A 56,043-nucleotide genomic window follows, 5' to 3' on the forward strand; every position below is an offset into this window, starting at 1 on the left:
TTTTCCAGCAGCTGCCGGTCGGCGTCCACCTCGGGGTTGCCGGTGGTCAGCAACTTGTCGCCGTAGAAGATGGAATTGGCCCCGGCAAGGAAGCACAAAGCCTGCGTGGACTCATCCATTTCACGGCGTCCGGCGGACAATCGCACATAGGTTTTGGGCATCACGATGCGGGCCACCGCGATGGTGCGCACAAACTCGGTCCAGTCCAGCGGCGCGGCGCCTTCCAGCGGCGTGCCCTCTACCTTGACCAGCTTGTTGATCGGCACCGACTCCGGTTGCGGCTCAAGATTCGCTAGCTGTGCAATCAGACCTGCGCGATCGTTGCGGGTTTCATTCATGCCAACAATACCACCGCAGCACACCGACAGACCGGCGCTGCGTACTTTTCCCAAAGTGTCGAGACGATCTTCGTAGTCGCGGGTGGCAATGACATCAGAATATTTGTCCGGCGAGGTGTCCAGATTGTGATTGTAATAATCCAGGCCCGCCGCCTTCAGTTTTTCCGCCTGGCCTCCTTTCAGCAAGCCGAAAGTGGCGCAGGTTTCCAGGCCCAAGGCTTTGACTTCCTTGACCATTTCCAGGGTTTTCTCCAGGTCCGCGTCCTTGGGGCCGCGCCAGGCCGCGCCCATGCAAAAGCGGCTGGCGCCGTTGGCCTTGGCCGCGCGCGCGGCGCTCAAGACCTCGTCCACCGTCAGCATCGGCTGATTGGGCACCGGCGTGTCGTGATGCGTCGATTGCGGACAGTAGCCGCAGTCCTCCGGACAGCCGCCGGTCTTGATGGAAATCAGCGTGGACAGCTGCACCTTGGTGGGGTCGAAGAACTGGCGATGGATCTCGGCGGCGCGAAACACCAGCTCCATGAAGGGCAGCGCCAACAAGGTTTCGATTTCCGCCACAGTCCAGCTGGGGGACTCCGGGTGCGGGGTGGCGGAAGGCTTGAATTCGATAGCGGAAGAATGCATGGTCTATCCTGGCTGTGGCCGCTGTCCGGCGCTGGAACACCTTGATCAGGCAAGGATAATTCCAGCTCGCGCCGTCAGGACCGTCAGAGTGCCACGCCCGGCCGGGCGTGGGGCGAATCAGCGCATCTTGCTGGGGAGGACCTTATGCTGTCAAACCTGAAGAGACTCATAATTGACAGTTGCACAATATTTAATCAGCCATGCTGGCTCTGCGGAGACTGGCGGGCAGACCGGGGCTTTTGCGGCGACTGCCGCCGGCAACTGCCGGCGCTGCCGTCCACGCAATGCGCGCGCTGCGCGGAACCGCTGCCCGTCTCCGGCGGCTGCTGCGGCCAATGCCAGCGCCGTCCGCCCGCCTTCGACGCCTTGTACGCGCCCTACCGCTTCGACTACCCGCTCGCCGCGCTGATCCACGCCTTCAAATACGGAAAACAGCTGCAAATGGGCGCGGCGCTGGGCGGCCTGCTCGCCGATTTCGCCCGGCCGCGCAGCCCAAAATATCACCTCGTCATTCCCGTTCCATTGGCAAAAGAACGACTTGCCGAGCGCGGTTTCAATCAAAGTCATGAGCTGGCGAAAGCGATCGCTGCTACAATGGCGAGCCGTTTGAGCGCCGAGTTGTGTTGGCGAAAATACAACACTCCGCCCCAAGCCTCGCTCGGACGCGCCGAACGCAGGAAAAACCTCCGCCATGCTTTCGGCGTAAATTGCCGCTGTGACGGGCTTTCCATCGCCATTGTCGATGACGTCGCCACCAGCGGCGCCACCCTGTCGGCGCTGGCCGAAATTTTGAAAAAACAGGGGGCAAAACGGGTCGATGGCTGGGTGCTCGCCAGGGCCTTTTCTCCTAAAACTTGACCAAGATTTTGATTCTTTGGAACAATCCAGCCTGCCAACGATGTTCACTGTAATTCTTTTTCAGCCGGAAATACCGCCCAACACGGGCAATGTGATTCGTTTATGTGCCAACACCGGCTGTGAACTGCATCTGGTCAAACCCATGGGCTTCCCTTTGGAGGACGCCAAGCTGCGCCGCGCGGGACTCGATTACCACGAGTACGCTCGCGTAGTGGTTCATGAGGATTGGGCGGCTTGTCAAGAGACTTTGCGCGGACGGCGTATTTTCGCCGCCACCACCAAGGGCTCCGAGCGCCATGACCGGATATCCTATCAACCTGGGGACGTTTTTTTGTTCGGTCCCGAATCCCGCGGTCTGCCGCCTGAAGTGCTGGAGTCTTTGCCTGCCCAGCAGAGGATTCGTTTGCCGATGCGTCCAGAATCAAGAAGTCTCAATCTTTCGAACGCGGTCGCGGTGACGGTGTTCGAGGCTTGGCGACAGCTCGATTTCGCAGGGGGAAGCTGAAGCGGTTCGCAGATCGGCCCAACAAGGGACTCTGGTAAAGCCCGGACTGAGCGCTTACATGCAAGCGCGAAGCGCCGACGATCAAACGGCGCGCCGAGTTTTCGCAGTGGTTCCGACAGCATAAGGGAGATCTATGCAATCAGTACTCCGATGGCTGTGGCTTGTGTTCGTCAGTCTCGTACTCGTGGCCTGTTCCACCGTGAAGACGGCCAGCGCCACCAACCAGTCGGCCTCCTCGTCGACCGGCAACAAGAAAACCGTTGCCAAGAATGGAGCTTATTTCCAGAACGATGGTCCCGCCGACCATATTCCGGTCAACCTGAACCTGGTGCCGGACGCCGTGCCGCAGGAAGAGCCGCTGATCAAGTCGGCCAATCTGCCCTACACGGCGCTGGGGATGAGCTTCCGCCCCGACACGCGCGAAAAGCCCTATCAAGCCACGGGCCGCGCTTCCTGGTACGGCAAGCAGTTCCACGGCCGCAAAACGTCTTCCGGCGAGAAATACGATATGTTCGCCATGACCGCCGCCCATCCGACGCTGCCGATCCCGAGCTACGCCCGGGTCACCAATCTGAACAACGGCAAATCCGTGGTGGTGCGGGTCAATGACCGCGGCCCCTTCCACAAGAGCCGCCTGATGGACCTGTCCTACGCGGCGGCCTATCGCCTGGGCTTCATCAAGCAAGGCAGCGCCAAGATCGCCATCGAACGCGTGTGGCCGGACGCCGGCGGCGAGAACGTCGCCAGCACCCATCCCGTCAGCACCGCGCGCCGAGCCGAGGACACGCCCAAGTACCTGCAACTGGGCAGCTTCTCCAAACTGGCCAACGCCGAGGCGATGGTGCAGAAAATGCTGGGCGAGATGGACGACAAGTACGAATCCAAGCTCGGCATCGTGAACCAGGAAGGCGTCTACAAAGTGCGCCTGGGGCCGTTCCGCTCCAGCGACGCGGTGCGCAACGCCGCCGAGAACCTGCACGTGGAAACCGTGGTCACCAGCCTGTAAACCGCAAGACGGTGTCCATGACAAAGGCGAAGGAGTCATCTCCTTCGCCTTTCTTGTTTCCGCCGCCGATAAAAAACCCCGGCAAGCTGCTGCCGGGGTAAGCCTGATCCATCCAGGCCCCGCTCAGGGAGGCAAGCGGGAGGTGTTGGCCACCTGCTTGTTTAGGTGGAGGCCTGTTCCTAAAGTTCCGGCGGCGCGGCCTCGTCCTCGGCCGGCTGTCCCATGTGCTGGTCGAACCAGCCGTTCACCACCCGCTCCACGTCCTCCACCCCGCTTTTCTTCAGGCTGGAGAACATCTGCACGCTGACGTCCGGATAGTCATTCAGCTCGCGCTTGACCAGGGCCAGCACCTTGGATTGCTCCTGGCGCGACAGCTTGTCGGCTTTGGACAACAGGATGTGCACCGGCCGCCGGGTCACGCGGAAGAACTCCAGCATCTTGCGGTCCAGCTCTTTCAAGGGATGGCGCGCGTCCATGATCAACAGCAGGCCGATCAGGCTCTGGCGCGATTGCAGATAGCGTCCCAGCAGCTCCACCCAGTGCGCGCGCACCGCTTCCGGCACCTCGGCATAGCCATAACCGGGTAAATCGACTAGAAAACATTCGTTGCCCAGCTCAAAAAAATTGATGTGCTGGGTGCGGCCCGGCGTCTTGGACACCCGCGCCAGACGGGCGTGATTGGCCAGTGTGTTGATGGCGCTGGACTTGCCGGCGTTGGAGCGGCCCACGAAGGCGACCTCCGCGCGGGTGGGCGGCAAGTCCTTCATGTGGTTGACGGTGGTATAAAATCGGGCGTTTTGAAAAGTCGACATAGTAGTAAGGGTGAAATCAGTTGGTATAGAATAGCAGGTTTGAAATTGCCACTTTTACAGATATTTAGGGATAGCCCCTAAAGGAGCGACCATGAAACGTATGATGCTGTTGGCGATGGCGGCTGCAACCCTGGCCGGAAACGCGTTGGCGGCTACGCCGGTAGCCGTCAAGGCGGACCCGGTGAAGGCCAAACAGATCGTAGAAACGGTTTGCGCGGCTTGCCACGGCACTGACGGCAACAGCGTAGCCGCGGCCAATCCCACGCTGGCGGGTCAGAACGCGCACTATCTGTACACCCAGTTGAAAGCGTTCAAGGCCGGCGTGCGCAAGGACCCGACCATGCTGGGCATGGCCTCCATGCTGTCCGAAGACGATATGCGCAACGTCGCCGCCTACTACAGCGAGCAGAAGCCCAAGGACCGCGAAGCCTCCGACAAGACGCAAATGCCGCTGGGCGCCAAGATCTACCGCGTCGGCAACGCCGGCACCCAAGTGCCCGCCTGTATGTCCTGCCACGGCCCCGCCGGCAAGGGCCTGCCCGACCAGTACCCGCGCCTGGGCAGCCAGCACGCCGGCTACATCGTCAAGCAGCTGAACGAATTCAAGGGCGGCGCCAACCGCAAGAACGGCCCGATGCAGGACATCGCCAATCGCATGAGCGACGCCGAAATGAAGGCGGTGGCCGAGTACATTTCCGGCTTGCGCTAAGCGTTGAGCAGCCCGGCCGCCACCGGCCGAGCCTGACGGCCCCTCAGGGGCCGCCCCTGCGGGGGCTCCGCCGCCCGCGCTCCGGGGCGCGCCGGCAACTTTGGCCGGCACGCCGGCTCAAAAGGGAAGACTCGTCAACGAGCTTTCCTTTTTGCACTTTACGCCACTATGAAAAAAACTAGCCGCAACAGCCTGGCTCACGCCTGGTATGAGTTGCTAAGCTCGATGCGCTTCGCCATCGGTCTGTTGACGATACTGGCCATCGCCTCGGTCATCGGGACGGTTCTGAAACAGAACGAACCCTATCCCAATTACGCCTTCGAATTCGGGCAATTCTGGTTTCAAGCGTTTGAATGGCTAGGCTTGTACGACGTCTACCATTCGGCGTGGTTCCTGACCATTCTCGCCTTCCTGGTGCTGTCCACCAGCTTGTGCATTCTGCGCAACGGCCCCGGCTTCATCAAGGAAATGCGCGCCTACCGCGAAAAGGCCTCCGACAACTCGCTGGCGGCGATGAAGCACAGCGCCAGCTTCGAGGCCGAAGGCTTCGACGCCGACGCGGCGCGCGCCTATCTGCAGGCCCAGGGCTTCCGCCTCAAGGAGCAGCCGCGCGCGGACGGCGGCCTGGTGCTGGCGGCCAAGAAAGGCGCGGCCGGCAAGCTGGGTTATTTCTTCGCCCACATCGCGCTGGTGGTGATCTGCATCGGCGGCCTGCTGGACGGCAACCTGCCCTTGAAAATCGGCGAGCTGACCGGCCAGGTGGTGCCGGAGACCCGCGATGTGCCGCAGAACCAGATTCCGGCGGCCAGCCGCTTGAGCTCGAACAATCTGTCCTTCCGCGGCAACGTGACCATCGCGGAGAACAAAAGCGCCGACGTCACCTTCCTCAACGCCGGCAACGGCTATCTGGTGCAGGAACTGCCCTTCATCATCACCTTGAAGAAATTCCACGTCGACTACTACAGCAACGGCATGCCCAAGCTGTTCGCCAGCGACATCGTGGTCACCGACAAGGCCAGCGGCAAGACCACCGAAGCCACGGTCAAGGTCAACCACCCGCTGATCGTGGACGGCATCGCCATCTACCAGTCCAGCTTCGGCGACGGCGCGTCCCCGCTCAAGTTCAAGGCCTGGAACCTGGCCGCGCCGCAGGCGCGCCCGACCGAGGTTCCGGCGGTGTCGATGTCCAGCCAGCCGCTGAAGGCCAACGGCAAGGATTACACGCTGGAAGTGGGCGAGCTGCGCGTCTTCAACATCGAGAACATCGGCAAACCCCAGGAAGGACAGCGCACCCTGTCGCAACGCATGCACGACGCACGCGAGGTCAAGCAGGACAAGCAGCTGAAAAACCAGGGGCCGTCGATCAGCTTCAAGCTGCGCGACGCCCAGGGCCAGGCGGTGGAGTTCATGCATTATATGGCGCCGATTCAGCAGGACGGCGCCAGCTATCTGATGGCCGGCGTGCGCAAGACCGTGGCCGAGCCGTTCCAGTACGTGCGCATCCCGCTGGACGAGGAGATGAGCGTGGAGCGCTTCATGCGCCTGCGCGCCGCGCTGCAGGACCCGGCCCGCTACGACGAGATCGCCCGCCGCGCCGCGCACAAGGCGCTGAAAGGCGACGCCATCAGCCCGGCGATGCAGCAGCAGTTCACCGACAGCGTCAAATGGGTGCTGGCGCGCTTCGGCGACAGCGGCTTCGTCGGCCTGGAGAAGTTCCTGGACGACCGCGTGCCGCAGGACAAGCGCCAGGCGGTGGCGCAAACCTATATCAAGATCCTGCAAGGCGCGGTGGTGGACGTGATGTCGGTGGCCGACGAAAAAGCCGGCCTGCCGCCGATGAAGCTGGACAGCGAGCATTACCGCTTCCTACTGGACAGCCTGGTAGCGGTCAGCTCGCTGCACGACTACGGCGCGCCGGTGTTCCTGCAGCTGGAGGGCTTCGAGCAGGTGCAGGCTTCCGGCCTGCAACTGACCCGCTCGCCCGGCAAGACCCTGGTCTATCTGGGCTCGGTGCTGCTGGTCTTCGGCATCATCCTGATGTTCTACGTGCGCGAGCTGCGCCTGTGGGTGCGCGTCAACGGTTCCAAAGTACGGGTCGCGATGACGTCAAACCGGCATAATCGCGATCTGGACGGCGACTTTGCGCGCCATACTCAACTTATCAAACAGCTGGTACGAGGTGCATGATGGAACTGGCCCACGCTTCTTTCTCGCGGCAGCCGCTACTGAAACGGCTGAACCTGGCCGACTGGCTCTACGCGCTGCTGGTGCTGGGCGCCGCCGGCTACAGCTACGCGCTGTACAACCATTACATGGACGGCTACGAGCAGGCCATCCTGGCCGGCTCGGCGCTGGGCCTGATCGGTCTGGGCTGGTTCTGGAAATCCTGGCGCTGGTTCTTCCCGCTGGCCGGCTGTATCTCGCTGCTGGCGATCCAGGTCTACCAGCATGAGCTGGCGCGCGGCCAGACCGCCTTCTTGCTCAAATACATGCTGTCCAGCCAGTCCTCCATCATGTGGATGTGCACGCTGTTCTTCCTGGCGGCCTTTTCGTACTGGGTCGGCTTGCTGACCCGCTCCGACACTCTGAACCGCATGGGCAGCGGCCTGACCTGGGCCGCGTCGGTGATGGGCCTGGCGGGCCTGTTCACCCGCTGGTACGAAAGCTATCTGATCAGCCCGGACATCGGCCACATCCCGGTGTCCAATCTCTACGAAGTCTTCGTGCTGTTCACCCTGATCACCGCGCTGATGTATCTGTACTACGAAGCCAAGTACGCGGCGCGGCAGATGGGCGCCTTCGTGCTGCTGGTGATCTGCGCCTCGGTCGGCTTCATCCTGTGGTACACCTTCGACCGCCAGGCCCACGAGATCCAGCCGCTGATCCCGGCGCTGCAATCCTGGTGGATGAAGATACACGTGCCGGCCAACTTCGTCGGCTACGGCGCCTTCGCCATCGCCGCCATGCTCGGCATCGCCGAACTGCTGGCGCTGAAGGGCTGGCTCAAGGACAAGCTGCCGCCGGCCGAGGTGCTGGACGAGGTGATGTACAAGGCCATCGCCGTCGGCTTCCTGTTCTTCACCATCGCCACCATTCTGGGCGCGATGTGGGCCGCCGACGCCTGGGGCGGCTACTGGAGCTGGGACCCGAAGGAGACCTGGGCTCTGATCGTGTGGCTGAACTACGCCGCCTGGCTGCACATCCGCCTGGTCAAGGGCTGGCGCGGCGCGGCGCTGGCCTGGTGGGCGGTGGTGGGCCTGTTCGTCACCAGCTTCGCCTTCCTCGGCGTCAATATGTTCCTGGCCGGCCTGCACTCCTACGGCGGCCTGTAACAAGCGGCTGACGATCCCACCCCGCCGCGGCGGGGTTTTTTCTTGCCGGCGCGGCCGGGCGCGACGGATTTTTGTTAATCGCGCCCCGACTGTGCTATTTTTACCCCGTTTTTATTTATAAGGAATCTTCGTTTTCATCATGGACGTTTCGTGGCTGTCTGACCCTTCCGCCTGGCTTGGCCTCCTCACGCTGATCATCCTGGAGGTGGTGCTGGGCGTTGACAACCTGATCTTCGTCGCCATCCTGGCGGAAAAGCTCCCCCCGCACCAACGCGACCGCGCCCGCATCACCGGCCTGTCCCTCGCCCTGATCATGCGCCTGCTGCTGCTGGCCAGCATCTCCTGGCTGGTGACGCTGACTTCGCCGCTGTTCCACGTGCTCAGCCAACCGTTCTCCGGACGCGATCTCATCATGCTGGGCGGCGGCGTGTTCCTGTTGTTCAAAGCCACCACGGAACTGCACGAACGCCTGGAAGGCGTGGATGAAGTGAAGAGCAACGGCCAGAAGGCTTACGCCGCCTTCGGCACCGTCGTCGCCCAGATCCTGGTGCTGGACGCGGTATTCTCCATCGACTCGGTGGTCACCGCCATCGGCATGGCCGAACACCTGCCGGTGATGATGCTAGCCGTCATCGTCGCCATGCTGATGATGATCGCCGCCAGCAAACCGCTGACCGCCTTCGTCAACGCCCACCCCACCGTGGTGATGCTGTGTCTGGGCTTCCTGCTGATGATCGGTTTCAGTCTGGTGGCGGAAGGCTTCGGCTTCCACATTCCCAAGGGCTATCTGTACGCGGCGATCGGCTTCTCGGTATTGATCGAAGCCTTCAACCAGGTATCGCAAGCCAACCGCATCCGCTACCTGAACCGCAACCAGTCCTTGCGCGAACGCACCGCCAACGCGGTGCTGAGCCTGATGGGCAGCAAGCTGACCAGCCCCAGCGCCGACGAAGGCAAGGTGGAGGACAGCAAGGACGCCGAGCCGCAAGAAGCTTTCGCCCAGAACGAGCGCGCGATGATACACAGCGTGCTGACCCTGGCCGAGCGGCCGATCCGCGTGATCGCCACGCCGCGCGCCGACGTGCATCGCCTGGACCTGAGCCAGAGCCAGGACGCGCAGCGCAAAGTGCTGCGCGACAGCCCCTACTCGCGGCTGGTGGTGATCAAGGACGGCAGCATCGACGAGCCGCTGGGCATCGTCGCGCGCAAGGACCTGCTGACCCAGTTGCTGGACGGCGGCGAAATGAACATCGACGCCGCGCTGCGCCAGCCGCTGGTGCTGCCGGAAACCGTCACCGTGCTCAAGGCGCTGGAGAGCTTCCGCCAGCACTCGGCGGACATGGCCTTCGTGGTCAATGAGTTCGGTAGCCTGGAAGGCATCGTCACCCAGAAAGACCTGATGGAAGCGATCGCCGGCGAATTCCCGGAAGAGCACGAGCGCCATGAGCTGCCGGCCATCGTGCAGCAGGCCGACGGCAGCTTCGACGTGGAAGGCAGCCTGGAGCTGGTGACGCTGGAACAGCACATCGCGCTGGGCGACTTCGAGGATGAAGACTTCCACACCGTGGCCGGCCTGCTGATGGACTGCCTGGAGCGCATCCCGCGCGAAGGCGATGAGATCACCGTCGGCGAATGGAGGCTGCGCGTCACCGTGCAAAAGGGCAACCGCACCGAGCGGGTGCTGATCAGCCCGCTGGCCAACCTGGATGCCAGCATCTAAATCCGCCGCCGCGCGGGATCCACAGGGCCGGGCTTCCCCCCGGCCCTGGTTTTTGTACGTGCTGCGCTGCCGCGACGGCGCGCTCTACACCGGCGTCACCACCGACGTGGCGCGCCGCTACGCCCAGCACGCCGCCGGCAAGGGCGCGCGCTACACCAGGCTCAACCCGCCGCAGGCGCTGGCCCTGGTGCTGGTCTGCGCCGGCCGTTCCGAGGCGCTGAAGGCCGAATACGCGTTCAAGCGGCTGGACCGCGCCGCCAAGCTGGACTTTCTGAACCGCCACGCGCCCGCGGACGGGGATTTCTCAGTTTTCATGTCGTCCCCCGCCGCCGGCAACACAGATTAACCAGCCTTAACAAACACTCGCCGCGCGCTCTCCTAGGCTGACATCTGGCAATCATTGCCACCCAAGGAGATCAAGATGAAAACGAACGCTCGCCCCCTCGTGCTGACCGGCCTCTTCGCCGCCAGCCTATTGTTCGCCGCTCAAGCCCGGGCCGAATCCGAATGGCAGAAAGAACACCCGCGCCGCGAGGAAGTCAATCAGCGGCTGCACCACCAGGACCGCCGCATCCACCGCGAACTGAAGGAAGGCAAGATCAACCGTGACGAAGCGCGCAAGCTGCGCGGCGAAGACCGCGACATCCGCCAGCAGGAACAGGGCATGGCCAAGCTGGACCACGGCCACATCACCCGGCAGGAACAAAAGACGCTGAACCAGGAGGAAAACCAGGTCAGCCAGCAGATCAAGAACGGCAACTGAGCGTGCTGCCCAAACAAAAAGCCCGCCAAACGGCGGGCTTTGTCTTTGACCAGAGCCTGGCTTAGAACCTGTTTACCATCTGCTGCGCGTCGGCGATACGGCGTTGAAACCGAGCTCAAAATGCTCATGCACTACGTGTACATTCCGCCTTTTCTCTCGTTTTCGCCTGGTTTCGCCTTAGCTCGCGGGATCGTAAATAGCTGCTTAGTGCTGCAGGATCTTGGACAGGAAGTGACGGGCGCGCTCGGAGCGGCCGTCCAGGTTGCCGAAGAACTCGTCCTTGGCGCAATCCTCGACGATATGCCCCTGGTCCATGAAGATCACGCGATTGGCCACGCGGCGGGCGAAGCCCATCTCGTGAGTCACGCACATCATGGTCATGCCCTCGTGCGCCAGCTCGGTCATCACGTCCAGCACCTCGTTGATCATCTCCGGGTCCAGCGCGCTGGTCGGCTCGTCGAACAGCATCGCGATCGGGTCCATCGCCAGCGCGCGCGCAATCGCCACCCGCTGCTGCTGGCCGCCGGACAGCTGGCTGGGAAACTTGTCGGCGTGCGCTTTCAGGCCGACGCGGTCCAGCAGCTTCAGGCCCTTGTCGCGCGCCTCGTCCTGGCCGCGGCCCAGCACCTTGACCTGGGCGATGGCCAGGTTCTCGGTGATGGACAGGTGCGGGAACAGCTCGAAGTGCTGGAACACCATGCCCACGCGGCTGCGCAGCTTGGGCAGATCAGTCTTGGGATCGCCCACCGAGATGCCGTCGACGATGATCTCGCCCTTCTGGAACGGCTCCAGCGCGTTCACGCACTTGATCAAGGTGGATTTGCCGGAACCGGACGGCCCGCACACCACCACCACCTCGCCCTTGGCGACCTGGGTGGTGCAATCGGTCAGAACCTGGAACTGTCCGTACCACTTGCTGACTTGCTTCAGGGAAATCATTGCGCTCATACAGCCAACCTTTTTTGCATGCGCTTCACCAGCCGCGAAGCGCCGAAACTGATCACGAAATAGACTGCGCCGGCAAACAGCAGGAACTCATGCGGCAGGCCGACGACATCGCCCTTGGAGCGGGCGGTGTTGAGGAAATCCATCAAGCCGACAGCGTACACCAGCGAAGTGTCCTGGAACAGGATGATGGACTGTTGCAGCAACAGCGGCGTCATCTTGCGGAAAGCCTGCGGCAGGATCACCAGCCGCATCACCTGGCCGTAGCTCATGCCCAGCGCGTAGGCCGCGCCGGCCTGCCCCTTGGGAATCGCCTGGATGCCGGCGCGGACGATCTCGGAGAAATACGCCGCCTCGAACATCACGAAGGCCACCAGGCAGGAGGTGAACGCGCCCACCGGCTCGAAATTGCCGGTGATCCAGTTCAGCAGCAGCGGCACCACCAGGTAGAACCAGGAGATCACCAGCAGCAGCGGAATGGAGCGGAAATAATTGACGTAGAACTTGGCCAGGGGCGACAACACCCGGTGCTCGGAGAGCCGGGCCAGCGCCAGCAAGGTGCCCAGCACCACGCCGCCCACCACCGCCATCACCAGCAGCTTCAGGGTCAGCTGCATGCCCTGCCACAGTCCCGGCAAGGCCGGGCCGATCTGGCTGAAATCGAAATCCATCACTTGCCCCCCATCATGCCGGGAATGCGCACCCGCTGTTCAATCCAGGCCATCAGCGTCATCAAGCTCATATTGAGCACGAAATAGATGATGGTGGCCAAGGTAAAGGCCTCGAAGATGTTGGCGGAGAACTCCGCGGTTTGCTTGGTCTGCGCCAGCAACTCCATCAGGCCGATCAGCGAAGCCACCGAGGAGTTCTTGAAAATATTCAGAAACTCGCTGGTCAGCGGCGGAATGATGATGCGGAAGGCCTGCGGCAACAACACGTGGCGATAGGTTTGCGGCAAGGTGAAACCCATGGCCAGCGAGGCGTTGCGCTGACCGCGCGGCAAGGCCTCGATGCCGGTGCGCACCTGCTCGCACACCCGCGCCGCGGTGAACAGGCCCAGGCACACCACCACCGACAGAAAGGCGGAAGTGGCCGGCGTCAGGTCTTGCTTGAACCAGGTCTGCGCGCCCTCGGGCAGCAGGTCCGGGATCAGGAAATACCAGACGAACAATTGCACCAGCAAGGGCACATTGCGGAACAACTCGACATAGGCGGCGGCGATGCCGGCCAGCCAGCGATTCGGCACCGTGCGCATCACGCCCAGCACCGAGCCCAAGGCCAGGGCGATCGCCCAGCCGGCCAGCGCCACGGCGATGGTCCAGCCCAGGCCGGAGACGAACCAGTTCAGATAGATCTCGCTACCCACCCCGGTGGACTTGAAAAACACCATCCAGTCCCAGTGGTAATTCATGCTTCACTCCCACAACGCCAGCCCGCCGGACGCGCTCATGCGCCGACGGGCCGCGGCCCGGCGCAAGCGCCCGGCCACACACAAAGAAAGCGGGTACGGCCGTGCGCCCCGGCTCCGCGCGCAACGGCGAGGAGGACAGGGCGGCGGCGCGCCAACCGCGACTTACATCTGCTCGGCAGACTTGTCGGTCGGCTTGGCGATCAGCTCCTTGAATTCATCGGACATCGGGAAGTTCAGGTTCAGCCCCTTGGGCGGCACCGGGCTGGTGAACCACTTGGCGTAGATCTTGTTGACCTCGCCGGACTTGAAGGTGTTGCTCAGCGCGGCGTCCACCACCTTCTTGAAGGCGGGGTCTTCCTTGCGCATCATGCAGCCGTAGATCTCGTAGGATTGGGCCTTGCCGGTCACCACCCAGTTGGCCGGGCTCTTGGCCTTGGCCATCTCGCCGTACAGCAGCGCGTCGTCCATCATGAAGGCCGCGGCGCGGCCGGACTCCAGCATCAGGAAGGATTCGCCGTGATCCTTGGCCGAGATGATGTTCATGCCCAGCTTCTTGTCGGCGTTCATCGCCTTGATCAGGCGCTCGGAGGTGGTGCCGGCGGTGGTGACCACGTTCTTGCCCTTCAGGTCCGGGAAGTCCTTGATGCCCGAGGTCTTGGCGGTCAGCAGACGGGTGCCGATCTCGAAGATGCCCACCGAGAACGCCACTTGCTTCTGACGTTCCACGTTATTGGTGGTGGAGCCGCACTCCAGATCCACGGTGCCGTTCTGCACCAGCGGGATGCGGGTCTGCGAGGTCACCAGATTGTACTTGACCTGCAGGTTGGGCATTTTCAGCTCTTTTTTCACCTGCTCGACCACTTTATTGGCCAGGTCAACCGAGTAGCCCACCGGCTTCTGGTTGTTGTCGTAGTAGGAAAACGGAATGGACGCGTCGCGGTTGCCCAGGACGATCACGCCGGAATCCTTGATCTTCTTCAGGGTGCCGGTCAGTTCGGCGGCCATGGCCGGCGCGGCGCAGAAGGCGCCCAGAGTGGCGGCACAGATCAGGGTGGAGCGAATACGCATGAAGTTTCTCCTTTTTCACTTCCTGTGATAGACAGCCCCCGCCGACAAGGACGGGGACGGACGACTCTTTGTAGTGCGGCGGGCGCTGAACGCCCGCTCGTATTTTTGCTTTACAACGCCCCGTTACGGGCGTTTGGCCTTATGGCCTTTCCCGCTCAGATAATTGGCCAGGCGGACGTAATCCTCCACCGGCAGGTTTTCCGGCCGCAGCCCGGGGTCCAGCTCCAGCGCGACGAAGCCGTCCGCGTCCAGCAGGCCCTTCAGGTTGTTCTTCAGCGTCTTGCGCCGCTGCGAGAACGCCGTGGTCACCACCTGTTCCAGCAGCGCCTCGTCGACGGCCACGCCGCAACGGCCCGGCGCCGGAATCATCCGCACCACCGCGGAATCCACCTTCGGAGGCGGCCAGAACGCTTCCGGCGGCACATGCAGGATGTTCTCCATTTCAAAACGGTACTGCAACATCACCGTCAGCCGGCCGTAGTCGGTGGTGGACGGCTCCGCCACCATGCGTTCGATCACTTCTTTTTGCAACATGAAGTGCATGTCGGTGACTTTCTGGCCGTAAACGGCCAGATGGAACAGCAAGGGCGTGGAAATATTGTACGGCAGATTGCCGACGATCTTCAGCTTGCCCTCCGCCACCGAGGCGAAGTCGAAAGCCAGCGCGTCGCCGGCGTGGATGCTCAGACGCTCGGCCGGAAACTCCTTCTGCAGGCGGCTGATGATGTCGCGGTCTATCTCCACCACGTGCAGATGCTTGAGCGCGGCCAGCAGCGGCTTGGTGATCGCGCCCAGACCGGGGCCGATCTCGATGACGACGTCGTCCGGCTGCGGGTTCACCGCGTGCACGATGTTGGCGATGACGCTGGCGTCCTGCAGGAAATTCTGGCCGAAGCGCTTGCGCGGAATATGTTTGTTCATGAAATCTGCTAATCAGTGCAAAGAACGGAGAAGCGCCGGACAGCTTGCCGTCGCGCCTCATTGTCGAAATCAACTCTCAAAATTTGGGCCAATTGTCTGCCGATTGTAGGCTGCCCGACAAGAGCTAAAGCCGGGCCGGCGCCACAAATCTCACAATACATGCCAAACACTTGAAAATCAGTGAGGATTTTCCCGAATCGCCGCGGAGGGACGGGTCAGCCAGCGGCACAGGCCAGCCAGCAGCAGCACCGTCGCGCCCAGCGCCCATTCGCCCGGCAGCGGCAAGGCGGCCAGGCCCGCCGACACGCCGGCGGCGAACAGCATCTGGCCGCAGCCCAGCAAGGCGGCGGCGCGGCCGGCCGCCTGGGAAAACGGCGCCATCGCCATGCCGCTGGCCGGCCCCAGCGTCCAGGCGAAACCCACGCTCAGCACGCCTATCGGCAACATATAGTGCCAAGCGCCCGGCTGCCCCGACAGCGCCAGCAGCAAGACGCCGGCCAGCAACATGATGTTGAGGCCGTAACGCAACATCGCCTTCTGGCCGAAGCGGCCGATCAGCTTCAGGCCCAGGAAGCTGCCCGCCATCACCAGCAGCGCGTTGCCGCCGAACAGCAGGCCGAAGGTGGTGGCGTCCACTCCGCCGCGCTCGATCAGCACCGCCGGCGCCAGCGTCACATAGCTGACGATCAAGGCCAGCGCCGCGCAGCAGCAAGCGCCGTAGCGGCGCAGCGCCGGCGTCGCCAGCACCTGGCGCATGCCTATCGCCGGGCCGCCGTCGGCATGCGACATGTCGGGGCGGGTTTCCGGCATCTTCCACGCCAGCCACGCCGTCGCCAGCACCGCGCTGCCCGCCAGCGCCAGGAAGCAGGACTGCCAGCCCCAGCGCGCGGTCAGCCAGCCGCCCAGCAAGGGCGCCATCGCCGGCACCACGTTCAGGGCGGCGTTGAGCAGGCTGTAGCGCTGGGCGGCGGCATTGCCGGAAAAGCAATCGCGCACCAGGGTGAACGCGCACACCGAGCTGGCGCTGGCGCCCAGGCCCTGCAGCGCGCGCAGCCCCAGGAATCCGCCCAGGCTGTCGCTGCGGCTGGCCAGGAAGGCCGCCGCCGCGTACAGCAGCAGGCCGCCCAAGGCCACCGGCTTGCGGCCGATCCGGTCCGCCAGCGGGCCGAACAGCAACTGCCCCAGCCCCAGGCTGAAGATGAACACGCTGAGGCTGATCGCGACATCGGCCTGGAAGTGCCGCTGCATCGCCGGCATCGCCGACAGGTAAAGATCGATGCCCAGAGGATTGAACAGGATCAACAGGATGGCCGCCATGGTGGCGGCGCGGGCAAACGGGGAAACGCTGGAATTCGGCATCGGGGTATGACGGCAGGGGATGGAGAAGCAAGCCGCCATGATACCGGGGAGCGCGCGTCGCCGCAGCAGGACGCCGGAAAAAAACTCGGCCGCGCACCGCCTCCGCGCCTTTAAAAACAGCAAATTGACGCCATGTAAGCCGGAACGCTCCGGCCAGAAAACGCCCGGAGCCTGATGGATTCGTTGGTTGCGGCATCACGCGTCTGGTAACCTAGACGGCGACCGAAAGAACAAATGAGCAGACTATCATGACCGCAAATGACACCCGGATTTACCTGTCTTCCGGCAGCCCGCGCCGCCGCGAAATTCTGGAACAGTTGGGCATGCACCTGGAACGCATCCACGCCGACATCGACGAATCGGTGCGGCCCGGCGAATCCGCCGTCGCCTACACCGAGCGGCTGGCGCTGTCCAAGGCCGAGGCCGGCTGGCGGGTGGTGATGTCTTGCGGACTGCCGTCGCGGCCCTTGCTGGCCGCCGACACCACGGTGGCGATGGACGGCGAAATCTTCGGCAAGCCGGAAAACGCCGACGACGCCCGCCGCATGCTGCGCGCCTTCTCCGGCCGCAGCCATCAGGCCATCACCAGCGTGGCGGTGCGCGAAGGCGAACAGGTCAGCCTCAAGACCTCGGTGACCGAGGTGTTCTTCCGCCCGCTCAGCGAGCAGGACATCGAACGCTACCTGGACAGCGGCGAGCCTTTCGACAAGGCCGGCGCCTACGGCATCCAGGGCAAGGCCGGCGTCTTCGTCGAACGCATCCACGGCAGCCACAGCGGCGTGATGGGCCTGCCTATCTTCGAGACCGCGGCGCTGCTGAGCGAATTCGGCTTCCAGTTTCCATGAGCGCGCGGGGGACCACCATGCTGCATCAATCGATACCCCTGCCGCGCGATCTGCCGCGCCCCAAGGAACAAATCCTGGTCAACATCACCCCGCAGGAAACCCGGGTGGCGGTGCTGGAAGACGCCGTGGTCCAGGAACTGCACGTGGAGCGCGCCGCCAGCCGCGGCATCGTCGGCAACATCTACCTGGGCCAGGTCAAGCGCGTGCTGCCCGGCATGCAGAGCGCCTTCATTGAAATCGGCCTGGAGCGCGCGGCCTTCCTGCACATCGCCGACGTGCTGGAGCAACGCCAGCACCCGACCGAGCCTCAGCGCATCGAGAAAATGCTGTTCGAAGGCCAGACCGTGCTGGTTCAGGTGATCAAGGACCCGATAGGCACCAAGGGCGCGCGGCTGTCCACCCAAATCTCGCTGGCCGGCCGCTTCCTGGTGCACCTGCCTCAGGAAGAGCATATCGGCGTATCGCAGAAGATAGACAGCGAAAGCGAGCGCCACAATCTGAAGTCCAGGCTGGAAAAGCTGTTGCCGGCCAACAGCCCGCGCGGCTACATCATCCGCACCAGCGCCGAAACCGCGCGCGACGACGAACTGGCCGCCGACATCGACTACCTGTCCAAGCTGTGGTCCGACATCCGCCACAAGTCCCAGCACCTGCCGGCGCAAAGCCTGCTTTACGAAGACCTGCCGCTGGCGGTGCGCGTGCTGCGCGACATGGTCAGCGACTTCACCGACAAGGTGGTGGTGGACTCCACCGAGAACTACAGCCGCATGGTGGAGTTCGCCGAGCAATACGTGCAGATCGCCGTCGACAAGATCGAACGCTACAGCGGCGAACGGCCGCTGTTCGAGCTGCACGGCATCGAGGCCGAGATCGACAAGGCGCTGGCGCGCCGCGTCAACCTCAAGTTCGGCGGCTACCTGATCATCGACCAGACCGAGGCGATGACCACCATAGACGTCAACACCGGCGGCTTCGTCGGCAACCGCAACTTCGACGAAACCATCTTCAAGACCAATCTGGAAGCCACCCAGACCATCGCCCGGCAACTGCGGCTGCGCAATCTGGGCGGCATCATCATCGTCGACTTCATCGACATGGACAACGACGAGCACCAGTCCGCGGTGCTGGCGGAGCTGGCCAAGGCGATGGCGCGCGACCGCACCCGCGTCACCCTCAACGGCTTCACCAGCCTGGGCCTGGTGGAAATCACCCGCAAGCGCACCCGCGAAAGCCTGGCCCACGTGCTGTGCGAGCCCTGCCCCACCTGCCAGGGCCGCGGCGAGATCAAAACCGCGCAGACCGTGTGCTACGAGATCCAGCGCGAAATCGTGCGCGAGGCGCGCCAGTTCGACGCCAAGGGCTACCGCATCCTGGCCGCGCAATCGGTGATCGACATGTTCATAGACGAGGAATCGCAAAGCCTGGCGATGCTGATCGACTTCATCGGCAAGCCGATCTCGCTGTCGGTGGAGGCCACCTACACCCAGGAGCAATTCGACGTCGTCCTGTTGTAGCCGCGATGCCATCCCGCCCGCCGCGTCCGGCGGCCCGGCTGCCGCGCCTGTTGGCGCGCGCGGCGCTGGGCTTGCTGGCGCCGATTCCGCTCTACCTGCTCGCCGCGCTGGCGTTTGGGCTGTTGCCGGTCAACCTGGACTGGCGGCAGGACGACGCCGGCGTTCCGGTCTATCTGGACAGCAACGGCGTGCACGCCGGCCTGCTGCTGCCCCGCCGCGCCCCGGGCATGGACTGGGACGGGACCTTCTCCCCGCGGCATCCGCGGGCCGGGTCCAATCTGGACAAACTGCCCTATGTGGGCATAGGCTGGGGCAGCCGCAGCTTTTTCCTGGAAACGCGGGACTGGTCCGACCTCACCCCCGGCAAAGCGCTTTACGCCTTGTCCGGACTGGACGGCGCCGTGTTGCACGTGGAATACCTGCCGACGCCGCGCGAAGGCGCCGCCACCCGGCGCCTGCTGCTCGCGCCGGAACAATACCGGCGGCTGACCGGCTTCATCCAGGCCGCCGTCGCCCGCGACGCGGCCGGACAGGCCCTGTGGATGCGGGGCTATCATTATCATGATCAGGACGCGTTTTACCTGGCCCAAGGCCGCTACAGCCCGTTGACCACCTGCAACCAGTGGGTGCGCGACGCGCTGGCCGCCAGCGGCGTGCGCACCGCCTGGTGGTCCCCGTTCGACCGCGCACTATTCTGGCAATTGAAAGACCGCTGAGGCCGCGCCGCCCCAGCGGATGGGAGTTTCGCACAATGAACGAAGCAAACGGCGATCCGCTCTGGTTCGCCATCCGGCAGGAAGCCGAACACGCCGCGCAAGACGAGCCGATGCTGGCCAGTTTCCTGCACATGACCGTACTGCGCCACAACACCCTGGAAGACGTGCTGGCCTTCCACCTGTCCAGCAAGCTCGCCAGCCCGGTGATGGACGCCCGCGCGCTGATGGAATTGTTCCGCGAGGCGCTGGACGCGGACCCGGCCATCAGCGCCGCCGCGCGCGCCGACATCAGCGCCTGCTTCGACCGCGACCCGGCCTGCGACAACTACTCCACCCCGCTGCTCTACTTCAAGGGCTTCCACGCCATCCAGTGCCAGCGCATCACCCACTGGCTGTGGCGGGAAGAGCGCAAAACCCTGGCGCTGTTCCTGCAGAACCGCATCTCGGAAGTCACCGGCGCCGACATCCACCCGGCCGCGCGCATCGGCCAGGGCGTGATGCTGGACCACGGCACCGGCGTGGTGGTGGGCGAAACCGCCGTCATCGGTGACAACGTCTCGATGCTGCAGGGCGTCACCCTGGGCGGCACCGGCAAGGAACACGGCGACCGCCACCCCAAGATCGCCGACGGTGTGCTGATCGGCGCCAACACCTCCATTCTCGGCAATATCCAGGTGGGCGCCTGCGCCAAGATAGGCGCCGGCAGCGTGGTGCTGGAGGACGTTCCGGCCCACACCACCGTGGTCGGCGTGCCCGCCCGCGTGGTGGCCCGCGCCGAAGGCACCCCGGCGCTGGATATGGACCAGCGCGTATGAGCGCTGAGCGGGTTCACCTCGCCGTCGGCGACTCCGCCGCCGGCATACTGAACGCGCTGCGGCGCGACGGCCTGCTCGACGGCGAGGTGCTGCCCTTCATCGAGGACCTGAGCGCCGGGCCTCTGCTGGACGCCGACGCCATCGATCAAGGCCTGCGCCTGGCCTGGCACCAGCAACTGCTGCAGGCCCAGCCCTGGCTGCCGGAATACGAGGACGACTGGCTGCGCCGACACCAGGCCAGCCGCAAAGCGCTGCTGCGGCTGCTGGAGCGGCCGCTGCCGCTCACCGTCTGGCAAGGCCGCAACGCCGGCGACCGCCTGGCGCTGGCGCTGCTGGCCGAGCAACTGCCGGCGGACTGCCCGTTGACCGTCTGCGCCGCGCCGGAGCCCGTCTGGCAGGCCGGCGACGAGATGGCGGAATGGAGCATGGCCATGCTGCCGCTGGAACGGCTGGCGGATTGCCGGCGGCGGGAGCGCCCGCTGGCGGCCGGCGAACGCGAAGCGCTGGCCTCGCAATGGCGCCATTGGCGCGAGCACGGCCAGGGCCTGCGCCGCCTGCAAGACCAAGACATCGTCGAAGCGCCGCTGGACCGCTACGACGCGCTGCTGCTGCAGCGGGCTCAAGACCGGGCGCTGTCTATCCAGCGCCTGGTCGGCGACGCCCTCGCCGGCACCCGGGAAGCGCTGCTGTCCTCCGAACTGCTGTTCTGGCGCGTGCAGCAACTGCTGCGCGCGGGCCGGCTCCGCGCCGAGGCCCCGGCAGGCGGCGGCGCGCCCCCGCTCGTCCGCGCCGTCGGCTAAACGCCTGGGCAAAGCCTCGCGCGCTTGGGCGAGACCAGGCGGAAACCGCTGAGAACCTGTTTACGATCTGCTGCGCGTCGGCGATACGGCGTTGAAACCGAGCTCAAGATGCTCATGTACCACGAGTACATTCCGCTTTTTCGCCCGTTTTCGCCTTGTCTCGCCTTAGCTCGCGAGATCGTAAACACGTTCTGAGAAAGCGGAAAGTGCAAGTGGAGCATGAGCATTTCGACGCGGCCCCCACCGTGCCGCGTCTCACGACGCGCAGCGGCTCGTAAACAGCTTCCAAGGCGGCGTTGCCGCGACGCTACACCCATCCCTCGAGACGGCGACCCATGCTTGGTGATGCAGGGAGGCGCGGGTAGAATCCCAGCCCTCGGCGCCTGCCCCGCCATTGAATGGCAGCGTCCTGCAATCCTCAGGAACCCCACCCCATGAATGTCAGAGTTGTCGACTACCACGCGCCGGACGCGGCGGAACAATTCACCCGCTCGCTGCACGAAACCGGCTTCGGCGTGCTGGTCAACCATCCGATCCCGCAAAGCCTGGTGGAAAAGATCTACGCCGACTGGCTGGCCTTCTTCAACAGCCAGGCCAAATACGACTACGCTTTCTCGATGGAACGCCAGGACGGCTGGTTCTCCCCGGAGGTATCGGAAACCGCCAAGGGCGCAAGCCTGAAAGACATCAAGGAATACTTCCACATCTACCCGTGGGGCCGCGTGCCGCCGGAACTCAAGGCCGACGCCGACCGCTACTACGCCGTCGCCAACCAGCTGGCGCAGGAACTGCTGTCCTGGGTGCAGCAATACACCCCGGCTCACATCGCCGCCAGCTATACCGAACCGCTGTCCCACATGATCGCCGACAGCCAGAAAACCCTGCTGCGCGTGCTGCGCTACCCGCCGCTGACCGGCCGGGAACCGGCCGGCTCGCTGCGCGCAGCCGCCCACGGCGACATCAATCTGCTAACCATCCTGCCCGCCGCCAACGAACCCGGCCTGCAAGTGCAGGACAAGCAGGGCGAGTGGCTGGACGTGCCCTGTGATTTCGGCACCCTAGTGGTCAATATCGGCGACATGCTGCAAGAGGCCTCCGGCGGTTACTACCCGTCCACCCAGCACCGCGTGGTCAACCCCAGCGGCGAAGGCGCGACCAAGAGCCGCATCTCGCTGCCGCTGTTCCTGCATCCGCGCCCGGAGGTGGTGCTGTCCGAGCGCTACACCGCGGACGGCTATTTGAACGAGCGCCTGCGCGAATTGGGCGTCAAACAGTAAGCCTCCCCGCCGGCGGCGGCCTACGCGCCGCCGCCGGCCAGCCCTTAATCAACACCAATCCCCCATTAGCTTCACGCTATCGACCTGAACGCAAGAATCAACTGGCGCACACAAATGAGAATGACTATCATTCAATAAATTCTCACCGTGGAGCCCAACCATGCTCAAGACCATCACCTTCGCCATCTGCCATTTCACCGTCGCCTTCAGCGTGGCTTATCTGCTGACCGGCAACATCGGCGTCTCCAGCCTGCTGGCCCTGGTTGAGCCGCTGGTCAACACCGTGGCCTATTACTTCCACGAAAAAGTGTGGGACCGCATCCGCGGCCGCAAGGCCCAGACCGCCGAAACCGGCGCCGCCGGACACAACGCCCTGTTCCACCAACACTGACGCCGTCGACGCCGCGCCCGCAGCCGGGCTCGGCCTTTGCTCCGCCGGCAGGCTTATCTTCATGCCAATGAATTTCTGTATTGACAGAAATTTCGGAAACAAATATTGTTAACGCCATGGAACTGACACCCGTATCCCAACGCTTCGTGCTGCACTGGGGCGAAATGGGCACCCGCTGGGGCGTGAACCGCACCGTCGCTCAAATACACGCGCTGCTGTTCATCACCGGCCGCCCGCTGAACGCCGAAGAACTGGCCGACACCCTCACCGTGGCCCGCTCCAACGTCAGCAACAGCCTGAAAGAGCTGCAGAACTGGCAGCTGATCCGCACCGTGCACGTGCTGGGCGACCGTCGCGACCACTTCGAAACCTCCGGCGACGTCTGGGAACTGTTCCGCATCATCGTGGCCGAGCGGCAGCGCCGCGAAATCGAACCCACGCTGCTGGTGCTGAAGGAATGCATGGAGAGCCCGGACTTTCAACAGGAAAGCCCGCTGGCGCAGGAACGCATCCGCAACACCTGGCAGTTCATGGAGACGCTGACCTCCTGGACCCGGGAAATGCTGCGCCTGTCCACCGCCACCCTGAGCCGGGTATTGAAAATGGGCGCCAGCATTCAGAAGCTGCTGGGACGGGATAAATAAACTCGCCGCGCGCGGGCGGCGTCGGGCGGCTTGGAGCCGCCGGAATTCCCGCGAATTTTTTCGCCACCACATTTCTGTTTTGACAGAAATTTCAGAAACAAAGGAGAACCACCATGAGCGGATTCATTACCAGCATGATCGTCGTGCCCCTGCTGTGCAGCCTGTTGTGCTGGTGGCTGTTGGCCGGCCCGCTGCAACAAGTGACCCAGGCGCTGTGCGAGCACGGCGCCGGCGGCCCGTTCTGGCAGCGCGCCTTCCTGATCCTGATTCTGGCCGGCCCCTTGCTGGCCGTGCTGCTGTTCGCGCCGGACGCCCCCTCCGCCTCCCTGTGGCTGGACATCCGCGGCATCCTGATGTGGGCCTTGCTGGGCGTGGTCGCGCAGTTGCTGGTGCTGCTGCGCCTGGTCTGGCGGCAAGTCGCGCCGCGCCCCATCGCGCGACAGACTCAGGCCGCGCCTCAGGAGGCCGCGCAATGAAAATACTGCTCTTGGGCGGCGGCGGCTTCGTCGGCCGGCCGCTGCGCCAGCGGCTGGAACAAGACGGCCACCGCGTCAGCGCGCCCAGCCGCCGCCAGCTGGACTTGTGCCGCCCCCGCGCCGATTGGCGCCACTGGCAGGAAGACGTCGACGTGGTGGTCAACGCCGCCGGCCAGTTGCTGGACCGGCCGGCCGGCGCGCTGGAAGCCATTCACCACCTGGGACCGCTGCAACTGGCCAGCATGGCCTATCAGGCCGACGTGCGGCGCTGGGTGCAGCTGTCCGCCCTCGGCGCGGACCCGCAAGCGGACACCCTGTTCCTGGCCGGCAAGGGCCGCGGCGACGCCGCCCTGCTCGCCAGCGGACTGGAAGCGCGCATCGCCCGCCCCTCGCTGATCTACGGCCCGCAAGGCGCCAGCAGCCGCCTGCTGCTGCAGCTGGCGCGGCTGCCCTTGTGGCTGCTGCCGGACGGCGGCGATCAACGCATCCAGCCGGTGGCGCTCGGCGACGCGGTGGAGGGGCTGGCGCGGCTGGCTCTGGCCGACGACGCGCCGGAAGGCGTCGTCGATTTCGTCGGCGCCGAGGCGCTGACCCTGGCCGACTACCTGCGCCAATTGCGCCAACTGCAAGGCCTCTCGTCTCCGGCCTGCATCCTCAACCTGCCACCGCAAGCCAGCCGAGCGCTGGCGGCCTTGACCGAACGCTGGCCGTCCAGCCTGATCAGCCGCGACGCCCTGGCCATGCTGAACCGCGGCAGCTGCGGCGACCCGGCCGCGCTCGGCGCGCTGCTGCAGCGCGCGCCGCTGGCCAGCAGCCAATTCCGGGACGCGCCATGAATCCGTCCACCCGCGGCATCGAATACGCGCTGGCGGCGCTGTGGCTGTGGAGCGGCCTGCAACCGCCGCTCAGCGCCTGGGACGCGTCCGTCTCCTTGCTGCAGCGCTTGCCGCTGCCCGCCGACTGGGCCGCCCCGCTGTTTCTCGCCGCCTGCGGCCTGGACCTCGCCTTCGGCCTGTTGACCCTGTGGCGCCCTTGCCGCGCCTTGTGGTGGGCTCAAGCCGCCGCCGTCGCCGGCTACAGCCTGACGCTGGCGTTCTGGCTGCCGGAAAACTGGCTGCACCCGTTCGCGCCCCTTGTGAAAAACCTGCCCATCCTGGCCATGCTGCTGTGGCTGGGCGCCCGCCGGGAGACTGCCGCATGAACGCCTATCTCGTGGTCAAAACCCTGCACATCCTGTCCGCCACCCTGATGGTGGGCACCGGCTTCGGCTCCGCCTTCTACCTGTTCTTCGCCAACCGCGGCCGCCAGAGCGCGGCCCAGGCCGAGGTGGCGCGGCTGGTGGTGCGCGCCGACTGGTGGTTCACCACGCCGGCGGTGATCTTTCAGCCGCTGTCCGGCCTGTGGCTGGCGCGGCAGGCCGGCTGGCCGCTCGCCAGCGGCTGGCTGCTCGCCTCCATCGGCTTGTTCCTGTTCGCCGGCCTGTGCTGGCTGCCGGTGCTGCGGCTGCAAACCCGGATGGCGGAGATGGCGCGCACGGCCGTGGCCGCCGGCCAGCCGCTGCCGGCGCGCTACTGGCGCTACGCCCGCTATTGGGAGTTCCTAGGCTATCCGGCCTTCCTTTCAATGCTAACAACATACTTTCTTATGGTGATAAAACCAGGATAGCAAGCCGAAATACCGATAAAATGTTTAGTTTTTCATTATTCAAGCCATAATCATGGCCTGACCCCTCCTCAATATGTCGCTCACCCTTAACTCCTGTATCGACGCCAAAGCTTACCGACCAGACATCGACGGCCTTCGCGCGCTGGCCGTGCTCAGCGTGGTCGCCTTTCACATCGGCCTGCCCGGATTCGGCGGCGGCTTCGTCGGCGTCGATATCTTTTTTGTCATTTCCGGTTTTCTGATCAGCGGCCTGCTGCGTCAAGAGCTGCTGGCGCAAGGCCGCATCGACTTCAAGGCTTTCTACGCGCGCCGCATCCGCAGGCTGGCGCCGGCCCTGGCTCTGGTCTTGATCTCCAGCCTGATCCTGGCCTACTTCGTGATGCTGCCGGACGACCAGATCAAGCTGGGGCGGGAAGTCCGCGCGGTCGCCACCCTGTCCGCCAACCATCACTTCCTCAAGCACGCCTTCGATTATTTCGACTCCGACGCCGATCTCAAAGTCTTGCTGCACACTTGGTCGCTGGCGGTGGAGGAACAGTACTATCTGGTCTGGCCCTTGCTGCTCTGGGGCGTCTTCCGCTTAAGCAAGGCGGATCGCCATGTCACCGACGCGCGCATGCGCTTGACCCTTGGCGCGGTCTTGCTAGGATCGCTGGCCCTGAGCCTATGGCTGTCCTATCGCGATACGCCGCAGGCCTTTTACCTGATGCCCGCCCGCGCCTGGGAATTCGCCGCCGGCGCCTTGCTGGCGGTGCTGCCGCCTCCGCGCAAGGGAAGACGCTGGGCATTGCCCATCGCCGCGCTCGGCCTGGCGCTGTTGCTGGGGTCCATCGCGCTGCTGAATGAGCGCATGGTCTTTCCCGGCGTCATCGTGTTGTTGCCGGTCGCCGGCAGCGTGCTGTTCATTCTGGCCGGCATGCTGGACCCGTCCAACCCGATCAGCCGCTGCATCGGCTCCCGTCCGTGGACCAGCATTGGCCTCCTGTCCTACGGCTTTTATCTGTGGCACTGGCCGCTGCTGGCGCTGGGCCGTTACTGGGGCCTGGGCGAGCGCGACCTGACGCGCGACCTGCTCTTGGGCGGCGTCCTGGCGCTGGCGCTGGCCTGGCTGAGCTACCGCTATGTGGAGCAGCCGCTGCGTCGGGGACAATGGCGAAAGCTGCGCGACGTCAAACCCACGCTGCGGACCGGCCTGAGCATCACCCTGGGCCTGTGGCTGCTGGGCACGGTCGCCATGTATCTGCCCAAGCACTTCCCTTGGCCGGGACAACAAAGCATTCTGCAAGCCAAGAGCGACGCTTTTCATTTTGTGGGCGATTGCGGCATGCCGGCCGACGGCACGCCCTTGCCGCCGCGCGCGCAATGCCTGATCGGCGCGCCGGGCGCGCCGCTTAAACTGCTGGCCTGGGGCGACTCCCATACCGACCATCTGATGCCGCTGTACGACGCGCTGGCCAAAGAACGCGGCGTCGCCATCCTGCGCCGGGTCTACCATGGCTGTCCGCCGCTGGCCGACGCCATGCCGGTGGGCGAAGGCAAAAAACGCAGTTGGTGCCCCAGCTTCGCGCGGGCCGTGCGCGCGGAGCTGCCGCAGCTGGCGGCTCAAGGCGTCACCGGCGTGCTGCTCAATGCGCGCTGGAACAGCTATACCGCCCAAGACCTGCCGGGCAGGCCGGCCATGACCGGTCTGGTGGCGGCCGGCCTCGAAGGCATCCCCGGCGTATCCGGCGGCATGAAGGCCGGCGTCGCTCCGCTGGACCGCGCCTCCTCGCTGCAAGTCCTGGAACAATCGTTGGACCGCAGCGCGCAAGACATGGCCGGCCTGGGCTTGAAAGTCGTCCTGGTGCTGCCGGAGGCGGAAATGAGCAAGTCGCCGCCGGAATGCGTGGCCCGTTTGGGCGCGGCGGCCTGCGACGCTCCGCGCGCGGAAGTCGAGAGCCGTCGCCTGCAAATTGTCCAGTTGTTGCAACGCGTCGCCGCTCGTCACGCCAATATTCGCCTGTGGGACCCCTTGGACCAGTTCTGCGACGCCAAGACCTGCTTCGCCAGCCGCGACGGCAAAGTGCGCTATCAGGACAAGGACCACATCACCGCCAGCATGGCGCTGACCTTGACGGACAGCTTCCGCCCCAGCTTCGACTGGGCGCAAAGCGCCGGGCGCTAATCCCGCCTTCCGCGAATGGCAGCCTCCGGGCTGCCATTTTCGCTTTTCCCCACGCAATGCCGACGATGCCGGCGCCTGGTGTAAAATGGCGTTTTGCCTGAACCAGATAGACACCTCGCCATGACAGATCTCCTCGCCGGCCTCAACCCGGAACAACTACGCGCCGTCACCTGGCCCGCCAAGAGCGCGCTGGTGCTGGCCGGCGCGGGCAGCGGCAAGACCCGGGTGCTGACCACCCGCATCGCCTGGCTGCTGTCCACCGGGCAGATCGGCCCCAGCGGCATTCTGGCGGTGACCTTCACCAACAAGGCCGCGCGCGAAATGCAAACCCGGTTGGCCGCCCTGGTGCCGGTGAACGTTCGCACCATGTGGATAGGCACCTTCCACGGCCTGTGCAACCGCTTCCTGCGTTCGCACTACCGCGACGCCGGCCTGCCGCAGACCTTCCAGATCCTGGACTCCGCCGACCAGCAGGCGGCGATCAAGCGCCTGCTGAAAAGCCTGGAGCTGTCCGACGAGAAATTCCCGCCGCGCGCGGTGCAAAGCTTCATCAACGGCAGCAAGGAAGCCGGCCTGCGCGCCGACAAGCTGCCGCCGGCGCTCAATCCCTACGAAGCCAAGCTGGTGGAGCTCTACGCCGCCTACGACGCCCAGTGCCGCCGTGAAGGCGTGGTGGACTTCGCCGAACTGCTGTTGCGCAGCTACGAACTGCTGAGCGCCAATCAGGCGCTGCGCCAACACTACTGCAGCCGCTTCCGCCACATCCTGGTGGACGAGTTCCAGGACACCAACCGCCTGCAATACGCCTGGCTCAAGCTCCTGGCCGGCGACGGCGGCTCCTTGTTCGCCGTCGGCGACGACGACCAGAGCATCTACGCCTTCCGCGGCGCGGAAGTGGGCAATATGCGCTCCCTGCTCAACGATTTCTCGGTCAGCGAACCGGTGCGCCTGGAGCAGAACTACCGCTCGATGGGCAATATCCTCAACGCCGCCAACGCGCTGATCGAGCAAAACGACGGCCGGCTGGGCAAGAATCTGTGGACCGACGCCGGCGAGGGCGAAAAGATCCGCCTGTTCGAAGCCTACTCCGACGGCGAGGAAGCCGAGTTCATCACCGACGAAGTGCGCAGCCTCAAGCGCGACGGCTTCAACCTGTCCGACATGGCCATTCTCTACCGCTCCAACGCCCAGTCGCGGCTGCTGGAGCACGTGCTGGTCAACGCCCAGATTCCCTACCGCATCTACGGCGGCCTGCGCTTCTTCGAGCGCCAGGAAGTCAAGCACGCGCTGGCCTATCTGCGCCTGATCGCCAATCCGGAAGACGACAACGCGCTGCTGCGCGTGATCAATGTGCCGGCGCGCGGCATCGGCGCGCGCACGGTGGAAGGCCTGCAGGCGGCCAGCCGCGAACAGGGCGTCACGCTGTGGCAGGCCGCCTGCGCCTCCGGCGGCGGCCGCACCGCCGCCAAGCTGGGCGAATTCGTGCTGCTGGTGGAGCGCATGCGCGAGCGCAGCCGCGAACTGAAGCTGGCCGAGGCCGTCAGCCTGGCCATAGACGACTCCGGCCTGCGCGCGATGTACGAACAGGACAAGAAGGAAGGCGAAGAACGGCTGGCCAACCTGGACGAACTGATCAACGCCGCCGCCGGCTTCATGCCGGACGAGCCGGCGCAGGCGCTGACCGAATTCCTCAGCGCCGCCAGCCTGGAGGCCGGCGAACACCAGGCCGAAGCCGGCAGCGACGCGCTGCAGCTGATGACGGTGCACGCCGCCAAGGGCCTGGAGTTCGACGCCGTCTTCGTCTCCGGCCTGGAAGAAGGCCTGTTCCCGCACGAAAACAGCATGAACGACGGCAAGGGCCTGCAAGAGGAACGCCGGCTGATGTACGTGGCCATCACCCGCGCCCGCCAGCGGCTCTACCTGTCCAACGCGCAAAGCCGCATGCTGCACGGCCAGAGCCGCTACCCGATCCGCTCGCGCTTCGTCGACGAAATCCCGGCGGAGCTCACCCACGACCTATCTGCTAAAGTGAAAACGCAGGCCAAGACAAATGCATCGACCAACGCATCCTGGCGCACGGTCCCGAAAGTGGGCCGCGTGGCCGCCGACAACAGCCAGGGCTTCCGCATTGGCCAATCCGTCGAACACGCCAAGTTCGGCAGCGGCGTGGTGATCAACGCCGAAGGCGGCGGCGAGGATGTGCGCCTGCAAATCAATTTCGCCGAGCACGGCGTGAAGTGGCTGGACCTGCGCTACGCCAAGCTGAGCGCCGGCTGAGTTCGGGCTGAGCCGCTCGCCGCCGCGGCGGCCGCTTGAGCGATTTTTGTAAGTCGCACTGATGACAGTTTGCGGAGAATCGTCAAAGATAGCGAGATGAGCACAGCCAACACCAACTCCACCACCTTCCAAAGCGTCGCCGCCGCGAGCAAGACCGGCGCCGCGCCACGGAAAAGCTACGACGATCCGTACAGCAAGCGCCTGTTCCTGATCATCGACAGCCTGCCGGAAATGCAACGCGCGCTGGCGATGACCTTGTCCTCCTTCGGGGCCGACAAGGTGGAATACGCCAGCAAGGCCGGCGACGCGCTGGCCAAGATGGGCAAATACGAGTTCGACGTGGTGCTGTGCGACTACGACCTGGGCAACGGCTACGACGGCCTCTACCTGTTCGAAGAGGTCAAGGAACGCAATCTGATCAAACAGTCCTGCGTGTTCATGATCGTCACCGGCGAACGCCGCTCCCAGCGCGTGATCTCCGCCGCGGAGCTGGGACCGGACGACTACCTGCTCAAACCCTTCACCGGCGAAGTGCTGCGCGAGCGGCTGGAGAAGGCGATGCGCCGCCGCGAAGCCTTCCGCCTGGTGGACGAAGCCATCATGCGCCACGAATACCTGAGCGCCATCGAAGTCTGCTCGCGCCTGATCGGCGAGCGCGGCGAATTCACGCTGGACTTCATGAAGCTCAAGGGCTCGCTGGCGCTGAAGATAGGCGACTTCGACAGCGCGCGCTCGCTGTACATGGACGTGCTGCGCATCAAGCCGGTGCCCTGGGCCAAAATGGGCCTGGCCAAATCGCTGACCGGCCTGAAAGCCTACGACGAGGCGCGGCTGCTGTTCGAAGAAGTGCTCACCGACAACGACCGGGTGATGGAAGCCTACGACTGGCTGGCCAAGCTCTACCGCAGCAACCACAATCTGGACGAAGCCCAGGCCACCTTGAAGCAGGCCACCGACATCTCGCCGGTGGTGTTCCGCCGCCAGCAACAGCTGGCGGAAGTGGCCCTGCTCAATAATCAGCTGGAGGTGGCGGAAGGCGCCTGCCAGACCACGCTGGACATCGCCAAATACACCTGGCACCGCAGCCCCACCCACTACGCCGCGCTGGCGCGGGTGCAACTGGCGCGCGGCGACACCGCCAACGTCGGCCGCACCCTGTCCAATCTGCGCCGCGACTACCGCTACAATGAAGAAGGCGAATGGATGGCCTCCGTGGTGGACAGCCAGTTGCAAAGCAAGAAAGGCAACCGCGACAAGGCCCGGCAATTGTTCAGCGACGCAGAAACCAAATTCCGCCAGCTGGCGCCCAAGCTCAGCAGCGACGCGCAGATGGAGTTCGCCCGCGCCTGCTACGCCCAGGGACACAAGGACGCCGGCAACAGCGTGATGCGCGACCTGGTGCGCAACCATCACGACGACGAGGAACTGCTGGCGCGCTTCGGCGACATGTTCGAAGAAGTGGGCCTGGGCGAAGACGGCCGCCAGCTGATCGCCGACAACGTGCAATCGGTGCTGGAGCTGAACAACCAGGCGGTGCGCGAAGCCCAGGCCGGACAGTTCGACTCCGCCATCGAACGCTTCGTCAAAGCCCACGAGGAAATGCCGCAGAACATCCAGGTGATGCTCAACCTGATCAACGCCACCATGGCCTACGTCCACCGCCAGGGCTGGCACGAAAGCCATATGCGCCGCGCCCACGATATGCTGAGCAAGGTGCGCGACCTCGCCCCCACCAACAACAAGTTCCAGAAAATCCTGCAAGCCTGGCGCATGCTGGTGGAAAAGCTGGGCAAACCTCAATGGGTGCTGTAAGCCCCTGGCAAGACTGGCGCGCGCTGGTGGTGGACGACGAGCCGCTGGCCTGCGAACGCCTGCGCCAACTATTGCGCGAACAAGGGCTGCAACATGTTTACTGTCTGACCGACAGCCGCCAGGCCATGGCCTGGCTGGCGCAGAATCTGGCCGACATCGTGCTGGCCGACATCTCCATGCCCGGCGTTTCCGGCCTGGAACTGGCCCAGCAGCTGCGACGCCAGCCGCTGGCGCCGCAGCTGATCTTCACCACCGCTCATGAACAGTACGCGGTCAACGCCTTCGAGCTGGAAGCCATCGACTACCTGCTCAAGCCGGTGCGCCGCGAACGACTGCGCCAGGCGCTGGAACGCGCCGGCCGCCAGCGCGGCGAAGCGCCGCAGCCGGAAGCCAGCTTCACCGTGCGCCAACGCGACCGCCTGCTGCCCATCCCCTTCTCCCAGGCCCGCTATCTGAAGGCCGAACTCAAATACGTCACCCTGGTGACCCCGGACGCGGAATACCTGCTGGACGAAACCCTGATCGCGCTGGAACAGCGGCTGGGCGACGCCGCCGTGCGCATCCACCGCAACTGCCTGGTGATGCGTCACGCGCTGCGCGAACTGTTCCGCGCCAGCACCGACGGCGAGGAACAATGGCAGGTACGCCTGGCCGACATCGGCCAGCCTCTGCCGGTCAGCCGGCGTCAGCTGGCCGGCATCAAGCAGTGCTTGAACCAGCAGGACTAGGCACGCCCTCCTCTCCCCGCGCGCCGTCCCCATATATACAGATCACAAAACCAAAGCATCTGTAATCATTGATGGCAGAAAGCTGCGTTCTGATTTTCAATCGCATCAGACTTGACTTTAGTCATTTGTCATTATCAGAACTAAAACTATCATCCTTGCCCATGCGCACGGCTCGCGCGGCAAGCAACCGCCGCCGGCCATGCATTCATTTTTGGGCAAGGAGCGGTCATGCGGTCATTGAAAATCATCTTGTTGTCGTCGGCATTCAACGGTCTCACTCAACGCGCCTGGCTGGAATTGCGCCAGTCCGGCCACCAAGTCAGCGTGCAGCTGTTCACCAATGAGCAGGAAGTCAGCGCCAACATCCAGCAATCCGGCGCCGATCTCGTCATCTGCCCCTTCCTCAAGGACCGGGTGCCGGAAACCCTGTGGCGCGACGCCAGCCGGCCGGTGGTCATCATCCACCCCGGCATCGTCGGCGACCGCGGCGCCTCGGCGCTGGACTGGGCCATCACCCTGCGGGAGAAGCGCTGGGGCGTCACCGCGCTGCAAGCGGTGGAGGAAATGGACGCCGGCCCGATCTGGTCCAGCTGCGAATTCGACATGCCGCCGGAAACGCGCAAATCCGAGCTCTACAACGGCCCGGTCAGCGACGCCGCCATGTATTGCATCCGCGACGTGGTGGAAAAGTTCGGCGCCGGCTTCGAGCCCGAGCCGCTGGACTACGGCCAGACGCATGTGCGCGGCCGGCTGCAGCCCAATATGCGGCAGAGCGACCGCGCCTTCCTGTGGCAGCAACCGGCGGCCGAAATCAAGCGCCGCATCGACGCCGCCGACGGCCAGCCCGGCGTGCTGACGCAGCTGGCCAGCGGCGACTACTACGTCTACGACGCCCACCTGGACTACCGCGCCGGCCAGCCCGGCCAACTGCTGGCGGTGCACGACGACGCCGTGCTGGTGGGCGCCGGCGAGCACAGCCTGTGGCTGGGCGCGCTGCGCCGCAAGCCCGAGGCCGGCGAGGAAACCTTCAAGCAGCCGGCGCGTCATGTGCTGGCCGGGCTGCTGGACGACGTGCCGCGGCTGGACTGGTCCATCGTTACCCATCCGCACTGCGAGGAAAGCTACCAGCCCATCCGCTACCGCGAATACGGCCGCGTCGGCGAGCTGACCTTCGAGTTCTACAACGGCGCGATGAGCACCGAACAATGCCGGCGGCTGAGCGAAGCGCTGCGCTGGGCCAAGGCCCAGGACACCAGCGTGCTGCTGGTGCGCGGCGGCCGCGGCAGCTTCAGCAACGGCGTCCACCTCAATGTGATCCAGGCCGCGCCCGAACCGGGCCTGGAGGCCTGGGCCAATATCCAGGCCATAGACGACGTCTGCCAGGAAATGCTGACCGCGCGCCAGCTGGTGGTCTCCGGCCTGACCGGCAACGCCGGCGCCGGCGGCGTGATGCTGGCCCTGGCCGCCGACCTGGTGTTCGCCCGCGGCGGCGTGGTGCTCAATCCGCACTACAAGACCATGGGCCTGTACGGCTCGGAATACTGGACCTACAGCCTGCCGCGCGCGGTGGGCGAAGAACAGGCCCGGCAACTGACCGAAGCCTGCCTGCCTCTAAGCGCGCGCGAAGCCTGGCGTCTGGGCATGGTCCACGACATCGGCCCGCACGATCCGCACGACTTCGGCGTCTGGCTGCGCCAGGCCGCCGGACTGGCGCTGAACGACGACCGCTTCCGCCTGCAACGCGCGCGCAAGGCCGAGCCGGATCTGGAGCGGATGGAGCGCTGCCGCCAGACCGAGCTGCTGGAAATGCGCCAGGACATGGTGGAAAACCGCGGCCAGTTCCTGGAGAAATGCCGCAATTTCGTGCTCAAGCGCAAGGCCTGCGGCACGCCGCAACGCCTGGTCGCCGATTGGGCGCAGACGCGCTAACAAAACCCCTGATCCCGCGTTGCGCCTCCTGGTCGTACGACTTGTACTTCCTGCGTCGGCGCGCCTTGGCTTAGGTTCTCTGCGAGGCTTTGTTAGCGGCTCTAAGCACCGCCCACCCGGTTCTCATCGCCAAAACGGCCCGCCCGCGCGGGCCGTTTGGTTTCAATTTCATGACGAAAAACAACAGTATTGTTTTACGTACAACTACTTAAAACCCGCTTTTTCATCAGTCAAAGCTAAAAAATAGCCGCGCCTTCTTATAAAATCTGTCATCCCCTCTTTCCCCCTTCCTACGGTTGCTACATGCGGACACGGCTGGTTTATGCAGGATGCATCGCGATATGGCTGGTGCTGAGTGCGCTAGTGGCCCTGTCGGTCGCCAGTCACGCGCTGCTGGGCGCGGAGCAGCAATTCAACCGCGACGCCCTGCTGCTGTCCGAACAGCTCAATCAAAAACTGCAAAGCCATGAAACCGTGCTGGACAGCTACGCCACCTTCAGCGCGCTGGATCGCCGCCGGGACCTGCCGTCCGAAAAAAGACTGGCCCGGCAACTGCTGCGCCGCTATCCGCAGATCCTGTGGCTGGGCCATATCGAACGCATCACCCCCGGCCAGCTGCCGATGTTCGGCCAACGCCTGAAGCAGCTGTACGGCCAGGCGCTGCCGGTGCCCGCCGCCAGCGGCGACGGCTGGGAAGGCCGCTTCGGCCTGTTCTCGCTCGCATTCATCGAACCCATGCCCCAGCCCGGCCTGCTGGCCGCGGACCTGGGCCGGCTGCAAGCCGCGCGCCAGGCCCTGCAAAACGCGCTGGAAAGCGGCCGCATGGAAATCTCCAGCCAGATCAAGCTGCCCGGCCTCCCGGCCGGCTACCTGCTGATCCGCGCGATGGACGACATGCTGAGCAAGCCGCTGGCCGCCTCGCTGGCGCCGGCCCACTTCGCCGCCATGGCGATACGCGCCGACAGCCTGCTGCCCAGCCCGCTGGCGCTGCGGGAAGGCGTGGAAGTGCGTTTGTTCCACCGCAACGAGCCTCCGCCCGGCCCGCCCACCCTGCTGCGCGGCGCCGAACACGCCAGCGCCTTGGAAACCCTGCTGTTCCCGCGGCTGGAAGCCCGCCACCCGCTGGGCGGCGCCAGCCAGCCCTTATTGCTGACCATCAGCCAACAACTGGGCTGGCGGCAGATCGGCGCGTTTGAATGGGGGATGTTGCTATTCCTGTCGCTGGCCTTGCTGGCCGGCCTGCTGCTGGTCTCCCATCACTACCTGCAATTGGCGCACGGCCGCCGCCAACGCGAAAACCAGCTGTTCTACCTGGCCAACCACGACCGCCTGACCGGCCTGGCCAACCGCAACCTGTTCTACGACCGGCTGCAGCACGCCATCTCGCGGGTGGACCGCAGCGGCAAGCGGCTGGCCCTGCTGTTTCTGGACCTGGACCGCTTCAAACCGGTCAACGACACTTACGGCCACATCACCGGCGACCGCATCCTGCAACTGATCGCCGCCCGCATCAAGGAAGAACTGCGCGGCGAGGACACGGTGGCGCGGCTGGGCGGCGACGAGTTCGTGGTGCTGATGGAAGACATCGAATCCAACCGCGAGGCGGACAAGATCGTCAACCGGCTGAAGCAGGTGATTCACCAGCCCTATGAGGTCAACGATCATTTGATCTCGGTCGGCGTCAGCATCGGCATCGCCTATTACCCGGAGGACGGCTTGTTGATCGACGAGCTGCTGACGGTGGCGGACCGCAAGATGTACGGCAACAAGCGCGAGATCGCGGCGGCGGGCGCAGAAACCGCCTGATCCCGGCCGCCGCAACACCGCCCTAGTGCGCGGCCTCCCCAAGCGCAACGCCGGACGCCGCCGTTTCCCGCGGCCGCGCCAGGCCGTTGAACCAGAGGTTCAGCGCCACCGCGCTGACCGTGGCCAGCAGGATGCCGCTATGCAGCAAGGGCGCCAGCACCTCCGGCAATTGCCGGAAGAAGCCCGGCGACACCGTCGGAATCATGCCCAGGCCCAGGCTGATGGCCACCACCAGCAGATTATGCCTCTGCGTCTGATAGTCCACCTTGCCCAGGATCTTGATCCCGGTGGCCAGCACCATGCCGAACATCACCAGGCCGGCCCCGCCCAGCACAAAGGGCGGAATCGACGCCACGATCAGCGACATCTTGGGCACCAGGCCAAAGACCACCAGGATGCCGCCGGCCATCACGCACACCCAGCGGCTGCTGACGCCGGTGACGCCCACCAGGCCGACGTTCTGCGAGAAGGAGGTATGCGGAAAAGAGTTGAACAGGCCGCCTATCACCGTGCCCAGCGCGTCCACTCGCAGACCGCGCACCAAGGCCGCCCGGTCCACCGGACGCTCCACAATCTCCCCCAGCGCCAGGAACATGCCCATGGACTCGACGAAGATGATCAGCATCACCACGGTCAGCGTCAGAATGGACCACAGCTCAAAGCGCGGCAGGCCGAAACGGAAGGGCACGATGGGCGCGAACCAGGCCGCCTCGCCCAGGCCGCCCAAATTGACCTTGCCCAGCAGCAAGGCCAGGACAAAGCCGAACAGCAAGCCCAGCAGCACCGCGATATTGCAGAGAAAACCCTTCAGATAGCGGGTGACCAGCAGAATGAACAGCAGCACCGCCACCGACACGCCCAGGTAAAGCGGATGGCCGTAGTCCGGGTTGCCCTTGCCGCCGGCGGCCCAATCAATGCCGACGCGGATGATGGACAGACCGATGGAGGTGATCACCACCCCGGTGACCAGCGGCGGAAACAGGCCGATCAGCCGCCCCATCAGCGGCACCAGCAACAGGCTGAGCACCCCGGCGCCGATGGTGGCGCCGAAGATGCCGGGCAAGCCCAGCGCCGGATTGCCGCCTATGGCCACCATTGGCCCCACCGCGGCGAAAGTCACCGCCATGATCACCGGCAGCCGAATGCCCAGGCCGCGAACGCCCACGCACTGCAATAAGGTCACCACCCCGCAACAAAACAGGTCGGCGCTGATCAGGAACGCGATCTGCTCCTTGGGCAAGCCCACGGCAGCGCCGATGATCAGCGGCACCGCCACCGCACCGGCGTACATCACCAACACATGTTGCAGGCCCAGAGTGAACAGCCTGCCCATGGGCAGGCGCTGATCCACCGGGTGCACCGACAGCTTGGAATCCATGCTCGTCTCCTTGGTAGATGCCGGGCCGCTTATTCATGCGCCGCCGCCCTGGCGACTTGCTGGTGTTACACAACCGACTCCTTGACAACAAAAAGGGACGGCGGCGCGGACTCAGCCCGCGCCGACCGGATTGATGAGATAGGACCGCGACAACATAACCTCGTCGCAATTGTCGCCGGCGCCGATGCGGTCCAGCAGGATGAAATCGCCGGCCCGCTCCAGGCTGGTCAACGGGTGATGCCAGGTGCCGCGGTGATAATTGACGCCCTGATCCCCGCGCGCCAGAAAGGCGCGGATCCGGCTTTCGTCCGGCCGGTCGCCGGCGCAGGCCGGCGCCACCACCACCACGCAGGCGACGCCGTTGCAGGGGATGAAGGCCTGGCTGCCCAGTGGATGCCGCTCCAGCATGCGGATCTCCAGCGGCAGGCGGTGCGCGTCGCCGCGCGCCATGCTGATGCCGGGCAGACCGCCGGCGACATCGACTAGGCCCAACCGGTGATAGCGGCGGGTGCTGCCCTGGTTGATGGGAAACCAATCGCTGCCGTCGGCTTCAATCACATCGCCAAACGGCGCAAAAGCCTGTTTGCTCAAAGGCTCCAAGCTTAGAATCGTCATGCCGCGCTCCTCAGTGAAGCAATGCCGCCAGACCGGCTCAATCCGCTAGCCGGCCCCAGATCCGCAAGCGGCTGACCCCGCCGTCCGGGAAAATGTTCAGGCGCACATGGGTGACCGCGCCCAGGTCGCGCAGCAAGTCCTTGCCGTAAAAGTGCTGCCGGTCCATCTCGGTTTTCTGCTCCGGCAGCAAGGGCTCCCAAAACATCGCCTGGGTCACGATGGACTGATCGGTGCCATGGCGAACATAGGCGGCCTGCAGCGAAATCCTGTCCGGGTAATTGCCCTTGAAGTGGGCGGTGTCCACTTCGATGCGCTCCACCAGCGCCGCATGCCCCAGCTCGACGATGCACCAGTCGTTGCCCGGCTCGCGGCGGCGGCGGGTTTCCCAGCCGTCGCCCATATTCACGCCGCGCCCCGGCATCAGCAGCCGGAACGGCACGCCGAAATGGGCGTCGTTATAGGCGACGATGCGGCCGCCCTTTTCCAGCGCCGACACCTCGTGCGGCACAGCCGGGTCCTGCCGCGCCCAGTCGCAGACCGGCTGGCCGTAGACCCGAAAGCGCGCCACGCCGCCGTCCGGATAGATATTCAGGCGCAGATGAGTCCAGCAGCGCGCATCGTCGATGGCGATGAAATGATGGGCGCAGGGGCCCAGGGAGGCGGCCGGCAGGATCTCCACCCACTCGGTCCGCTCGTCCGGATCGCCGGCCGAGCGGCAAGCCTCCACCGAGGCCGCCGGCGGATAATTGCCGCTGAAGTGGCTGGTATCGATGTCCAGGCCCTTGATCACCCCGGGCAGGCCCAGCTGGATCACCGCGTGGTCATAGCCGCCGTTGCGGCGGCGGCGGGTTTCCCAGCCGTCCATCCATTTGCCGTGATCGTCGAACTCGCCGACGATGAACACCGGCTCGGACGCTTGCAGCATCCGCTCCGCCGCGGCGAACCACTGATCGGAACAGGCCAGCACCCTGGCGCCGAAATCAGCGGCGGCCAGGTTGGCGTAACGCCGGGCGAATTCCGGCACATCGGCCGCCGGAGCGCGCAGCACCGTTCCCGCCGGGTGATTGACAAGCGCCATCAGACTCTCTCCTTTTTAGAACCTGTTTACGATCTGCTGCGCTTCGGCGATACAGCGTTGAAAACACCCTCAAAATGCTCATGTACCAACCGTACATTCCGCTTTTTCGGCCGTTTTCGCCTTGTCTCGCTCTTGCTCGCGAGATCGTAAACACGTTCTTAAGTGCATCGGCGCGCAAGCAGGCCGCGCCGTCCGCCGTTCATGCCGTCAGCCGGCTCCAGATCAGCGCCAGCCCCAGTGCGAGGAAAAACAAGGCCGAAGCCTTGAGAAACACCATGCGCAGCACCGCCAGCCGCTGGAAGAACAACTGCGCCAGCAAGCCGTACGCGGTCTTGCACATTAAATCGATCGCCGCCCAGCCCGCCGCCATCCAGCCCAGTTGCGGCGCCAGCGGCGCTTGGGCGTCGATGAACTGCGGCAGCAGCGCCACGAAAAAAGCGATGTCCTTGGGATTGCTGATGCCCAGCAGAAAGGCATGGGAAAACCACTGCGCCGGCGCGCCGCTGTGGCCCCCCTGCGCGGCCGCGGCCTGGCCGGCGCCGCGCCAGCCCTTGAAGCCCAGCCATAGCAGATAGCCGGCGCCCAGCAGCTGCAAGCCGGCGAACAAGCCGGGCGAGGCCAGGATCAGCGCGCCCACGCCCAGCGCGGACAAGAGCAGCAGCGACAAAGAGGCCAGCACGCCGCCGGCAAACGCCGGCCAGGCGCGCAGCAAACCATGCTCGGCGCTGGTGGCCACCATGAACAACGACAGCGGCCCGGGCACGGCGATCACCACCAGGATGGACAACAAGTAGATGACGAGAATCTGGCTGGACATGGCGGCTCCGGCTAGGCGATCAGTTCGGCCAGACGCAGGCCGGCGATCCGGTAGATCTGCTGCAAACAGGCCTGCCGCTCCGCTGCCGGCTCGGCGGCCAGCCGCCGCTGAAACTCGGCGATGATGTCGGCGCGCTGATAGCCGCGCACCGCCAGAATGAAGGGGAAACCAAAGCGCGCCCGGTAGTCGGCGTTCAGCCGCCGCAGCAGTTCCAGTTCCTGCGGCGAGCACCGGTCCAGGCCGGCGCCGCCTTGCTCGGCGGCGGATTCGGCGGTCACCTCCCCGTGCAGCGCCGCCTTGCCAGCCAGCTCCGGGTGGGCGCGGATCAGGCGCAATTGCGCCTCCACGCCCGCCTCCTCCACCTGCCGCCGCATGCAGCCGTGCAAATCGGCCACGCTGGCGAACGGCCGCAGGCCGGCCGCCTGCGCCGCCACCCAGGGCGAATGCTCGAAAATGCCGCCCAGCGCGGCGGTGAAGCGCTCCGTCGGCAGCGTGTTCAACTGCGCCAGCGTCAAGGACATGATCCGTCTCCGGTGAAAGGATGCGCTTCCCGCCAATGCCGGGCGATATCCACCCGCCGGCACACCCACACCCGCGGATGCGCTTCCAGGTAATCGAGAAAACGGCGCAGGCCGGCGAAGCGGCTGGGCCGGCCGATCAGGCGGCAATGCAGCCCCACCGACAACATGCGCGGCTTGTCGGCGCCCTCGGCGTAGAGCACGTCGAACGCGTCTTTCAGATAACTGAAGAAATGCTCGCCGGTATTAAAGCCCTGAGCGGTGGCGAAGCGCATGTCGTTGGTGTCCAGCGCGTAAGGCACGATCAGATGCGGCTGCTCGCCGCCGTCGCTGCGCCGCACCCGGGTCCAAAACGGCAGGTCGTCGCCGTAGTAATCCGAGTCGTAGAGAAAACCGCCGTCGTCCGCCACCAGCCGCCGCGTGTTGGGGCTGTCGCGGCCGGTGTACCAGCCGGACGGACGCTGGCCGGTCAGGCGGCGGATCGCCTCCACGCAGCGCCGCATATGCTCGCGCTCCACAGCCTCGTCCACTTCTTGGTAATGAATCCAGCGATAGCCGTGGCCGGCCACCTCATGGCCCAGCTCCACCAGCGCGCTGGCCAGCTCCGGGTGCCGCTCTAGTGCCATGCCCACGCCAAACACCGTCAACGGCAGGCCGCGCCGCTCAAACTCGCGCAGCACGCGCCAGACCCCGGCGCGCGAGCCGTACTCGTAAATCGACTCCATCGACAGATGCCGCGCCGGATAGGCCTCCGCGCCGATGATTTCCGACAAGAACTGCTCAGAGCCGGCGTCGCCATGCAACACATTGCTCTCGCCGCCCTCCTCGTAATTGAGCACGAACTGCACGGCGATGCGCGCCGCGCCCGGCCAGTTGGCCTCCGGCAGCTCGCGGCCGTAGCCGATCAAATCGCGTGGATAATCCGCCTGCATGGCCATCCTTCCCGCTGTCAGCGCTTGAGGTTGAACACCGTCCACGGGTCCAGCCGGCCAGGGGCCTCCACCTTCATCCGCCGTTCGCAGTCCTCCAGATGATGGTGCATCGCCGCCGCCGCGCCGGCGCGGTCGCCGGCCTCCAGCCGCGTCAGGATCGCCTCATGCTCGTCGAAGGAGCAGGCGCTGCGGCCGGGCACGTCGTACAAAGCGATGATCAGCGAGGTGCGCGAACACAGGCCGTGCATCAGCTCGGTCAGCACCTCGTTGTCGGCCAGCCGCGCCAAGTGCACATGGAAGGCGTTGGACAGGCGAATCCAGCTGACCCGGTCGCCGCGTTCGAAAGCGGCGCGCTCGTCGGCCACCATGCGCCGCATCGGCGGCAGACGCTCGGCCAGATCGGGCAAGGCCAGCAGCTTGTCCAGAATCGCCGCCTCCACCATGCGCCGCGCCTCGAACACATCGCGGGTTTCCTTCTCGTCCGGCTTGGCGACGAAAGCGCCGCGATTGGGCTGGATATCGACAATCTTGTCGTGCGCCAACTGGGCCAGCGCGCTGCGGGCGCTGCTGCGCGAGCACTGGAAGGCGTCGCATAGCACCGCCTCGGTCAGCTTGACCCCCGGCAGCAGCCGTTGGTCTATCACCGCGTCGAAGATTTCCCAGTACAGGCGGTCGGCGTCATTGCTCGGCGCGCCGTCGCCCACCAGGGTGGACGCCCTGGGCGCGGTGGCGGCGGACGTTCCGTTAGCGGAATGCAACATGTCTCCTCCCGGTATTTCCATATCCTGCTCTATGCCTTCAGAATTTTGTTGACAATTATTGTCGTGGGCAAACACTATCGTCAACACAAATTGTCGACAATTTTAAATCGCCATCGCGAACAACAAGATCGACAACAGGTCCGCCAGATCGGGCCGTACAACAAAGGAGAAACAACCGTGGGCAAACTATCCACCCATGTGCTGGACACCATGCACGGCAAGCCGGCAGCGGGCGTGCGCTGCCAGTTGTACCGGCTGGACGGCGAACAACGCCAATTGCTGGCCGACGCGACCACCAACCGCGACGGCCGCTGCGAGCGCCCGCTGCTGGAAGGCGAATCACTGCGCGCCGGCGTGTACGAACTGCTGTTCCATGCCGGCGATTACTTCGCCGCTCAGGGCGTGAAGCTGCCGGAGCCGCGCTTCCTGGACCAGGTGGCGTTGCGTTTCGGCATCGCCAATGCGGACGAAAACTACCATGTGCCGCTGGTGGTGACGCCGTGGTCCTACTCCACCTATCGCGGCAGTTGACGCTGTTCCCGTCCCCCACCCGGAAACCTCGCCATGGAAAACTACCTGCTGGAGCTGGGCAACCTGCTGCTGCGCTGGTTGCACGTGATCGCCGCCATCGCCTGGATAGGCGAATCGATTTACTTCGTCATGCTGGACAACAGCCTGTCCCCGCCCTCCGCCGCCGATGCCCGGCGCGGCCTGCACGGCGAGATGTTCGCCGTGCACGGCGGCGGCTTTTACCACAACCAGAAATACCTGGGCCAGCCGCCGTTCCCGCTGGACGACAAGCTGCACTGGTCGTTCTGGAAATCCTACGCCACCTGGCTGTCCGGCTTCGGCCTGTTCTCCCTGCTCTACCTGTTCAACGCCTCCTTCTATCTGGTCAACCCGGCCAGCCCCTGGGCCTGGGCGGCGGCCTTGTCCGGCGGCCAGGCCGCGCTGATCGCCACCGGCTTCCTGCTGGGCGGCTGGCTGGCTTACGACCAGCTCTGCCGCCGCATCAGCCCCAATATGAACCGCGACGGCCCGCTCAGCCTGGCGGTGGCGTTGCTGATGACGCTGGTAGCCTATGCCAGCAGCCAGATCTTCCAGGGCCGCGCCGCCTTCCTGATCACCGGCGCGGTGATGGCCACCTGCATGTCGGCCAATGTCCTGTTCTGGATCATCCCCGGTCAGCGCCGGATGGTGCGCGCCATCCGGGCCGGCGACAAACCCAATCCGCTGGACGGCCTGCGCGGCAAGCAGCGCTCGGTGCACAACACCTATTTCACGCTGCCGGCGGTGTTCCTGATGATCAGCAACCACTACTCCTTCACCTACGGCAACCCCCACGCCTGGTTGATCATGGTGCTGTTCATCCTGTCCGGCGCGCTGATCCGGCAATACTTCGTGCTGCGCCACTCCGGCCGCAAGCGGCCACTGCTGCCGGCGCTGGGCGGCCTGTTGCTGGTCGGCGTGGCATTGTTGGCCGCGCCGCCCCTGCCCGGCAGCGCGCCCGCCGCCCCGCAAGCCGCGACGTCAGCTCCCACCAAGGCCGCGGCAAGCTCCCCGCTGCCGGCGGCGACGGAAACGGCGGCCGACGCCCGACTGCGTCAGATTCACGCCATCATCCAGAACCGCTGTCTATCCTGCCACTCGGCCACGCCCAGCCAGGCCGGCTTCGTGGCGCCGCCGGCCGGCTTGAAGTTTGACGACGCGCAGGAAATCGTCAGCAACGCCCACAGAATCAAGCAGGCGGTGGCGTCCAAATACATGCCGCTGGCCAATTTGACCCAGATGACCCAGGAGGAGCGCGAGATTCTGGCGAAATGGGGGCCGACGTCCAGCCGCTAGAGCAAGCAGCACTATTGCCAGTGCATAAGCTTGTATCCGCTGCGCGGATGATGATTTTCATTGCCGGGGCTGCCCGGCGAGCAGGGAGAGGATATTTGCTTGGCCAAATATCCTCTCCACTCCTAAAGGCCACCCTGCAAGCCTGGCCTACGGCTTCCCGCCGGGTCCCGTCAGGCCCGAGGCGCGGCTGAACTCGCGATTTGCTAACGTCAAATCGCTCAAACAGGGCAGCCGCTTAAGACCTCGGACCTGCCACCCGACGGCAGGCTTGAAGGGACCAGGGGCGCATCGGATACATGCTTACTTTTAGGAAACAAAGCTTATCCACAGACAAGAGCAATGGAGCCAAGTTACCCACAGAGCAACCCAGGCGGCAAATCAACCATCCCCTATCTAGAAAATTGACCACCTCGTGTAGCGACCAAGTGTCCCCTCGGGGCGCGCCGGAGAAAAAGGGGTCTGCAAGGTTTTAAGCGGCTGCTTTGTTTGAGCGATTTGACGCTAGCAAATCGCGAGTTCAGCCGCGCCTTGCAGGCCCCTTTTTCTTCGGGGTTTCGCGTCCTGGGGGACGAGGGGGGCTGGAAGGGGGCGGCGGCCCGCCCCCTCCCCGTTCGCCGCGCGGAAAGCGGCACCTAAATCAATATCCGCGCAGCGGATTCAAAACCAGATCACTCAACAAGTAAGCCACGCTCAAACAAAGCAACCACCCCACCTTGACCCCGCCGGCCCCCTCGGCAACAATCCCCAGGTTGCCGCCAAACTAGCGGCACACGGGATTGGCGTCCCGTCCGCTTAAACCAACTGGCCCTCGCTGCATACAGTGCGGGCTGCTTTACCATGGCCGCGCCATTTGGCAGGCGCATGGTGGGAGAGTGCCATGCACTCACCGGTTTGGTTTAAGCCCGGTACGCCAATCCTGCCACGCGCCTGCCTAATACCTCAGCCTTCCTAGGCAGGTGGTTTATCTTGTGTCACAGCAGGAGAAACACCATGCATCACGCTCAAACCTTTCCCCGTCGTCGTCGCTACAAATTGCGCTCGCTGGAACAGCAGGAAGCGCTGCTCCCCTTCGTCCGCTTCTGCCCCGGCCGTACCTATCGGCATTACTGGCAAATGCCCGTGCCCAGCAAGGACTACCCCGCCGACCACGCCTACGGCCGCGAATGCGCGGCCCACCTGTTGCAATGGCTGAAGGACAATCGAGAGTATGTCGGCAAAGGCCTGCTCAGCCGCGTGGCGCGCGACATCGACTTTGACGACCGCGATGGACGCGGCCAGTGGATGGGCTTTTTCAACTACCTGGAAATCATCATGCTGTTGGGCGCGGACCGGGTCCGGGTTTACCGCCATGTCGATAGCCAACACCAGATCTACCTGGCGCTGGGACAGCGGCTCAAGCTGGAAGCACGCTTCCGCCGCATCCGCCTGCGCAATCGCTGACCCTAGCTGGTGGGTATCGCTGCGCTCCACCCACCCTACGGCGAGAGCTTGGGTCGGGCGGGCTTGTAGGGTGGGTGGAGCCGTAGGCGATACCCACCAAACCCCGCCGCCAAGGTCCAAGCATCGGTTCCATCGCGTTTCCGCGTGGGTATCGCTGCGCTCCACCCACCCTACGGCGGATGGTTTGGTCGGGGGTATTTGTAGGGTGGGTGGAGCCGAAAGGCGATACCCACCAAACCCCGCCGCCAAGGTCCAAGCATCGGTCCCATCGCGTTTCCGCGTGGGTATCGCTGCGCTCCGCCCTACGGCGGATGGTTTGGTCGGAGGTATTTGTAGGGTGGGTGGAGCCGATAGGCGATACCTGCCAAACCCCGCCGCCAAGATCCAAGCATCGGTCCCATCGCGTTTCCGCGTGGGTATCGCTGCGCTCCTCCCACCCTACGGTGGAAGGTTTGGTCGGGGGTATTTGTAGGGTGGGTGGAGCCGTAGGCGATACCCACCAAACCCCGCCGCCAAGATCCAAGCATCGGTCCCATCGCATTTCCGCGTGGGTATCGCTACGCTCCACCCACCCTACGGCAGGAGGTTTGGTCGGGGGTATTTGTAGGGTGGGTGGAGCCGCAGGCGATACCCACCAAGCCCCGCCGCCTTTCCTTGCGCGTCACGCTTAAGGAGTGTGTGGAACGACGGCTACCGCAAACACGAGCCGGAATGAAAACGCGCGTCCTGTCTTTCAGGACGCGCTACCCTGCCAACAGACGCCGCCGAGCAGCGGCTCCGCCCAGAAAGGCGGGCGAGCCGCCTCGTCCGTCGTCTTCGCCATTTCCACCCAGGCCTCCTGCTTGCTCCACTCATACAAGACGCCGGGCTGGATCAGATGCAGGTAAACCCGCTCGAAGGCCGACGACTCCAGCAAATCGTGAGTGGCGGCGGTCAGCGCCGCTTCCTGGATGAAGGCGGGAAACAGAGTGGTGGCGGCCACGCCGCCGAACTGTGGAATATTGGCCGCCAGCAGCAGGCTCAATTCATAACCGGGCTTGGCCGTGTAACGCTTCACGCATTTGGCCTGAATCCGGTATTTGATCGCGGCGATCGGCGCGTTGGGCACGCTGATGTCCACATCCTCGCCCTGTAACGCCTGGCGCACCTCGCGCGCGCGCAGACAGCCTTTGCCGCCGCCAAAAAGATGCTCGTCCGCATGCACTTCCGTCACTTCAAAAGCGATGCGCCGGCCGTCGCTGAGGGTGGCGCCGACATCCGGCAGCGGCGGCGGCCAGGACTGTCGGTCCACGGCGTGCAAACCCTTACGCTGCAATAGACGCAGCACCAGTTCCAGCTCCTTCTGCGCTTTTAACGCCATCGGCCTCCCCCAGCGCACGCCTGCCGGCGTTGCGGCGCGGTTGCGGCCGGAACGCCGAGACGCGGTTATTTTGGCTATCGCTCAACCCAACCCGGCACAAGATATTTCTTTTTAGCACAAAAAATAAGCTATTCAGATTGGATTTAAAGTTTGATAAGCGATGCCGCGCCACCGCGGGGCGTGTTTCAGTCTTGGGAATCCCCTTCTCCGGGCAGCACCACGAACTCGCCGTCCAGGCCGCCCACCGCTTCGCCGTCGCATTCCAGCGCCACCGCCAGCCTCAGCCGCCCCATGCGGCCGCGCCGCAAGGCGCGCTCCAGCTTGTCCCAGGCGGCGGGCTCCGGCGCGGCGGCGCGAGCCAGGAAGCCGGCGGCGATGGGTTTGTCGTAACGCATGCTGTTGCCGTGGATGATGACGCGGCCCGGCAAGCCGCGTTCGCGCAAGCGCATGAACACCAGACACCAGGCGGCGAGGATGGCCACCGCCGAGGCGCTGCCGCCAAACACGGTGGCGCGGTGGTTGATATTGGGCGCCAGCGGCGCGCGCAGGATCACGCTATCGCCGCTGGCCTCGGCCACGCCGACCGCCATCGCGGCGGACAGCGGGATGTGTTGGTGCAGGTAGTCTTCAAGCGCCTGTGGACTCATGTTTTTCTCCCGGTTCGGCGCGGCCGGCTTTGGCGGCGCCGCCTCCATTCTGCCCCAACAGGTGACGCTGGAAAAACCACAGGCTATGGCCCAGTTGCAGCACCTGGTTTTCGCGCTTGGCCGCGCCGTGGCCTTCGTCCGGGAACAGGATCAGGCCGCCGTCCACGCCCTTGCCGGCCATGGCGCGATACATTTGCAGCGCCTCGCCCACCGGTACCCGCGGATCGCTGACGCCCTGGATGATCAGCAGCGGGTCGCGCAGCTTGTCGATATGGTTGATGGGCGACAATTGCTCCAGCGCGGCGCGGTCGCGTTCCAGGTCGCCGTATTCGGCGGCGCGCAGCGCGCGGCGGTAAGGCGCGGTGTTTTGCAGGAAGCTGACCAGGTTGGCGATGCCGACATTGGACACGCCGGCGTCGTAGGCGCCGGCGAAGATGGTCATCGCCGCCAACGTGGAGTAGCCGCCGTAGCTGCCGCCCATCACGCCGATCTTGGGCGCCGCGCCGGCCGCGCCCCACTGGCTGCGGATGTAAAGCGCGGCGTCTTCGATATCGGACAGCACTTGCAGCCGGCGCGGGCCGTTGTCGCTGTCCAGCCAGGTTTTGCCGTAGCCGATGGAGCCGCGCACATTGGGCTGCACATAGATGAAGCCGGCGTCGACGAACAACTGCGCCTGCGGCGAGAAGCCGGCGCGGCTCTGCCCTTCCGGGCCGCCGTGGAAGTTGACCACCACCGGGCAGGGCGTGGCCGCGCAGCGGGCCGGCCGGCGCACGAACATTGGAATCGGCGTGCCGTCGCGCGCCGGATAATTTTCCAGGCTGGCCTTGGCGAAGCCGCGGGTGTCCAGCTCCGGCGCGGACGGCAGCAGCCATTGGCTGAGCTTGCCGCTCTTGCTGTCCCAGACATGGCTGCTGGCCGGCGCGGTGTCGGTTTCCACGCTGAAATTGACGTAGCGGCCGTCGCGGCTGAGGTTAACCACATTGACCTGGGCCGCGCCGGGGAAGGCCGGCAACTTCAGCGCGCGGTAAGCGCGGCGGCCGTCCAGCGCCAGCGCCTTGCCGTAGCCGTCCTGGCTCAGCGTGTAGTAGACGCGGCCCTGCTCGCGGTCGATGTCCAGGTTCTGGACGTCGCCGCGCGTCTCCGGCGTCAGCGGCTGGAACGCGCCGGCGCGCCATAGATAGAGACGGTGGTATTCGCCGAACTTATTGGTGCTCACCAGGTATTCGCCGTCGCGCAGGCCAAAATCCATCCGGTAGTCGGTGGTTTCGCCCTGACCCAGCAGCGGCTGCACGGGCTTGCCGTCCGGCGTCCACAGATAGAATTCGGCGCTGGCGTTGCTCAGCGTCTTTTGCAGCAGCAGGCGGCCGTCGTCGCGGTGGCCGGCGATGCTCCAGGCGCCGCGCTCGCCGAACAGGCGCTCGCGGCGGCCGTCGGCCAGCCGGTAGCGGTACAGGGTGTAGCTGTCGGCCCGCTCGTCATTGCTGCGGTAGTACAGCCATTGGCCGTCCTTGCTGAGAAACTGGAATTGGGTTTGCACGCCGGCCTTGTGCTGCACTTCGCGCAGCGCGCCGCCGTTGGCGGCTTGCAGATAGAGGCCGGGGTTTTCCTCCCCCTTGCGGTCGCGGCTGAGCACCAGCCAGCGCCCGTCCGGGCTGACCTCCTGAATCAGGGTGGCGTCCTCGCCGCCGGTCAGCTGCACCGGGAAGCGCTGCGGGCCGTCCAGCCTCCATACCTGCGGCACGCCGGTGACGCGCCAGCTGAAGTACAAGGCCTTGCCGTCCGGGGCCAGCACGCCGGCGCCGGGCGCGCGCAGATCCAGCATGTTCTGCACTTTGCGGCTCAGTTCCGCCGGCAGCGGCGCGGCGCGGTAGCGCGCCACGTCTTCGGCGCTGACGCTGGCGGCGCCAAGACCGCTGTAGCCGCCTGCGGACCAGCCATGAGTGGAAAGCATCATTAGCGTTGCCGCGGATAAAGCACGAACCATCATGACTGCTCCTGAAGCATTGGGTGGGCGGACCAGTATAGCGGCCATGACAATGACGTTACAAATGCATTATTCTCATACGAACTATGCGACACTTTGTCGCATGCGAAAGGAATGAGCAGGCGCTAAACTGATGCGGTCAATCCTCATTCGCATTTGCCGCCCCTGGCCGGCAACGGCGCTAACCTTGATCCGCAAAGAGCTTCCATGAAAAAACTCGCCCTGCTGGCCTTGCTGGCCGCTTCCGGTTCCGCCTTCGCCCACGTCACCCTGGAAACGCCCACCGTCGCCAGCGGCAGCTATTACAAGGGCGTGCTGAAAATCGGCCACGGCTGCAACGGCAGCCCCACCACCGCCGTCAGCGTGGAGCTGCCGGAAGGCGTGCGCCTGGCGCAGCCGATGCCGAAAGCCGGCTGGGAAGTGGAAGTGGTCAAGAGCGCGGTCAAGCCTTTCGACAATTACGGCCGCAAGGTGAGCGAGGATGTGACTCGCATCACCTGGAAAGGCGGCAAGCTGCCGTCCAATTTCTACGATGAGTTCGTGTTCCAGGCCAAGATCGCCGCCCAGCCGGGCAAGCTGTTCTTCAAGGTAAAGCAGCAATGCGAGCAGGGCGAGACCAACTGGGCGGAGATTCCGGCCGCCGGCCAGGACGCGCATGAGCTGAAGAGCCCGGCGGCGGAGTTGACGGTGACGGCGGCAGGCGCGGCCGGCCATCATCATTAAGAACCTGTTTACGACCTGCTGCGCGTCGGCGATACGGCGTTGAAAACCCCTTCGAAATGCTCATGTACCTTATGTACATTCCGCTTTCTCAGCGGTTTTCGCCTTGTCTCGCCTTAGCTCGCGAGATCGTAAACACGTTCTCAGAACGGATTCCTTGGCCGACCTGATCCCGCTTGCAAGCGGGCCGGCCAAAGGCATGAAAAACGCCGGCGGCGAGTCTCTCGCGGCCGGCGTTATTGCATGGATGGGTGGGATCAGCGGAACAAACCCTTGAGTAGATCCGCTCCCTGGGACAGCAGATCGTCGCCTTGCGGCAGTTGGCCGTTGGGGGTCAGCTTGTCCACCAGGCCGGGCAGATGCTCGGCCACCAGCTGCGACAGCTGGCCCTGTTCCAGGCCGAACTTCTCGGCCAGGCCGGACAACTGCTCCGAGCCCAACACTTGCTGGATCTGCTCGGCGGACACCGGCAGATTGCCGCCCTGGCCCACCCAGGACGACACCAGCTCGCCCAGGCCGCCTTGCTGGAATTGCTCCAGCAGGCCGGACAAGCCGCCCTGCTGTTGCAGCAAGGCCTGCAAGGCTCCGCCGGCGCCGCCTTCCGCGCCGCCGGACAGCAAACCGCTCAAGGAATCGAATAAAGCCATGGTGCTCTCCTGTTTGCCGCGCACGGGGCGCGAATCTCGGTAAGTTGCCCGCCGGCTCAAGCGGCCAGCAGGCCCGCCAGCCCGCGCATGGTCTGCCAGGGGTCGCCGGTTTCCACGCCCTTGATCTGACGGTCTATGCGCGCGCATTCGTCCAGCGCGGTCATCAGCTTGCGCGGGCCGATGCGACGCAAGGCCGGCTCGGCCAGACGTTGCTTGTCGCCCCACAAACGCAGTTCGCGCGACATGTCGCGCGCGTTGCGCCCATCCTTCAGGCCCTGGCGCAGACGCAGCAACATGCGCACGTCTTCGGTCAGCGACCACAACACCAGCACCGGCGCTTCGCCTTCGGCCATCAGACCGTCCAGCATGCGCAGCACTCGCGGCACGTCGCCGGCCAGCCAGGATTCGGACAGGTGGAACACGTCGAAGCGGGCCACATTGGCTACCGCGGCGCGCAGTTGCTCCAGCGTCAGTTCGCCGGCCGGGTACAACAAGGCCAGCTTGTCCACTTCCTGGCGCGCAGCCAGCAGATTGCCTTCGACGCGATCAACAAAAAACGCCAGCGCCTCGCCGCCCAGCACCTGACCCTGGGCCTTGAGCCGGCGCGTGATCCAGCTGGGCAGTTCGGCGCGGCTCACCAATCGGGCCTCCGCCGTCACCGCCAGCTTTTCCAGCGCCTGGAACCACTTGGACTGCTGCTGCGCGCGCTCCAGCTTGGGCAGGGTGATCAGGGTCACCGTGTCCTGCGGCGGCTGAGCCGCCAGCTGTTGCAGCGCCTCGGCGCCTTCGGTGCCGGGCTTGCCGTTGGGGATGCGGATTTCCAGCAGCTTGCGCTCGGCGAACAGCGAGACGCTGCTCATCGCGTCGCGCAGCTGCGACCAGTCGAAACCGGCCTCCACCGTCAGCACTTCGCGCTCCTGATAGCCTTGCTCGCGCGCCGCCTGGCGCAGCGCGTCGGCGGCTTCCAGCGCCAGCAGCGCTTCCTCGCCGTGGATCAGGTACAACGGCGCCAGGCCTTTGCCCAGCGCCGCGATCAGCGCGTCAGGGCTTAGGCTGGGCATCGGCGGGCTTCAGGCTTTGCGGGCCGGTCAGCGGCGCGGCGGCCGGCTTTTTCAGGTAGGCCAGACGACGGACGATCTGCTCTGCCGCGTCGCGACGGGCGTCGGCCCAGATCAGCGCCTCTTCCTGTTCCTTGCCGAGAATAGCGCTGTCCGAGTAGTTCATGCTGCGGCGCACCACCACATTCATGTCCGGCTCCACCGGCACGCCGAACAGCAAGGTGCGCACCACGGCGGTGTAGGTCAGCTGGTACTCGTTGATCTTGCCGCCCACGTTCAGGGTCAGGATGTCCTTGGCCTGGTTTTCGCTGAGGATGGTCACCACCGCCTCGGCCTGCTTGGGATTGTCCAGCAGTTGCAGACGCGGGTCGCGCGCCAGCACGGTGCGCACGTCGCCGGTCACGGCGGTGCCGCCGCCGTCGAAATACAGCGAGGCGAACGGCAGCGGCTTCATCGGGCCGCCCAGGCCGCGCAGGTGGAAGCCGCAGGCGCTCAGCGTGACGGCCAGCAGCGCCAGCCACAACCATTGCAGGGAAAGTCTCATTCGCGATTCCTTATCGGGAAACTATGCTTGCCTGACCCGGTCCAGCGCGCTGGACCGGGCCACGCCGGTTTACACCACGATGTTGACCAGGCGGCCCGGCACCACGATGATTTTCTTGGCCGGCTTGCCTTCCATGAACTTCTGCACGTTTTCGTGCGCCAGCGCCGCGGCTTCGATCGCGTCCTTGGCCGCGTCCGCGGCCACGGTGACGCTGCCGCGCAGCTTGCCGCCCACCTGCACCATCAGTTCGATCTCGCTCTTGACGAGAGCGCTCTCGTCCACTTTCGGCCAGGCTTGTTGCAGCAGTTCGCTGCCCGGACGCAGCGCGTTCCACAGCGCGTCGCAGATATGCGGCACGATGGGGGACAGCAGCAGCACCACGGCCTCCAGCGTTTCCTGCGCCACCGCGCGGCCGGCGTCGCCGGACTTGTCGGTTTTGTCGTAGGTGTTCAGCAGTTCCATCACCGCGGCGATGGCGGTGTTGAATTGCTGGCGGCGGCCGTAGTCGTCGGCCACTTTCTGGATGGTGGCGTGCAGCTTGAAGCGCAGGTCTTTCAGGCCGGCGGACAGTTCGCCGCCGCTGTAGCCCGGCGCCAGGCCGGCGGCGACATGTTCGTTCGCCGCTTTCCACAAGCGCTTGAGGAAGCGGAACGCACCTTCCACGCCGGCGTCGGACCACTCCAGGCTCTGCTCCGGCGGCGCGGCGAACATCATGAACAGACGGGCAGTGTCCGCGCCGTAGTTTTCAATGAATTCCTGCGGGTCCACGCCGTTGTTCTTGGACTTGGACATTTTCTCGATGCCGCCCACCACCACCGGCTGGCCGTCGACGCGGTGCTTGGCGGCGACGATCTTGCCCTTGGCGTCGCGCTCCAGCACCACGTCCTGCGGCGCGATCCAGTCGGTGGCGCCGTTGGGCAGTTCGCGGTAGAAGGTTTCGCACACCACCATGCCCTGGGTCAGCAGGCTCTTGAACGGCTCGTCGCTGGACACCAGGCCTTCGTCGCGCATCAGCTTGTGGAAGAAGCGCGCGTACAGCAGGTGCAGGATGGCGTGTTCGATACCGCCCACGTACTGGTCCACTTGCAGCCAGTAGTCGGCCGCCTTCTTGTCCACCATCGCGGTGTCGCACTTGGGCGAGGCGTAACGCGCGTAGTACCAGCTGGACTCGACGAAGGTGTCCATGGTGTCGGTTTCGCGCTTGGCCGCGCCGCCGCATTTCGGGCAGCTGGTTTCGTAGAATTCCGGCATCTTGGCCAGCGGGGAACCGGCGCCGTCCGGAATCACGTTTTCCGGCAGCGTCACCGGCAGGTCTTTTTCCGGCACCGGCACATCGCCGCAGCTCTGGCAGTGGATGATGGGGATGGGGCAGCCCCAGTAACGCTGACGGGAGATGCCCCAGTCGCGCAGGCGGTATTGGGTTTTCTTCTGGCCGGCGGCCTTGGCTTCCAGATCGCCGACGATGGCGTCGAAGGCGGCGGCGAAGTTCAGGCCGTCGTATTTGCCGCTGCCCACGGTGCGGATGCTGTCGTCCTTGGCGGCGTACCAGTCCTGCCAGGCGGCGGCGTCGAAGTTGTCGTCGCCGCTGGCCGGCGCGTAGACCTGCTGGATCGGCAGGCTGTATTTGTTGGCGAACTCGAAGTCGCGCTCGTCATGCGCCGGCACCGCCATCACCGCGCCTTCGCCGTAGCCCCACAGCACGTAGTTGGCCACCCATACCGGCAGCTTGGCGCCGGTCAGCGGGTGAACGACGAACAGGCCGGTGTCCATGCCCTTCTTTTCCATCTTGGCCACATCGGCCTCGGCCACGGAGCCGGCCTTGCATTCGGCGATGAAGGCTTGCAGCTCCGGCTTGCCGGCCGCGGCCTGGGTGGCCAGCGGATGTTCGGCGGCCACCGCCACATAGGTGGCGCCCATCAGGGTGTCCGGACGGGTGGTGTAGACCTTGAGCTGGCCGGCGTGGCCGATGCTGGCTTCGTCGTAGGCGAAGGCCACGTCGGAGCCGAAGCTCTTGCCTATCCAGTTGCGCTGCATGGTCTTGACCTGCTCCGGCCAGCCGTCCAGCTTGTCCAGGTCCGCCAGCAGCTGCTCGGCGTAGTCGGTGATGCGGAAGTAGTACATCGGGATTTCGCGCTTTTCCACCAGCGCGCCGGAGCGCCAGCCGCGGCCGTCCACCACTTGTTCGTTGGCCAGCACGGTCTGATCCACCGGGTCCCAGTTGACCACGCCGTTTTTCTTGTAGATCACGCCTTTTTCAAACAGGCGGGTGAACAGCCACTGCTCCCAGCGGTAGTAGTCCGGCTTGCAGGTGGCCAGCTCGCGCTCCCAGTCCAGGGCAAAGCCCAGGCTGTCCAGCTGCTGCTTCATGTACTCGATGTTGGCGTAGGTCCAGGCCGCCGGCGCGCCGCCGTTTTTCATCGCGGCGTTTTCGGCCGGCAGGCCGAAGGCGTCCCAGCCCATCGGCTGCAGCACGTTGAAGCCTTGCAGGCGCTTGAAGCGGGCCAGCACGTCGGTGATGGTGTAGTTGCGCACATGGCCCATGTGCAGCTTGCCGGACGGATACGGGAACATCGACAGCGCGTAGTACTTGGGACGCGACGCGTCTTCCACGGCTTTGAAGGCGGCAGTCTTCTGCCATTTCTGCTGGGCGGCGGCTTCCACCGCGCGCGGGCTGTATTGTTCTTGCATGGCGATCTTTGTCTGGACTCTGAAATTCAAAAGGCGGAAATACAAAAGGCGGGCTGCCCGAAGGCGCCAGTGATAAGCAGCGCTCCGGATAGCCCGTCCGCAAAAAGGTTGCCCCCATTATAACGGCGTCTTCGCTCCCGCGATAAGACCCCAAAAAAACAAATGCTTGGCCGGCGTCTCAGCCTGTCGTCGTCACGGGCAGGGCTTGACGCCCCAGCCTTTGCGGCCTCGCCAGCAGGAGAAGTCTTCCTTCACCGCGCGCAGGGTCCATACATTGTCTTCGCGGCTGAGCTGGAAACGCTGGCGCGTGCCCTTGACGCTGTCGTCCATCAGGCCTTCGCGCAGCAAGGCGATGCTGGCTTTGTCGAAGGCTTCCGGCGGGCTGATCTGTATCACTTTCAGGCTGCGGTATTCGAACTGGCCGTCTTCGCCCAGCCGGTTCTTGGCGAAACGCAGCACGACCTCAAGCGGCAGTTCGCCCGGCTGGCCGGCGAACGGCAGCCGCGCTTCGTCGCTGTAGGCGGAGGCGGCGGCGGGAATCGCGGCCAAGGCGGCCGCGGCGCAGAGCATCATCGCTTTCATGTCCATCCTTGCATCCGGTTGAAGTGGAAAGCTGGGTTCGACCCCCGCTGCGGCTAATTAGTTGCGCCGATTCAAACCCGGCCGGCCAGATGGGCGTCGCGAAAGCGCTCCAGCTGCCGAAGCAGCGCGTCCAGGATGTCCGGCTCCCACAGCGAATGGCCGGCGGCCTCCACCAGTTCGTAGTGGGCTTGCGGCCAGG

The 56,043-nt window shown here is 64.9% G+C and carries 55 protein-coding genes (2 of these 55 cut by a window edge); 31 read left to right on the forward strand and 24 right to left on the reverse strand.

The genetic code is table 11. The features are described 5' to 3' along the window. Positions 1-962, reverse strand: the 5' portion of a protein-coding gene (gene bioB / locus VK98_RS08395; RefSeq protein ID WP_048413600.1) for a biotin synthase BioB. It extends 22 nt beyond the left edge of the window; 962 of the gene's 984 nt are visible here — the first part of the coding sequence; its start codon is at positions 960-962; its stop codon lies beyond the left edge, outside the window. A gap of 144 nt (positions 963-1,106) precedes the next feature. On the opposite strand from bioB, the gene VK98_RS08400 reads away from it, so the two are divergent. The 3 genes from VK98_RS08400 (at position 1,107) to VK98_RS08410 (ending at position 3,331) form a co-directional block, all read left to right on the forward strand. Next, the gene (locus VK98_RS08400; RefSeq protein WP_048413601.1) at positions 1,107-1,820 is read left to right on the forward strand and encodes a ComF family protein; all 714 of its coding nucleotides are present in this window, start codon (positions 1,107-1,109) and stop codon (positions 1,818-1,820) included. Between the two features lie 40 nt (positions 1,821-1,860). After that, complete coding sequence (locus VK98_RS23275) at positions 1,861-2,325, forward strand: tRNA (cytidine(34)-2'-O)-methyltransferase (protein WP_082158834.1); 465 nt, start codon at positions 1,861-1,863, stop codon at positions 2,323-2,325. Positions 2,326-2,458: 133 nt separating this feature from the next. Then, positions 2,459-3,331 (forward strand): septal ring lytic transglycosylase RlpA family protein, encoded by an 873-nt coding sequence (locus VK98_RS08410; RefSeq protein ID WP_048413603.1) that lies wholly within the window; start codon positions 2,459-2,461, stop codon positions 3,329-3,331. Positions 3,332-3,510: 179 nt separating this feature from the next. Here the strand turns inward: VK98_RS08410 and yihA are convergent, their stop codons facing one another. Beyond that, positions 3,511-4,143, reverse strand: a complete 633-nt coding sequence (yihA, locus tag VK98_RS08415) for a ribosome biogenesis GTP-binding protein YihA/YsxC (protein ID WP_048413604.1) — start codon at positions 4,141-4,143, stop codon at positions 3,511-3,513. Between the two features lie 91 nt (positions 4,144-4,234). On the opposite strand from yihA, the gene VK98_RS08420 reads away from it, so the two are divergent. The 6 genes from VK98_RS08420 to VK98_RS08445 all read left to right on the forward strand — a co-directional run bounded on the left by VK98_RS08420 (position 4,235) and on the right by VK98_RS08445 (position 10,667). After that, positions 4,235-4,852: a cytochrome c gene (locus VK98_RS08420; protein WP_048413605.1), complete on the forward strand. Its 618-nt coding sequence runs from the start codon at positions 4,235-4,237 to the stop codon at positions 4,850-4,852. Positions 4,853-5,020: 168 nt separating this feature from the next. Beyond that, positions 5,021-7,039, forward strand: coding sequence for a cytochrome c biogenesis protein ResB (locus VK98_RS08425; protein ID WP_048413606.1), 2,019 nt, complete (start codon positions 5,021-5,023; stop codon positions 7,037-7,039). Then, complete coding sequence (ccsB, locus tag VK98_RS08430; RefSeq protein ID WP_048413687.1) at positions 7,039-8,184, forward strand: c-type cytochrome biogenesis protein CcsB; 1,146 nt, start codon at positions 7,039-7,041, stop codon at positions 8,182-8,184. The genes VK98_RS08425 and ccsB overlap by 1 nt, the downstream gene beginning before the upstream one ends. 139 nt (positions 8,185-8,323) lie before the next feature. Then, complete coding sequence (locus tag VK98_RS08435) at positions 8,324-9,904, forward strand: TerC family protein (protein ID WP_048413607.1); 1,581 nt, start codon at positions 8,324-8,326, stop codon at positions 9,902-9,904. Then, positions 9,891-10,250, forward strand: coding sequence for a GIY-YIG nuclease family protein (locus tag VK98_RS08440; RefSeq protein WP_048413608.1), 360 nt, complete (start codon positions 9,891-9,893; stop codon positions 10,248-10,250). Before VK98_RS08435 ends, VK98_RS08440 begins: the two co-directional genes overlap by 14 nt. Before the next feature lie 75 nt (positions 10,251-10,325). Continuing rightward, entirely contained in the window at positions 10,326-10,667 is a 342-nt protein-coding gene (locus VK98_RS08445; RefSeq protein ID WP_048413609.1) for a hypothetical protein, read from the forward strand. Between the two features lie 204 nt (positions 10,668-10,871). Here the strand turns inward: VK98_RS08445 and VK98_RS08450 are convergent, their stop codons facing one another. The 6 genes from VK98_RS08450 to VK98_RS08475 form a co-directional block, all read right to left on the reverse strand. Beyond that, on the reverse strand, positions 10,872-11,606 hold the full coding sequence (locus tag VK98_RS08450) for an amino acid ABC transporter ATP-binding protein (RefSeq protein WP_048413610.1): 735 nt from the start codon (positions 11,604-11,606) through the stop codon (positions 10,872-10,874). Positions 11,607-11,611: 5 nt separating this feature from the next. Then, the gene (locus VK98_RS08455) at positions 11,612-12,283 is read right to left on the reverse strand and encodes an amino acid ABC transporter permease (RefSeq protein WP_048413611.1); all 672 of its coding nucleotides are present in this window, start codon (positions 12,281-12,283) and stop codon (positions 11,612-11,614) included. After that, positions 12,283-13,023, reverse strand: a complete 741-nt coding sequence (locus VK98_RS08460) for an amino acid ABC transporter permease (protein WP_048413612.1) — start codon at positions 13,021-13,023, stop codon at positions 12,283-12,285. The genes VK98_RS08455 and VK98_RS08460 overlap by 1 nt, the downstream gene beginning before the upstream one ends. Positions 13,024-13,185: 162 nt before the next feature. Further along, the gene (locus VK98_RS08465) at positions 13,186-14,091 is read right to left on the reverse strand and encodes a glutamate/aspartate ABC transporter substrate-binding protein (protein ID WP_019102383.1); all 906 of its coding nucleotides are present in this window, start codon (positions 14,089-14,091) and stop codon (positions 13,186-13,188) included. A gap of 123 nt (positions 14,092-14,214) precedes the next feature. Further along, complete coding sequence (rsmA, locus tag VK98_RS08470) at positions 14,215-15,012, reverse strand: 16S rRNA (adenine(1518)-N(6)/adenine(1519)-N(6))-dimethyltransferase RsmA (protein WP_048413613.1); 798 nt, start codon at positions 15,010-15,012, stop codon at positions 14,215-14,217. A gap of 177 nt (positions 15,013-15,189) precedes the next feature. Continuing rightward, positions 15,190-16,371: a multidrug effflux MFS transporter gene (locus tag VK98_RS08475; protein ID WP_053077288.1), complete on the reverse strand. Its 1,182-nt coding sequence runs from the start codon at positions 16,369-16,371 to the stop codon at positions 15,190-15,192. Between the two features lie 248 nt (positions 16,372-16,619). On the opposite strand from VK98_RS08475, the gene VK98_RS08480 reads away from it, so the two are divergent. The 18 genes from VK98_RS08480 to VK98_RS08565 all read left to right on the forward strand — a co-directional run bounded on the left by VK98_RS08480 (position 16,620) and on the right by VK98_RS08565 (position 36,230). Next, entirely contained in the window at positions 16,620-17,216 is a 597-nt protein-coding gene (locus tag VK98_RS08480; RefSeq protein WP_048413614.1) for a nucleoside triphosphate pyrophosphatase, read from the forward strand. A 17-nt stretch (positions 17,217-17,233) separates the two neighbouring features. Then, positions 17,234-18,730 carry a ribonuclease G gene (gene rng, locus VK98_RS08485; RefSeq protein ID WP_048413615.1) on the forward strand — a complete coding sequence of 499 codons (1,497 nt, stop codon included), beginning with the start codon at positions 17,234-17,236 and terminating at the stop codon, positions 18,728-18,730. A 5-nt stretch (positions 18,731-18,735) separates the two neighbouring features. Beyond that, positions 18,736-19,446 carry a TIGR02117 family protein gene (locus VK98_RS08490; protein ID WP_053077289.1) on the forward strand — a complete coding sequence of 237 codons (711 nt, stop codon included), beginning with the start codon at positions 18,736-18,738 and terminating at the stop codon, positions 19,444-19,446. Positions 19,447-19,481: 35 nt separating this feature from the next. Then, positions 19,482-20,261, forward strand: a complete 780-nt coding sequence (gene cysE / locus VK98_RS08495) for a serine O-acetyltransferase (protein WP_048413616.1) — start codon at positions 19,482-19,484, stop codon at positions 20,259-20,261. Beyond that, a complete protein-coding gene (locus VK98_RS08500; protein WP_048413617.1) occupies positions 20,258-21,061 on the forward strand; it encodes a DUF3658 domain-containing protein in 804 nt (267 codons plus the stop codon). The genes cysE and VK98_RS08500 overlap by 4 nt, the downstream gene beginning before the upstream one ends. 434 nt (positions 21,062-21,495) lie before the next feature. Continuing rightward, positions 21,496-22,338 (forward strand): isopenicillin N synthase family oxygenase, encoded by an 843-nt coding sequence (locus VK98_RS08505; RefSeq protein WP_048413618.1) that lies wholly within the window; start codon positions 21,496-21,498, stop codon positions 22,336-22,338. A 160-nt stretch (positions 22,339-22,498) separates the two neighbouring features. Then, the gene (locus VK98_RS08510; protein ID WP_048413619.1) at positions 22,499-22,729 is read left to right on the forward strand and encodes a DUF2061 domain-containing protein; all 231 of its coding nucleotides are present in this window, start codon (positions 22,499-22,501) and stop codon (positions 22,727-22,729) included. 116 nt (positions 22,730-22,845) lie between these two features. Further along, positions 22,846-23,373 carry a GbsR/MarR family transcriptional regulator gene (locus tag VK98_RS08515; protein ID WP_048413620.1) on the forward strand — a complete coding sequence of 176 codons (528 nt, stop codon included), beginning with the start codon at positions 22,846-22,848 and terminating at the stop codon, positions 23,371-23,373. Between the two features lie 113 nt (positions 23,374-23,486). Further along, entirely contained in the window at positions 23,487-23,849 is a 363-nt protein-coding gene (locus VK98_RS08520; RefSeq protein ID WP_048413621.1) for a hypothetical protein, read from the forward strand. Further along, positions 23,846-24,685, forward strand: coding sequence for an NAD-dependent epimerase/dehydratase family protein (locus tag VK98_RS08525; protein WP_048413622.1), 840 nt, complete (start codon positions 23,846-23,848; stop codon positions 24,683-24,685). The genes VK98_RS08520 and VK98_RS08525 overlap by 4 nt, the downstream gene beginning before the upstream one ends. Beyond that, complete coding sequence (locus VK98_RS08530; protein ID WP_048413623.1) at positions 24,682-25,050, forward strand: DoxX-like family protein; 369 nt, start codon at positions 24,682-24,684, stop codon at positions 25,048-25,050. Before VK98_RS08525 ends, VK98_RS08530 begins: the two co-directional genes overlap by 4 nt. Then, the gene (locus VK98_RS08535) at positions 25,047-25,514 is read left to right on the forward strand and encodes a DUF2269 domain-containing protein (protein WP_048413624.1); all 468 of its coding nucleotides are present in this window, start codon (positions 25,047-25,049) and stop codon (positions 25,512-25,514) included. The genes VK98_RS08530 and VK98_RS08535 overlap by 4 nt, the downstream gene beginning before the upstream one ends. A gap of 73 nt (positions 25,515-25,587) precedes the next feature. Beyond that, positions 25,588-27,678, forward strand: a complete 2,091-nt coding sequence (locus VK98_RS08540) for an acyltransferase family protein (protein ID WP_053077290.1) — start codon at positions 25,588-25,590, stop codon at positions 27,676-27,678. Between the two features lie 120 nt (positions 27,679-27,798). Next, complete coding sequence (locus VK98_RS08545) at positions 27,799-29,955, forward strand: UvrD-helicase domain-containing protein (protein WP_048413625.1); 2,157 nt, start codon at positions 27,799-27,801, stop codon at positions 29,953-29,955. A 96-nt stretch (positions 29,956-30,051) separates the two neighbouring features. Beyond that, a complete protein-coding gene (locus VK98_RS08550; protein ID WP_048413626.1) occupies positions 30,052-31,767 on the forward strand; it encodes a tetratricopeptide repeat-containing response regulator in 1,716 nt (571 codons plus the stop codon). Next, complete coding sequence (locus VK98_RS08555; protein ID WP_048413627.1) at positions 31,755-32,495, forward strand: LytTR family DNA-binding domain-containing protein; 741 nt, start codon at positions 31,755-31,757, stop codon at positions 32,493-32,495. The genes VK98_RS08550 and VK98_RS08555 overlap by 13 nt, the downstream gene beginning before the upstream one ends. Before the next feature lie 228 nt (positions 32,496-32,723). Continuing rightward, positions 32,724-34,424 carry a hydrogenase maturation protein gene (locus VK98_RS08560; RefSeq protein WP_048413628.1) on the forward strand — a complete coding sequence of 567 codons (1,701 nt, stop codon included), beginning with the start codon at positions 32,724-32,726 and terminating at the stop codon, positions 34,422-34,424. Positions 34,425-34,772: 348 nt separating this feature from the next. Continuing rightward, positions 34,773-36,230 (forward strand): sensor domain-containing diguanylate cyclase, encoded by a 1,458-nt coding sequence (locus VK98_RS08565; RefSeq protein ID WP_197083000.1) that lies wholly within the window; start codon positions 34,773-34,775, stop codon positions 36,228-36,230. Positions 36,231-36,252: 22 nt separating this feature from the next. Here the strand turns inward: VK98_RS08565 and VK98_RS08570 are convergent, their stop codons facing one another. The 7 genes from VK98_RS08570 to VK98_RS08600 form a co-directional block, all read right to left on the reverse strand. Continuing rightward, positions 36,253-37,608: a nucleobase:cation symporter-2 family protein gene (locus tag VK98_RS08570; RefSeq protein ID WP_048413630.1), complete on the reverse strand. Its 1,356-nt coding sequence runs from the start codon at positions 37,606-37,608 to the stop codon at positions 36,253-36,255. 111 nt (positions 37,609-37,719) lie between these two features. Further along, positions 37,720-38,223 (reverse strand): ureidoglycolate lyase, encoded by a 504-nt coding sequence (locus tag VK98_RS08575; RefSeq protein ID WP_048413631.1) that lies wholly within the window; start codon positions 38,221-38,223, stop codon positions 37,720-37,722. A gap of 37 nt (positions 38,224-38,260) precedes the next feature. Further along, positions 38,261-39,301: an allantoicase gene (gene alc, locus VK98_RS08580; protein WP_048413632.1), complete on the reverse strand. Its 1,041-nt coding sequence runs from the start codon at positions 39,299-39,301 to the stop codon at positions 38,261-38,263. Between the two features lie 199 nt (positions 39,302-39,500). Beyond that, positions 39,501-40,118: a LysE family translocator gene (locus VK98_RS08585; protein WP_048413633.1), complete on the reverse strand. Its 618-nt coding sequence runs from the start codon at positions 40,116-40,118 to the stop codon at positions 39,501-39,503. 11 nt (positions 40,119-40,129) lie between these two features. Beyond that, positions 40,130-40,639 (reverse strand): 2-oxo-4-hydroxy-4-carboxy-5-ureidoimidazoline decarboxylase, encoded by a 510-nt coding sequence (uraD, locus tag VK98_RS08590; RefSeq protein WP_048413634.1) that lies wholly within the window; start codon positions 40,637-40,639, stop codon positions 40,130-40,132. Further along, entirely contained in the window at positions 40,630-41,568 is a 939-nt protein-coding gene (gene puuE, locus VK98_RS08595) for an allantoinase PuuE (RefSeq protein WP_231589232.1), read from the reverse strand. Before puuE ends, uraD begins: the two co-directional genes overlap by 10 nt. A gap of 17 nt (positions 41,569-41,585) precedes the next feature. Then, positions 41,586-42,329: a GntR family transcriptional regulator gene (locus VK98_RS08600; protein ID WP_053077292.1), complete on the reverse strand. Its 744-nt coding sequence runs from the start codon at positions 42,327-42,329 to the stop codon at positions 41,586-41,588. Between the two features lie 177 nt (positions 42,330-42,506). Between VK98_RS08600 and uraH the strand changes: the two genes are divergently transcribed. The 3 genes from uraH (at position 42,507) to VK98_RS08615 (ending at position 45,614) form a co-directional block, all read left to right on the forward strand. Further along, positions 42,507-42,860 carry a hydroxyisourate hydrolase gene (uraH, locus tag VK98_RS08605; RefSeq protein WP_048413636.1) on the forward strand — a complete coding sequence of 118 codons (354 nt, stop codon included), beginning with the start codon at positions 42,507-42,509 and terminating at the stop codon, positions 42,858-42,860. A 33-nt stretch (positions 42,861-42,893) separates the two neighbouring features. Next, positions 42,894-44,174, forward strand: a complete 1,281-nt coding sequence (locus VK98_RS08610) for a urate hydroxylase PuuD (protein ID WP_048413637.1) — start codon at positions 42,894-42,896, stop codon at positions 44,172-44,174. 990 nt (positions 44,175-45,164) lie between these two features. Further along, on the forward strand, positions 45,165-45,614 hold the full coding sequence (locus tag VK98_RS08615; protein ID WP_048413638.1) for a hypothetical protein: 450 nt from the start codon (positions 45,165-45,167) through the stop codon (positions 45,612-45,614). Positions 45,615-46,347: 733 nt separating this feature from the next. Here VK98_RS08615 and VK98_RS08620 read toward each other — a convergent pair. From VK98_RS08620 to VK98_RS08630, 3 genes are all read right to left on the reverse strand, one after another. Then, a complete protein-coding gene (locus VK98_RS08620; protein ID WP_048413639.1) occupies positions 46,348-46,974 on the reverse strand; it encodes a hypothetical protein in 627 nt (208 codons plus the stop codon). 185 nt (positions 46,975-47,159) lie between these two features. Continuing rightward, positions 47,160-47,621, reverse strand: coding sequence for a YiiD C-terminal domain-containing protein (locus VK98_RS08625; RefSeq protein WP_048413640.1), 462 nt, complete (start codon positions 47,619-47,621; stop codon positions 47,160-47,162). Next, complete coding sequence (locus tag VK98_RS08630; protein WP_197083001.1) at positions 47,602-49,575, reverse strand: prolyl oligopeptidase family serine peptidase; 1,974 nt, start codon at positions 49,573-49,575, stop codon at positions 47,602-47,604. The genes VK98_RS08625 and VK98_RS08630 overlap by 20 nt, the downstream gene beginning before the upstream one ends. Before the next feature lie 237 nt (positions 49,576-49,812). Between VK98_RS08630 and VK98_RS08635 the strand changes: the two genes are divergently transcribed. Continuing rightward, entirely contained in the window at positions 49,813-50,328 is a 516-nt protein-coding gene (locus tag VK98_RS08635; protein WP_048413641.1) for a YcnI family protein, read from the forward strand. Positions 50,329-50,582: 254 nt separating this feature from the next. Here VK98_RS08635 and VK98_RS08640 read toward each other — a convergent pair whose 3' ends face one another. The 6 genes from VK98_RS08640 to pip form a co-directional block, all read right to left on the reverse strand. Beyond that, positions 50,583-50,972: a YidB family protein gene (locus VK98_RS08640; RefSeq protein WP_048413642.1), complete on the reverse strand. Its 390-nt coding sequence runs from the start codon at positions 50,970-50,972 to the stop codon at positions 50,583-50,585. Between the two features lie 56 nt (positions 50,973-51,028). Further along, positions 51,029-52,033 carry a DNA polymerase III subunit delta gene (holA, locus tag VK98_RS08645; RefSeq protein WP_048413643.1) on the reverse strand — a complete coding sequence of 335 codons (1,005 nt, stop codon included), beginning with the start codon at positions 52,031-52,033 and terminating at the stop codon, positions 51,029-51,031. Further along, the gene (gene lptE / locus VK98_RS08650; RefSeq protein WP_082158837.1) at positions 52,014-52,574 is read right to left on the reverse strand and encodes an LPS assembly lipoprotein LptE; all 561 of its coding nucleotides are present in this window, start codon (positions 52,572-52,574) and stop codon (positions 52,014-52,016) included. Before lptE ends, holA begins: the two co-directional genes overlap by 20 nt. 69 nt (positions 52,575-52,643) lie before the next feature. After that, positions 52,644-55,262: a leucine--tRNA ligase gene (gene leuS, locus VK98_RS08655; RefSeq protein WP_048413644.1), complete on the reverse strand. Its 2,619-nt coding sequence runs from the start codon at positions 55,260-55,262 to the stop codon at positions 52,644-52,646. 192 nt (positions 55,263-55,454) lie between these two features. Continuing rightward, positions 55,455-55,844 carry a hypothetical protein gene (locus VK98_RS08660; RefSeq protein ID WP_156187796.1) on the reverse strand — a complete coding sequence of 130 codons (390 nt, stop codon included), beginning with the start codon at positions 55,842-55,844 and terminating at the stop codon, positions 55,455-55,457. Positions 55,845-55,915: 71 nt separating this feature from the next. Next, positions 55,916-56,043: the 3' end of a prolyl aminopeptidase gene (pip, locus tag VK98_RS08665; RefSeq protein WP_048413646.1), read on the reverse strand. It continues 826 nt past the right edge of the window; 128 of the gene's 954 nt are visible here — the last part of the coding sequence; its start codon lies off the right edge, out of view; it ends in the stop codon at positions 55,916-55,918.

Origin of the sequence: Chromobacterium sp. LK11 (assembly GCF_001043705.1) — a bacterium.
Classification (GTDB): Bacteria; Pseudomonadota; Gammaproteobacteria; order Burkholderiales; family Chromobacteriaceae; genus Chromobacterium; species Chromobacterium alkanivorans.

Coding starts and splice junctions, on each gene's coding strand:
- VK98_RS08400 (WP_048413601.1), top strand. CDS start 1,107: ATGCTGTCAAACCTGAAGAGACTCATAATTGACAGTTGCACAATATTT.
- VK98_RS23275 (WP_082158834.1), top strand. CDS start 1,861: ATGTTCACTGTAATTCTTTTTCAGCCGGAAATACCGCCCAACACGGGC.
- VK98_RS08410 (WP_048413603.1), top strand. CDS start 2,459: ATGCAATCAGTACTCCGATGGCTGTGGCTTGTGTTCGTCAGTCTCGTA.
- yihA (WP_048413604.1), bottom strand. CDS start 4,143: ATGTCGACTTTTCAAAACGCCCGATTTTATACCACCGTCAACCACATG.
- VK98_RS08420 (WP_048413605.1), top strand. CDS start 4,235: ATGAAACGTATGATGCTGTTGGCGATGGCGGCTGCAACCCTGGCCGGA.
- VK98_RS08425 (WP_048413606.1), top strand. CDS start 5,021: ATGAAAAAAACTAGCCGCAACAGCCTGGCTCACGCCTGGTATGAGTTG.
- ccsB (WP_048413687.1), top strand. CDS start 7,039: ATGGAACTGGCCCACGCTTCTTTCTCGCGGCAGCCGCTACTGAAACGG.
- VK98_RS08435 (WP_048413607.1), top strand. CDS start 8,324: ATGGACGTTTCGTGGCTGTCTGACCCTTCCGCCTGGCTTGGCCTCCTC.
- VK98_RS08440 (WP_048413608.1), top strand. CDS start 9,891: ATGCCAGCATCTAAATCCGCCGCCGCGCGGGATCCACAGGGCCGGGCT.
- VK98_RS08445 (WP_048413609.1), top strand. CDS start 10,326: ATGAAAACGAACGCTCGCCCCCTCGTGCTGACCGGCCTCTTCGCCGCC.
- VK98_RS08450 (WP_048413610.1), bottom strand. CDS start 11,606: ATGATTTCCCTGAAGCAAGTCAGCAAGTGGTACGGACAGTTCCAGGTT.
- VK98_RS08455 (WP_048413611.1), bottom strand. CDS start 12,283: ATGGATTTCGATTTCAGCCAGATCGGCCCGGCCTTGCCGGGACTGTGG.
- VK98_RS08460 (WP_048413612.1), bottom strand. CDS start 13,023: ATGAATTACCACTGGGACTGGATGGTGTTTTTCAAGTCCACCGGGGTG.
- VK98_RS08465 (WP_019102383.1), bottom strand. CDS start 14,091: ATGCGTATTCGCTCCACCCTGATCTGTGCCGCCACTCTGGGCGCCTTC.
- rsmA (WP_048413613.1), bottom strand. CDS start 15,012: ATGAACAAACATATTCCGCGCAAGCGCTTCGGCCAGAATTTCCTGCAG.
- VK98_RS08475 (WP_053077288.1), bottom strand. CDS start 16,371: ATGCCGAATTCCAGCGTTTCCCCGTTTGCCCGCGCCGCCACCATGGCG.
- VK98_RS08480 (WP_048413614.1), top strand. CDS start 16,620: ATGACCGCAAATGACACCCGGATTTACCTGTCTTCCGGCAGCCCGCGC.
- rng (WP_048413615.1), top strand. CDS start 17,234: ATGCTGCATCAATCGATACCCCTGCCGCGCGATCTGCCGCGCCCCAAG.
- VK98_RS08490 (WP_053077289.1), top strand. CDS start 18,736: ATGCCATCCCGCCCGCCGCGTCCGGCGGCCCGGCTGCCGCGCCTGTTG.
- cysE (WP_048413616.1), top strand. CDS start 19,482: ATGAACGAAGCAAACGGCGATCCGCTCTGGTTCGCCATCCGGCAGGAA.
- VK98_RS08500 (WP_048413617.1), top strand. CDS start 20,258: ATGAGCGCTGAGCGGGTTCACCTCGCCGTCGGCGACTCCGCCGCCGGC.
- VK98_RS08505 (WP_048413618.1), top strand. CDS start 21,496: ATGAATGTCAGAGTTGTCGACTACCACGCGCCGGACGCGGCGGAACAA.
- VK98_RS08510 (WP_048413619.1), top strand. CDS start 22,499: ATGCTCAAGACCATCACCTTCGCCATCTGCCATTTCACCGTCGCCTTC.
- VK98_RS08515 (WP_048413620.1), top strand. CDS start 22,846: ATGGAACTGACACCCGTATCCCAACGCTTCGTGCTGCACTGGGGCGAA.
- VK98_RS08520 (WP_048413621.1), top strand. CDS start 23,487: ATGAGCGGATTCATTACCAGCATGATCGTCGTGCCCCTGCTGTGCAGC.
- VK98_RS08525 (WP_048413622.1), top strand. CDS start 23,846: ATGAAAATACTGCTCTTGGGCGGCGGCGGCTTCGTCGGCCGGCCGCTG.
- VK98_RS08530 (WP_048413623.1), top strand. CDS start 24,682: ATGAATCCGTCCACCCGCGGCATCGAATACGCGCTGGCGGCGCTGTGG.
- VK98_RS08535 (WP_048413624.1), top strand. CDS start 25,047: ATGAACGCCTATCTCGTGGTCAAAACCCTGCACATCCTGTCCGCCACC.
- VK98_RS08540 (WP_053077290.1), top strand. CDS start 25,588: ATGTCGCTCACCCTTAACTCCTGTATCGACGCCAAAGCTTACCGACCA.
- VK98_RS08545 (WP_048413625.1), top strand. CDS start 27,799: ATGACAGATCTCCTCGCCGGCCTCAACCCGGAACAACTACGCGCCGTC.
- VK98_RS08550 (WP_048413626.1), top strand. CDS start 30,052: ATGAGCACAGCCAACACCAACTCCACCACCTTCCAAAGCGTCGCCGCC.
- VK98_RS08555 (WP_048413627.1), top strand. CDS start 31,755: ATGGGTGCTGTAAGCCCCTGGCAAGACTGGCGCGCGCTGGTGGTGGAC.
- VK98_RS08560 (WP_048413628.1), top strand. CDS start 32,724: ATGCGGTCATTGAAAATCATCTTGTTGTCGTCGGCATTCAACGGTCTC.
- VK98_RS08570 (WP_048413630.1), bottom strand. CDS start 37,608: ATGGATTCCAAGCTGTCGGTGCACCCGGTGGATCAGCGCCTGCCCATG.
- VK98_RS08575 (WP_048413631.1), bottom strand. CDS start 38,223: ATGACGATTCTAAGCTTGGAGCCTTTGAGCAAACAGGCTTTTGCGCCG.
- alc (WP_048413632.1), bottom strand. CDS start 39,301: ATGGCGCTTGTCAATCACCCGGCGGGAACGGTGCTGCGCGCTCCGGCG.
- VK98_RS08585 (WP_048413633.1), bottom strand. CDS start 40,118: ATGTCCAGCCAGATTCTCGTCATCTACTTGTTGTCCATCCTGGTGGTG.
- uraD (WP_048413634.1), bottom strand. CDS start 40,639: ATGTCCTTGACGCTGGCGCAGTTGAACACGCTGCCGACGGAGCGCTTC.
- puuE (WP_231589232.1), bottom strand. CDS start 41,568: ATGCAGGCGGATTATCCACGCGATTTGATCGGCTACGGCCGCGAGCTG.
- VK98_RS08600 (WP_053077292.1), bottom strand. CDS start 42,329: ATGTTGCATTCCGCTAACGGAACGTCCGCCGCCACCGCGCCCAGGGCG.
- VK98_RS08610 (WP_048413637.1), top strand. CDS start 42,894: ATGGAAAACTACCTGCTGGAGCTGGGCAACCTGCTGCTGCGCTGGTTG.
- VK98_RS08615 (WP_048413638.1), top strand. CDS start 45,165: ATGCATCACGCTCAAACCTTTCCCCGTCGTCGTCGCTACAAATTGCGC.
- VK98_RS08620 (WP_048413639.1), bottom strand. CDS start 46,974: ATGGCGTTAAAAGCGCAGAAGGAGCTGGAACTGGTGCTGCGTCTATTG.
- VK98_RS08625 (WP_048413640.1), bottom strand. CDS start 47,621: ATGAGTCCACAGGCGCTTGAAGACTACCTGCACCAACACATCCCGCTG.
- VK98_RS08630 (WP_197083001.1), bottom strand. CDS start 49,575: ATGATGCTTTCCACTCATGGCTGGTCCGCAGGCGGCTACAGCGGTCTT.
- VK98_RS08635 (WP_048413641.1), top strand. CDS start 49,813: ATGAAAAAACTCGCCCTGCTGGCCTTGCTGGCCGCTTCCGGTTCCGCC.
- VK98_RS08640 (WP_048413642.1), bottom strand. CDS start 50,972: ATGGCTTTATTCGATTCCTTGAGCGGTTTGCTGTCCGGCGGCGCGGAA.
- holA (WP_048413643.1), bottom strand. CDS start 52,033: ATGCCCAGCCTAAGCCCTGACGCGCTGATCGCGGCGCTGGGCAAAGGC.
- lptE (WP_082158837.1), bottom strand. CDS start 52,574: ATGAGACTTTCCCTGCAATGGTTGTGGCTGGCGCTGCTGGCCGTCACG.
- leuS (WP_048413644.1), bottom strand. CDS start 55,262: ATGCAAGAACAATACAGCCCGCGCGCGGTGGAAGCCGCCGCCCAGCAG.
- VK98_RS08660 (WP_156187796.1), bottom strand. CDS start 55,844: ATGAAAGCGATGATGCTCTGCGCCGCGGCCGCCTTGGCCGCGATTCCC.